Annotated in this window: 41 protein-coding genes (2 of these 41 cut by a window edge); 20 read left to right on the forward strand and 21 right to left on the reverse strand. The window is 41.7% G+C overall.

Going from position 1 to position 57,671, the window contains the following annotated elements; genetic code table 11:
- The 3 genes from B7P33_RS18140 to B7P33_RS18150 form a co-directional block, all read right to left on the reverse strand.
- Positions 1–256: the start of a CRTAC1 family protein gene (locus B7P33_RS18140; RefSeq protein WP_097443656.1), read on the reverse strand. 3,029 nt of this gene lie to the left of the window's left edge; only the first 256 of its 3,285 coding nucleotides appear in the window; it begins with the start codon at positions 254–256; the stop codon falls past the left edge of the window.
- A 102-nt stretch (positions 257–358) separates the two neighbouring features.
- Entirely contained in the window at positions 359–2,041 is a 1,683-nt protein-coding gene (locus B7P33_RS18145; RefSeq protein ID WP_097443657.1) for a RagB/SusD family nutrient uptake outer membrane protein, read from the reverse strand.
- A gap of 5 nt (positions 2,042–2,046) precedes the next feature.
- Complete coding sequence (locus B7P33_RS18150) at positions 2,047–5,187, reverse strand: SusC/RagA family TonB-linked outer membrane protein (protein WP_245871835.1); 3,141 nt, start codon at positions 5,185–5,187, stop codon at positions 2,047–2,049.
- 404 nt (positions 5,188–5,591) lie between these two features.
- Between B7P33_RS18150 and B7P33_RS18155 the strand changes: the two genes are divergently transcribed.
- Together B7P33_RS18155 and B7P33_RS18160 are read left to right on the forward strand one after the other, a co-directional pair.
- On the forward strand, positions 5,592–6,350 hold the full coding sequence (locus B7P33_RS18155; protein WP_245871836.1) for a M15 family metallopeptidase: 759 nt from the start codon (positions 5,592–5,594) through the stop codon (positions 6,348–6,350).
- Between the two features lie 20 nt (positions 6,351–6,370).
- Positions 6,371–7,504, forward strand: a complete 1,134-nt coding sequence (locus tag B7P33_RS18160; RefSeq protein ID WP_097443659.1) for a phosphatidylinositol-specific phospholipase C1-like protein — start codon at positions 6,371–6,373, stop codon at positions 7,502–7,504.
- A 2-nt stretch (positions 7,505–7,506) separates the two neighbouring features.
- On the opposite strand, the gene B7P33_RS18165 is transcribed toward B7P33_RS18160, so the two are convergent.
- Genes B7P33_RS18165 through B7P33_RS18175 form a run of 3 tightly spaced genes read right to left on the reverse strand, consistent with a single transcriptional unit; the run spans position 7,507 to position 10,445 of the window.
- Positions 7,507–8,688, reverse strand: a complete 1,182-nt coding sequence (locus tag B7P33_RS18165) for a THUMP-like domain-containing protein (protein ID WP_097443660.1) — start codon at positions 8,686–8,688, stop codon at positions 7,507–7,509.
- A gap of 5 nt (positions 8,689–8,693) precedes the next feature.
- On the reverse strand, positions 8,694–9,794 hold the full coding sequence (locus B7P33_RS18170) for an AI-2E family transporter (protein WP_097443661.1): 1,101 nt from the start codon (positions 9,792–9,794) through the stop codon (positions 8,694–8,696).
- Between the two features lie 3 nt (positions 9,795–9,797).
- Positions 9,798–10,445, reverse strand: a complete 648-nt coding sequence (locus tag B7P33_RS18175; RefSeq protein ID WP_097443662.1) for a DUF4159 domain-containing protein — start codon at positions 10,443–10,445, stop codon at positions 9,798–9,800.
- A 20-nt stretch (positions 10,446–10,465) separates the two neighbouring features.
- On the opposite strand from B7P33_RS18175, the gene B7P33_RS18180 reads away from it, so the two are divergent.
- Positions 10,466–11,218: a DUF1223 domain-containing protein gene (locus tag B7P33_RS18180; protein WP_097443663.1), complete on the forward strand. Its 753-nt coding sequence runs from the start codon at positions 10,466–10,468 to the stop codon at positions 11,216–11,218.
- On the opposite strand, the gene B7P33_RS18185 is transcribed toward B7P33_RS18180, so the two are convergent.
- Together B7P33_RS18185 and tsaD are read right to left on the reverse strand one after the other, a co-directional pair.
- Positions 11,219–11,926: a 16S rRNA (uracil(1498)-N(3))-methyltransferase gene (locus tag B7P33_RS18185; RefSeq protein ID WP_097443664.1), complete on the reverse strand. Its 708-nt coding sequence runs from the start codon at positions 11,924–11,926 to the stop codon at positions 11,219–11,221.
- Positions 11,927–11,930: 4 nt separating this feature from the next.
- Positions 11,931–12,959: a tRNA (adenosine(37)-N6)-threonylcarbamoyltransferase complex transferase subunit TsaD gene (tsaD, locus tag B7P33_RS18190; protein ID WP_097443767.1), complete on the reverse strand. Its 1,029-nt coding sequence runs from the start codon at positions 12,957–12,959 to the stop codon at positions 11,931–11,933.
- A 154-nt stretch (positions 12,960–13,113) separates the two neighbouring features.
- On the opposite strand from tsaD, the gene B7P33_RS18195 reads away from it, so the two are divergent.
- The 4 genes from B7P33_RS18195 to B7P33_RS18210 all read left to right on the forward strand — a co-directional run bounded on the left by B7P33_RS18195 (position 13,114) and on the right by B7P33_RS18210 (position 20,660).
- Complete coding sequence (locus B7P33_RS18195; protein WP_245871838.1) at positions 13,114–17,484, forward strand: translocation/assembly module TamB domain-containing protein; 4,371 nt, start codon at positions 13,114–13,116, stop codon at positions 17,482–17,484.
- A 257-nt stretch (positions 17,485–17,741) separates the two neighbouring features.
- Entirely contained in the window at positions 17,742–18,728 is a 987-nt protein-coding gene (pfkA, locus tag B7P33_RS18200) for a 6-phosphofructokinase (RefSeq protein ID WP_097443666.1), read from the forward strand.
- A gap of 21 nt (positions 18,729–18,749) precedes the next feature.
- Positions 18,750–19,751 (forward strand): type I glyceraldehyde-3-phosphate dehydrogenase, encoded by a 1,002-nt coding sequence (gene gap / locus B7P33_RS18205; protein ID WP_097443667.1) that lies wholly within the window; start codon positions 18,750–18,752, stop codon positions 19,749–19,751.
- A 57-nt stretch (positions 19,752–19,808) separates the two neighbouring features.
- Positions 19,809–20,660, forward strand: coding sequence for an N-acetylglucosamine kinase (locus B7P33_RS18210; RefSeq protein WP_097443668.1), 852 nt, complete (start codon positions 19,809–19,811; stop codon positions 20,658–20,660).
- Between the two features lie 82 nt (positions 20,661–20,742).
- Here the strand turns inward: B7P33_RS18210 and B7P33_RS18215 are convergent, their stop codons facing one another.
- Together B7P33_RS18215 and B7P33_RS18220 are read right to left on the reverse strand one after the other, a co-directional pair.
- Entirely contained in the window at positions 20,743–21,126 is a 384-nt protein-coding gene (locus tag B7P33_RS18215) for a RidA family protein (protein ID WP_097443669.1), read from the reverse strand.
- Between the two features lie 142 nt (positions 21,127–21,268).
- Positions 21,269–23,947, reverse strand: a complete 2,679-nt coding sequence (locus tag B7P33_RS18220; protein WP_245871839.1) for a putative LPS assembly protein LptD — start codon at positions 23,945–23,947, stop codon at positions 21,269–21,271.
- A 164-nt stretch (positions 23,948–24,111) separates the two neighbouring features.
- On the opposite strand from B7P33_RS18220, the gene B7P33_RS18225 reads away from it, so the two are divergent.
- The 13 genes from B7P33_RS18225 to B7P33_RS18285 all read left to right on the forward strand — a co-directional run bounded on the left by B7P33_RS18225 (position 24,112) and on the right by B7P33_RS18285 (position 43,119).
- A complete protein-coding gene (locus tag B7P33_RS18225) occupies positions 24,112–25,344 on the forward strand; it encodes an N-acetylmuramoyl-L-alanine amidase family protein (protein ID WP_097443671.1) in 1,233 nt (410 codons plus the stop codon).
- Positions 25,345–25,508: 164 nt separating this feature from the next.
- Positions 25,509–26,906 (forward strand): nucleotide sugar dehydrogenase, encoded by a 1,398-nt coding sequence (locus B7P33_RS18230; protein WP_097443672.1) that lies wholly within the window; start codon positions 25,509–25,511, stop codon positions 26,904–26,906.
- Positions 26,903–27,922 (forward strand): NAD-dependent epimerase, encoded by a 1,020-nt coding sequence (locus B7P33_RS18235; protein WP_097443673.1) that lies wholly within the window; start codon positions 26,903–26,905, stop codon positions 27,920–27,922. The genes B7P33_RS18230 and B7P33_RS18235 overlap by 4 nt, the downstream gene beginning before the upstream one ends.
- 119 nt (positions 27,923–28,041) lie before the next feature.
- The gene (locus B7P33_RS18240) at positions 28,042–28,992 is read left to right on the forward strand and encodes an MlaD family protein (RefSeq protein WP_097443674.1); all 951 of its coding nucleotides are present in this window, start codon (positions 28,042–28,044) and stop codon (positions 28,990–28,992) included.
- A 2-nt stretch (positions 28,993–28,994) separates the two neighbouring features.
- On the forward strand, positions 28,995–30,302 hold the full coding sequence (locus B7P33_RS18245) for a 4Fe-4S dicluster domain-containing protein (RefSeq protein WP_097443675.1): 1,308 nt from the start codon (positions 28,995–28,997) through the stop codon (positions 30,300–30,302).
- A gap of 10 nt (positions 30,303–30,312) precedes the next feature.
- The gene (locus tag B7P33_RS18250) at positions 30,313–31,104 is read left to right on the forward strand and encodes a (Fe-S)-binding protein (RefSeq protein WP_172435998.1); all 792 of its coding nucleotides are present in this window, start codon (positions 30,313–30,315) and stop codon (positions 31,102–31,104) included.
- Between the two features lie 21 nt (positions 31,105–31,125).
- The gene (locus B7P33_RS18255; RefSeq protein WP_097443676.1) at positions 31,126–31,608 is read left to right on the forward strand and encodes an ABC transporter ATPase; all 483 of its coding nucleotides are present in this window, start codon (positions 31,126–31,128) and stop codon (positions 31,606–31,608) included.
- Between the two features lie 25 nt (positions 31,609–31,633).
- The gene (locus tag B7P33_RS18260) at positions 31,634–34,555 is read left to right on the forward strand and encodes a glycoside hydrolase family 3 N-terminal domain-containing protein (protein WP_097443677.1); all 2,922 of its coding nucleotides are present in this window, start codon (positions 31,634–31,636) and stop codon (positions 34,553–34,555) included.
- Positions 34,556–34,698: 143 nt separating this feature from the next.
- Positions 34,699–35,835 carry an N-acetyl-alpha-D-glucosaminyl L-malate synthase BshA gene (bshA, locus tag B7P33_RS18265; protein WP_097443678.1) on the forward strand — a complete coding sequence of 379 codons (1,137 nt, stop codon included), beginning with the start codon at positions 34,699–34,701 and terminating at the stop codon, positions 35,833–35,835.
- Positions 35,836–35,916: 81 nt separating this feature from the next.
- Positions 35,917–36,303, forward strand: coding sequence for a hypothetical protein (locus B7P33_RS18270; protein WP_141402511.1), 387 nt, complete (start codon positions 35,917–35,919; stop codon positions 36,301–36,303).
- Between the two features lie 119 nt (positions 36,304–36,422).
- Entirely contained in the window at positions 36,423–37,601 is a 1,179-nt protein-coding gene (locus B7P33_RS18275) for an OmpA family protein (RefSeq protein WP_245871840.1), read from the forward strand.
- A gap of 141 nt (positions 37,602–37,742) precedes the next feature.
- The gene (locus tag B7P33_RS18280) at positions 37,743–41,441 is read left to right on the forward strand and encodes an efflux RND transporter permease subunit (RefSeq protein WP_097443680.1); all 3,699 of its coding nucleotides are present in this window, start codon (positions 37,743–37,745) and stop codon (positions 41,439–41,441) included.
- On the forward strand, positions 41,434–43,119 hold the full coding sequence (locus B7P33_RS18285; RefSeq protein ID WP_172435999.1) for an efflux RND transporter periplasmic adaptor subunit: 1,686 nt from the start codon (positions 41,434–41,436) through the stop codon (positions 43,117–43,119). Before B7P33_RS18280 ends, B7P33_RS18285 begins: the two co-directional genes overlap by 8 nt.
- Before the next feature lie 2 nt (positions 43,120–43,121).
- Here B7P33_RS18285 and B7P33_RS18290 read toward each other — a convergent pair whose 3' ends face one another.
- From B7P33_RS18290 to B7P33_RS18340, 11 genes are all read right to left on the reverse strand, one after another.
- Positions 43,122–43,811, reverse strand: coding sequence for a fibronectin type III domain-containing protein (locus B7P33_RS18290; protein WP_097443682.1), 690 nt, complete (start codon positions 43,809–43,811; stop codon positions 43,122–43,124).
- Positions 43,808–47,566 (reverse strand): PQQ-dependent sugar dehydrogenase, encoded by a 3,759-nt coding sequence (locus B7P33_RS18295; RefSeq protein ID WP_097443683.1) that lies wholly within the window; start codon positions 47,564–47,566, stop codon positions 43,808–43,810. Before B7P33_RS18295 ends, B7P33_RS18290 begins: the two co-directional genes overlap by 4 nt.
- A 119-nt stretch (positions 47,567–47,685) precedes the next feature.
- The gene (locus tag B7P33_RS18300; protein ID WP_097443684.1) at positions 47,686–49,401 is read right to left on the reverse strand and encodes a carbamoyltransferase family protein; all 1,716 of its coding nucleotides are present in this window, start codon (positions 49,399–49,401) and stop codon (positions 47,686–47,688) included.
- Positions 49,402–49,523: 122 nt separating this feature from the next.
- Positions 49,524–50,381 (reverse strand): beta-1,6-N-acetylglucosaminyltransferase, encoded by an 858-nt coding sequence (locus B7P33_RS18305; RefSeq protein WP_097443685.1) that lies wholly within the window; start codon positions 50,379–50,381, stop codon positions 49,524–49,526.
- On the reverse strand, positions 50,378–51,148 hold the full coding sequence (locus B7P33_RS18310; protein ID WP_097443686.1) for a glycosyltransferase family 2 protein: 771 nt from the start codon (positions 51,146–51,148) through the stop codon (positions 50,378–50,380). Before B7P33_RS18310 ends, B7P33_RS18305 begins: the two co-directional genes overlap by 4 nt.
- On the reverse strand, positions 51,129–52,367 hold the full coding sequence (locus B7P33_RS18315) for a glycosyltransferase (protein WP_097443687.1): 1,239 nt from the start codon (positions 52,365–52,367) through the stop codon (positions 51,129–51,131). Before B7P33_RS18315 ends, B7P33_RS18310 begins: the two co-directional genes overlap by 20 nt.
- Positions 52,367–53,530, reverse strand: a complete 1,164-nt coding sequence (locus B7P33_RS18320) for a glycosyltransferase family 4 protein (protein WP_097443688.1) — start codon at positions 53,528–53,530, stop codon at positions 52,367–52,369. The genes B7P33_RS18315 and B7P33_RS18320 overlap by 1 nt, the downstream gene beginning before the upstream one ends.
- A 1-nt stretch (position 53,531) precedes the next feature.
- On the reverse strand, positions 53,532–54,581 hold the full coding sequence (locus tag B7P33_RS18325) for a hypothetical protein (RefSeq protein WP_097443689.1): 1,050 nt from the start codon (positions 54,579–54,581) through the stop codon (positions 53,532–53,534).
- Positions 54,571–55,440, reverse strand: a complete 870-nt coding sequence (locus B7P33_RS18330; RefSeq protein ID WP_097443690.1) for a glycosyltransferase family 2 protein — start codon at positions 55,438–55,440, stop codon at positions 54,571–54,573. Before B7P33_RS18330 ends, B7P33_RS18325 begins: the two co-directional genes overlap by 11 nt.
- A gap of 87 nt (positions 55,441–55,527) precedes the next feature.
- Entirely contained in the window at positions 55,528–56,553 is a 1,026-nt protein-coding gene (locus tag B7P33_RS19840; protein ID WP_172436000.1) for an acyltransferase family protein, read from the reverse strand.
- Positions 56,550–57,671: the 3' portion of a hypothetical protein gene (locus B7P33_RS18340; protein ID WP_097443692.1), read on the reverse strand. The gene runs 66 nt beyond the window's last position; the window shows 1,122 of its 1,188 coding nt (coding positions 67–1,188); its start codon lies off the right edge, out of view — the gene reads right to left on this strand; it ends in the stop codon at positions 56,550–56,552. Before B7P33_RS18340 ends, B7P33_RS19840 begins: the two co-directional genes overlap by 4 nt.

Below are 57,671 nucleotides of genomic sequence, written 5' to 3' on the forward strand. Positions count from 1 at the left end.
CCATATTCCCGGTAAAGAAAAGGTCGGTTAGCCCATCGTTATTGACATCACCTGCAGAAACCCCACCGCCCATATAGATATAGGAATAGTTAAAGTAATTTAGTGAATCGGTCTCTGTTAGGGTGTTGGTAAAACCCACTTGGGAACTTGATGGATCCAAGGCACGGAAAATCTTGCTCTCGGCAGTGGAATCCGTTGTGGGGCCGCAAGCCCAAATAAAGAGGATAAGTAGACTGAAAATGGAGGATTTTCCCATGATATAAAAAGCATAAAACGTGAAGGGAAGGTTCGGAGTGAAGGTAAAGAAAAACAGGGCACTGGCAAAGCCAATACCCTGTCAAACTGCTGAAAGTTTGGTTTAATATCCTGTATTCTGATTTAATATATTTCCACTTAAATCAATAGCATCCAAAGGAATGGGCATTAAGTCATAATGCGATTTGTATCCTTTGTATTTAGCAGGGAAATTCGCTTGTGATAAGGCCCTAGCTTCATTTACGATATAAGCATCTAGTACGGCACCGGCATTACCCCATCTTCTAAGATCAAAGAAACGGTGTCCTTCCATGCCTAATTCCAAACGTCTTTCGAAACGGATGGCTTTACGGGCAAATGCGGCGTCGGCAAACGAGGCATAAGGCTCAATTACATAATTGGCGGCAGGTGCGTCTCCAGCCTCGTTTAATACATAAGTACTGCTTTTGGCCCGGTTACGTACTTGGTTTACATAGTCAAGGGCAGCGGCCAAATCTGGTGACGATTTTTCTGTAGCCGCTTCGGCACCCATCAACAATACATCGGCATAACGAATAATGTGGTAGTTGATTCCGGAACGCTGTTGACCCCAAGAACCTGTTCCACGGTTACCATCTTCACCGGCATAGTATACATTCTTTTTAGGAAGATATGGCCCTGAGATATCTGAATGGGCGGCACGGATCCAGTCTTTACCTACCATGGTGCCCCAACCGTTATAATCTATACCACGACGACCTACTGTAAAATCGATACGGGGATCAAGATTACCGGCATGAGGGGTGAAGGGTTGGTCACTGTCAATACCTGCATCATTCGCGATATCAGCTTGGTTATAAGTGTCTAGAAGCGGCAATCCTGAGGCATCGGTCTGAAAGGTGTTCGCTAAATCTTGGGTTGGTTGGTAAAAACCACAGCAAGAGTTAAAGGGTCCACCACCAGGGAAGTTCAAAGTTCCACCTAAGTTACCATTAAAAGATTGTCCTTTATCGGCTGCAAACTGGATCGAAAAGATGGTCTCGCTACTGTTATCGCCTGCCAACCTGAAATTGTCGCCATATTCGGCGATCAAGGCATAAGGCCCGTTATCGATAACATCTTTAAAGAATCCAAATGCGGCATCGTGCTTCCCTTGGTACAAGGCTACTTTACCCATATAGGCTTTCGCGGCCCAAGAGGTAGGTCGACCCGGGGAGTCTTGTGATGCTGGCAAGTTGTCGATGGCAAATTGAAAATCGGCCTCGATCTTATCCCAAATTGGTCCAGGGTTCGGTTGGTTAAATTCGGTAGCCGCATAATTCTCTTCAGAAATATAGGCGGGGTTTCCGAAAATGCGCTGTAACTCAAAGTTAAAATGCCCACGTAAAAACCTGGCCTGGGCCAATTGGTTGGTGAAATCGGCCCCTTCTACTTGGCTGATCAGGTCGATAACCGCATTGGCACGGTTTACCCCAGCATATAAGCCTTGCCACTTGCCTAAGAAATAGCCATTGGCCGTGGTCCAAGTCATCATTTCAATATCGAAAAGGTTGGCCTGATCCCCATCGGTACTACCTTTGTGGGCATCGTCAGAAATGGCATCGAACCACCAATTGTCTCCAGAACTGGTCCAGCCCCCAGTACCCCCTAATCGGGCATAGGCACCGGTAAGTTTCAAATCAACTCCTTGGGCGTTTTGCAAGGCCTCGTCGGATAATGCCCCAATGGGCGAAATTTTGGTAAAATCGTCGCTACAGCTAAATACAGCTGCTAAAAGAACGAAAGTATATAAGAATTTCTTTTTCATTTTTTTTAGAACTTAAGGTTAACACCAAGCGTATAGATTTTCGAAATCGGATAGGTACCGGTATCTACACCGATGGTCCTTGCATTTCGTGCGCCAACTTCAGGATCCATACCGGAGTAATCGGTAATGGTAAACAAGTTGGTACCCTGTAGGTATACCCTAAAATTGCTCATTCCCATCTTTTCGGTAATCTCGCTAGGTAGATTATAACCTAATTGGAGGTTTTTCAATCGGAAATAAGACCCGTCCTCTACAAAATACGAATTCGGGTTGGTTTCTTCATTAACTACAGAGGTAGATAAAGCAGGTACACTTCCTCCCGTATTGCTGGTTGACCAAGCATCCAAAACGGCGGTTGTTCTGTTCAGGTTGAAAAAGGTCGGAAATTCGGTATAAATTCTTTGGTGATAGTAAATATCATTCCCCGAAGATCCGGTAAAGAAAGCCGAAAGATCGAAGTTCTTATACCCGGCGGTCAGGTTAAGACCATACGTGAAATCGGGGTGAGGGGATCCTATATAATCCCTGTCCTCATCATTGATCACACCATCGTTGTTCACGTCTTTATACTTTAAACGGCCCGGGGCGGCACCGGCTTGGGTAGCATGGGCACTTACCTCGGCATCGCTTTGGAAAATACCTTCAACCACACGACCATAGAAAGATGAAATGGGGCGACCTACCTCGGTACGGGTTACGGCACCTTGCCTAAAGCTATCACCAGTATAGAAATCTGTGATCAATTCTGTAACTTCATTCTTATAGTGTGAAATGTTCGCGGTTACCCCATAAGAGAAACCAGAATCGGTTTGGTCAATATAGCCGATGCTTAGATCAAATCCTTTATTACGCATAGATCCAAAATTTACATAAGGAGCAGCTGCGTCAATGGCCGTTGTACTAATCAAACTGTTATCTTGTGAGATAAGGTCTTCGGTGTCGATTTGGTAGTATTCGAAACCTAAGCTCAATCGGCTGTCCAACATATCCATTTCGAATCCAATGTTCTTAGTCTCAGAAGTTTCCCATTTGATATCGGGGTTACCTACGGCGCTTAACTGGGCACCTGTTGTTGGACTTGCTCCGTCGAACGGATAAAAACTTCCAGATTCACTAATCTCGGATATATTTAGATATGGGTTGGCCACAGGTAATTCTTGGTTACCCAATTGCCCCCAAGAAGCCTTGATTTTTAAACGGTTTATAAAGTCAACGTTAAAGAAATCTTCTTCACTGGCAACCCAACCGGCACTGAAGGATGGGAAAACCCCTACTTGGTTTCCTTCCGCAAAACGAGAGGTTTTATCCCTACGAACCGTGGCCGTAAACAAGTAGCGTGATTTATAGGAATAATTGGCAGTTCCGAAAATAGAATATAAAGAAGAAGAATTGTCATAGGCAAAACCAATGGTAGGTGGTGCCGTACCATTCGATAATAAATAGAAGTTAGGATCTTCGAACAAATAGTCGTTACGGGAAATGTTCTTTCCTTTTTGACGTGTTTCCAAGGCTTCAACACCCACTACGGCGTTTACATTGTGGTCACCAAAGGTTTTGTTGTAGCTCAAGGTATTCGACCAAACCCACTCGTAGCGGTTATAATCTTCCTCGGTGAGGGTGTTCGTAGATCGTGCTTCGGAGTGTTCCGGGTTTTTGGGGTTGAAAAAACGTCCGTCAAAGGCCTTTACATCTACACCCAAACTGGTTTTGAACTGTAAGCCATCCAAAATGTCAACAGAGGCGTATACATCGCCGAATACGCGTAATTCGGTTCTGTAATTGTCTTGGGCCCTAGATAGAATGGCGTATGGGTTTTCGGTATTACCCAAGCCTGCAGCCGCGGTATACGAACCTGCAAAGGCACCAGCATCGTCATAAACCGGAATCAAAGGGCTGGTTCGTAATGCGGTACCTACTTGGTTTCCTGCACGGGTCTCAGAGAAAGAAACCCCCATATGCTCGCCAATTTTAACACGTTTTCCGATTTTAAATTCGGTATTGGCTCTAACGATTCCACGTTTGTAACCCGTGAATTCTTGAACACCATCGCGGTTTAAGAAGCCAAGTGACAGAAATGATTTTCCGGATTCGGTACCGTTTTGTAGACTCACGTTAATGCTTTGGGTAGGCGCGGTGCGGAAAATTTCATCCAACCAATCGGTACCTCCCGGTTGTACGGTAGCCGCAACGGGTACACCCTGCAATTGGGTAGGCACAACGGCATTGGACCCATTACCATATTGTGGATGGTCTGGGGTAACCCCGGAGTTACTCTGGCTCTGGAAGATCATATCGCCATGCTGTTGGGCGGTCAATAGGCCGGGTAGATCGCCTACTTTAGAAAAACCGGTATAGGTGTCCACACTCAAAGTGGCTTTCTCCATATTATATCCTCCACTTTTCGTGGTAACGATAATAACCCCGTTAGCCGCACGAGCACCGTATATGGCGGCAGCACCATCTTTAAGTACGTTATATTGGTCTATATCGGCAGGGTTGATACTGTTCAAAATCGAAGCATCTTGGGTCTGTACCCCGTCAATGATAAACAAAGGTCCGTTAACATTGGTAGTTCCATACCCACGGACACGGATAACAGGTGCATCACCGGGCTGACCTGGTGTGGTTACGGTAACACCGGTTACACGTCCTTGAAGGGCTTCACCAACACTTACTACAGGAACTTTGGTGGCTTCGCCAACATCAACTGAAGCAACGGATCCCGTTAGGTCTCCCCTTGTTTGGGTAGAATACCCCAATACCACTACTTCGTCCAGTTCGTTCAAGTCTTCGCTTAAACTCACATTAATGGTACTTTGTCCGTTTACAGCGATTTCTTTACTGGCATATCCGACATAGCTAAATACTAAGGTAGCATCGCTTGAGGCGGTAATACTATAATTACCATCAAAATCGGTTTGTGCTCCTGTAGTAGTACCTTTTACTACTACACTGGCCCCTGGTAAGGGTACACCGTCTGCATCAGTAACGGTACCTGATACCGCCGACTGAAAGTTGCCTTCTGTAGTCGCAAAACCAAGTTGCGATATTAAAAGGCCACAAATCATCAGAAAGGTCTGTCCAAAGCGCAAGACCTTTTTCCCTAAGCCATAGGAAAGCCTAGGTAATCTAAAAGAGTTTTTCATAAATGTTTGAGTTGTTTGTGTGTTGTTTTGTGTAATCGATAGTTACATGTTAATTGATTTTGGAAGTCATAAAAATAGGGTCTATGATTTTTTTTCTTTTAGTTTTTTTAACATTTGAACAAAGAATTACGAAATATTGATCAATCATTGTGTTTGGGGTACACATATTTTAAGGGTTTTGCTGTTTTATTGCGAGAATTATAATCTGAGATTGTTGTTTGTAGCTTTTAATTGGCAGTTAAGCGAAGTTATGAATAGGAGATCCGTTGAAAACGGCACATAAATATCAATATGCTATAAAAAACGGCAATTTTTGTTTTTGGTTTTGCCTTGTTGTGAATTCAAGTTCCAGTTTTTATATACCGACCAAACAGTATGTATTTGTTTTTTCTTAAATTTCCGTCATGTATATATATTGTTTAGGTAGCCGCTTTAACTGGCTCATATTTATTTCGGTTTTCTTGATAGTTATGGTTTCCTGTAAACCGAAACCTGCCGCTGATAAAATCAAGGGTTCTTCGTCGGATTCGATTCGAATATTGGGTACCGTAGCTGAAGAAGAACCGCTTCAGCCTGAACAGCTGCAACCGGACCCAGTTCCCTTATCCCAATTAGCCGATACTACCTTTATTCGCTTGGCCGATTATGACGATTCATTTGTATATGATATGCGTTATGCTACCACTAATAATTTTCTAAAAGCCCAGGTATATGATTGTGCTGAGTGTTATACCCGGGTAAAGACCGCCAAAGCCCTAATTGAGGCCAATGCGGTTTTTAAGAAAAAGGGGTATCGGATAAAATTCTTCGATTGTTATCGCCCCAATGCCGTACAATACAAAATGTGGGAAATAATGCCCAATCCGCAATATGTGGCCAATCCGGTTAAGGGTTCCATACATAATAAAGGAGGTGCCGTCGATATTACCTTAGTTGATGAAAACGGAAAAGAACTTGCCATGGGTACCGATTTCGATTTTTTCGGTAAAGCCGCCCATCACGATTATCTCCAACATTCCGATACCATATTGGGGAATCGAAAACTTTTGAAAGCTATTATGGAAAAACACGGGTTTTGGTCAATACGAACCGAATGGTGGCATTATAACCTTAGTGCTGCTTCTAATGATCCCGTGGCTAATTTTAAATGGAATTGTAAATAAACCAAACAAAACAGCCTCTAATGCGTACTTATTTTTTTCGAACCGTCTATCTAAAGAGATTAACAAAGGGATTACATCTTTTTGTGTTATTGGTTTTTTTTGGTTGTACACAGAACCAGCCTCCCCTGAAATTGAATCAAATTCAACTTATTGGTACCCATAACAGTTATAAAATGCATATGGATGCCGCGGTTATGGCACAAATAAAGCAATTGGATGGCCCATTGGCCCAATCGTTGGATTATGGGCACGAAAAGTTGACAGATCAACTCCATGCCGGAATGCGCAAATTAGAATTAGATATTTTGTACGATCCAGAAGGGGGTAGGTATAGTCATCCGCATGGTATCGTGTTGCAAAAGGCGGCAGGCATTCCCGTTGTCGAATTGGATACCTTAGTTATGGATAAACCCGGATTTAAATTGTTGCATGTTCAAGATGTCGATTACAGATCAACGGTGCCTACCTTTAGTTTGGCCTTGAAAGAAATTAATACTTGGTCCGAAGCGCATCCCAATCATTTGCCCATCATAATAATGATCAATACGAAGGAAGATGCAGTGCCGGGCCGCCCCGATCTTACGGTACCCTTGGTATTCGATGATGCGGCCTTTTTGACCTTGGAAAATGAAATTGCCCAAGTATTTGGTGAAAAGGTTATTACCCCCGATGCAGTACGTGGGGCATATACAACTTTAAACGAGGCTGTTTTGGCGGGAGCCTGGCCTACCTTAGAAGAGAGTAAGGGCAGGGTGCTTTTTATAATGCTGGGCGGAAATGGGATAGGTACACGTTACGCCAAAGGACATCCGTCCTTAAAAAACCGTATGCTGTTTATCAATGCCCCGGAGGGAAGCGATGAAGCCGCCGTGATTTTCAAGGATGACCCCATTGCCAACCAACAAGAGATTCAGCGATTGGTAAAGGCAGGTTATTTAATCCGAACCCGAGCCGATGCCGATACCGAAGAGGCCCGAACGGGTGACTATACTAAAATGGAAGCGGCTTTTGCCTCTGGTGCCCAGATCATCAGTACCGATTATTATAAACCAGATCCCCGCTTCAAAACGGGGTATAAGGTGTCTTTTTCCGAAAACAAAACGTTTAGGGTAAATCCTATAAACGGGTCAACAGAAACTGCTTTAGTGGAGTAATCTTACGCTTTTTGGCAAACCAAAACCCATTTTTTGCCAGTTTGGTCTTGGGTGAAAAATAGATAGTGTTGTCCGCCATCTTTTATCTTGTGTTTTTTTCGAAGTGTTGCCACATCCAATGGGAAATTACGCGTACTAATGTTGGCTTTGGCGATTCCTAGGGTCTTCATAGTCGCCTTGTTGTATTCGAATTTACCCGCAATTTCAAATCGGCGTCCGGGGAATATCTTTAAGGAATCGGAAGTGTAGAGATGACTATGTTGGGCTAATTTATTGAGCTCAAAATTCCCACCTATCCATTTAAAAGCTCCCGATTTCATTAAGGAAGCGTTGGGTTCATAAAGATATTGTTGTGGTACGGAATAGAGGCTTTGGGTGGTAGCCTCGGCGTCCCAAGGTATTTGTGTTTTTTGCATGCCTTTTTCAGGTAGTAGGTTTACAGCTATGATCTTCGGGTTGCCTGCGTACCCCTTTTCGAGTGACCAAAGCAATTCTTTGACCTCGTTTTTTATCGCTACTATATGAATTTCACTAACCTGGGCCAAACTTTTCAATCCCTGTTCCAAATCGAGGAGCGGAGCGGTTTTTATTAGAATGTGATCCGATTTTAAAAAGAACAACTCGAGATTTTCGATAACATCGGGTTGGCAATCTTCCAAAAGAAAGACTTTACCCTTGCGATCGCTCCTCCGTGAGGGGTCTACATAGATCCAATCCAGTGTGCTTTGTTGTTCCGTCAGCCAATCGAGACCATTTTGGGCTTTAAATTCTATATTGTTCCGTTCAAGTATGGCCCCATTGTGTTGGGCCATTTCCGATAAAAGGGCATCTCTTTCGCAATGGGTTACTTGATCCATCTGCTGTGAGAAATAATGGGCGTCGATACCGAAACCACCGGTGATATCGACCAAGTGTTTCCCGGAGACCAAGTTGGATTTGTATTGGGCGGTTACTTCAGAGGAGGTCTGCTCTAAGTTAAGGGAAGGCGGATAATATAAACCCTCCGTCTTGTGCCAGGTAGGTAGCTTATCCTTACATTTTTGTCGTGAAGCCAGTTGTTGGGCCAATTCAGAGGCGGTTACCTCCGGAAAGGGAGACGCCTTTAGGGCAAAAGACCTAGGGTCTTGTGTGGCATGGGCCTTAAGGTAGGCTTGAACGGCATCCGACAGTATGGCTCTGTTCAAAACGGTTATAGGTCTTTCGTGAGCGATTTTACGATTTTATTGTCCGATAAAAACTCCTTCAAGATCACCTTAATCGCAGTATAGCCTGGTACGGCTACCACCATCCCGGTTATTCCGAAAAGCAATCCGGCAATAATGATCACCAAAAAAATCTCCAAAGGATGCGATTTTACACTGTTCGAAAAAATAAAAGGTTGTGAAAAGAAATTATCTACCAACTGACCGATCATTACCCCAATGAGTACATAGCCCGTTTTGGGTAAGATTACCGTACTGAAATCTTGTCCCAAATTGCTGGTCATGGTCAAAAATACCATTACCGCAGCCCCTATGATAGGCCCTACATACGGAATGATGTTGAAAAGGGCACATAAAAAGGCAATAACCACCGCGTTTTCAATACCGATGATGAGCAGTGCAATGGTATAAATGGTGAATAGAATAAGCAGTTGGAACAAGATGCCTACAAAATAACGGCTCAAAAGGTTATTGATGCTATCAATGGAGCGCTTCATACCACCTTCCTTGGTGCTGGGGACAAAGGTAAGTATGGCGTTTTGCAGCAGTTTGCTGTCCTTTAGGAAGAAAAAGGAGATGAACAAGACCGAAAACAGGCCAATACTTACATCACCCACTGTGCCAACCAAAGAGTTCAACAGGTCGGGGATGAACCCTAGGTTTAGTCCTTCCAAAATATCTTTCTTAATGGTATTGGGTTCCAAAACCTGATTGACCGCACTAGGTGAGGCATCGAAATAGGTCAATATCTCGCTATACAATTGGTTGAAACTTTTTTGAAGCTGATCGATGTTCAAAAGGGAAAGGTTCCGGCTTTGTTCCGATACCAGCGGAATAAACATGGAAATAAGCCCGATTAAAACCCCGACCATGGCCAACATGGCCAATACCGTGGCCAAGGTATTCGGCATTTTTAGTTTTTTTCTAAAGAATATGACCATGGGTCTACCCAAAAGGGCAATAACACCGGCCATGGCCAAATAGGCGATTACCGATCTAACAGCATAGAGAAAGTAGAGTAAAAGGGCAATGCCCACAATAATGGCAACGGCCCTTAAAATGCCATTGGCAATGGTTTTGGTGGTCATAGTTTAGTTTTTAAACGCATAGTTTATAATGTTGGCGCCCATTTGAAGGGCCTTTGTGCGCACCTCTTCGGGGTCGTTATGTACGGCGGCATCTTCCCAGCCATCGCCCAAATCGCTTTCAAAGGTGAATAATAGTAAAAGTCTACCTTCATCAAAAACGCCAAAAGCCTGGGGTCGTTTACCGTCGTGTTCGTGTATTTTGGGTAAACCGTTGGGGAAAGCAAATTTTTCCTTGAAAATCGGATGGTCGGCCCCAAGTTCTTCCCAGTTTTTATTGGGGAAAATTTTCGGGAGTTCCTTTTCGAAATAAGGCCGCATACCGTAGTTGTCATCAATGTGTAAAAATCCACCTGACAAAAGATAGGTGCGTAGGTTAGATGCCTCTTCTTGGGTAAAGAAAACATTTCCATGGCCGGTCATATGTACATACGGATACTGAAAAAGGTCGCTGCTTCCTACTTCTACGGTTTCTGGCGTGGCGGCTATTCGGGTGCCCAATTGACTATTACAAAAACGAATTAGGTTGGGCAGGGCCGTGGGGTTCGAATACCAATCGCCACCGCCTCCGTATTTGAGTACGGCCAGTTGTTGGGCCTGAGCTGTACCCAAGCCTAAAAGACAAATGGCGGCAATTACGGTAAGTACGCGCATGGCTTTACGAACTAATTGTTATGATCAAAAATAAGCATTCTTTGTTAAGGAAATGGAGTGGGGTGTTGCTGTTGTTCTATGCACAGGCTTTTTGGGTCACGGCCCAATCGGATACGGATGTAAACCCCCCGAGACCTATATTAATGGAGTTGTTTACCTCGCAGGGTTGTTCTAGTTGCCCGCCAGCAGATGCGTTGTTGAAAGAAATGTCCGAAACCTATCCTTATGAGGTTTTTGCCTTGTCGTATCATGTAGATTATTGGGGTTATATAGGTTGGAAAGATCCTTACGCAAAAGTCGAGTATACGGCTAAGCAAACGGACTACAACCGTAAATTTAAAGCGAAATCTAATTATACACCGGAATTGGTGGTAAACGGCCAGGCGCATTTAGTGGGTTCAAGCACGGCCCATGTAAAAGCTGTTATGCGACAACGATCGGCCTTTGGCAAAATTGAGCTTTTCGATGTGGTGGCTCGAAAAATTTCGAATGCCAAAATAGGGGTTAGTACAGAATTCGATCTTCCAGATAATGCCTATTATAGATTGGTATTGTTTATTCCGGAAACGGTTACGGTGGTTACCGCTGGTGAAAACAGGAGCAGAAGATTAAAAAACCATAATGTAGTGGTGGCCGAGGAAGTAATTCAAGACAATATGGTAGGGAATATTGAAATACCGACAAAATACCTAAATGAAAAACTTGGTGTTATGGTCATCGTTCAAAACGGGGAAGGAAGCCCAATTGGGTTAGGGCAAACCTTCTTAGATTGATTAGGGTTCAAAATGGAGATTAACCGTTTGGCAGGCGTATAAGGCAGCGGTTTCGGTGCGAAGACGATTTTCTCCCAAACTTGTTGGGAAGTAGCCTTTCTCTAAAGCTTTGGCAATTTCTTTTTCCGAAAAATCGCCCTCTGGGCCAATCAATAAGGTGATTTGTGTTTCTGTATCCAGTTGATGTTTCAGGTGGGTTTTGTCCTGTTCTTCGCAGTGTGCTATGAAACCAACGCCTTGTATTTCCGGATTCAGAAAATCGGTTAAGGCCATTGCAGGATTTAACTTGGGCAAATAGCATTGTAAGGACTGCTTCATGGCGCTGACCACTATTTTTTGATAGCGTTCATGCTTAATGGTTTTTCGTTCGGAACGTTCGCAAATAATCGGTGTTATTTCTTGGATTCCGATTTCCGTGGCCTTTTCCAAAAACCATTCGTAGCGGTCGTTCATTTTGGTGGGTGCCACCGCCAAATGCAAATGTAGTTGTGGTTTTGGTTTTTCAACAACCGATACGATTCTGCCTTCACATTTTTTAGGGCTGGCCAACGTAATTTCTAGCTCAGCCAAGATGCCTTGGCCATTGGTCAAAAAAATACGGTCGCCCTCCTTTTTCCGCAATACACGGGCTAGATGTTTGGCTTCGTCCTGGGGGAAATCGTAAAAGCTTTGCCCAGGTATAAGGTCGGGTGCGTAGAATAATTGCATAATACTACGATTCTAACGAATAACGGGCTTGTGCGCTAATATCGTAGCCTGTATACTGTTCTTGTTTGTATTTTAGATAACCCACGATTCCGATCATGGCTGCATTATCGGTACAGTATTCGAATTTGGGTATAAACGTTTCCCATCCGTCGGTAGTTTCTGCTTCCTTTAGGGCCTTTCGAATGCCCGAATTGGCCGAGACCCCGCCACCTATGGCAACTCGTTTAATACCGGTCTCCTTAACCGCAATCCGTAATTTGTCCATTAGGATACCCACAATGGTATGTTGTATAGAGGCACAGATATCGTCACGGTTCTCGTTCAGAAAATCAGGATTTGTGGTCGTGTTTTTTTGCACAAAGTATAAGATGCTAGTCTTAAGTCCGCTAAAACTGAAATTACAGCCCGTTACTTTCGGTTTTGGGAAAGGAAATGCTTTGGGGTTACCGCTTTGGGCGTATTTATCTACCAAGGGGCCACCCGGATAAGGTAAACCTAAAATTTTGGCGCTTTTATCAAAGGCTTCACCCACGGCATCGTCTAGGGTTTCTCCTAAAATCTCCATATCGAAATGGTCTTTTACCAAAACGATTTGGGTATGCCCGCCACTAATGGTCATGGCAATAAACGGAAAGTCGGGTTTGCCTTGATCGGGGTCGTTAATAAAGTGCGATAATATATGGGCCTGCATATGGTTTACCTCAATCAAAGGTACGTTCAAACCCATAGATAATGACTTGGCAAAAGAGGTACCCACCAAAAGAGATCCCATAAGTCCAGGGCCTCGCGTAAAAGCTATGGCAGATAGATCTTTTTTGTCGATATTTGCCTTGGTCAGGGCGCTGTGAACCACAGGAACAATGTTTTGTTGGTGTGCCCGGGATGCCAGTTCCGGAACCACCCCACCGTATTCCTCGTGTATTTTTTGCGTGGCCACTACATTACTCAATGTGGTGTCGTTGCAAAGTACTGCCGCTGAAGTGTCGTCGCAAGAAGACTCTATGGCCAAAATGTATACTTTTTCAGGTTCCATTGCCGGTTTGGAATAATAGTTGAAAGGTTGCAAAGATAAAACATAACGGGCGATCAGGAAATTCAAGAAAATAGCGGTCAGGACGATTTTGATCATACTCATCCTTCTCGGGTTGGGTACCGGTATACTGTCGCTTCCATTTGTTCAAACCTACTTGGCCAAGCAGGTTATGGATACGGTTAATGCCGATTTCGATACCAATATCCAAATAGACCGTCTCGATCTTTCACTGTTGTTTTGGGATGCTTCCTTAAAGGAGGTGTTTATTGAAGATCATCATAAAGACACCTTGATTTATGTCAATAGACTTACCACCTCAATTAGTAGTATTCGAGATCTGGCCAATGGCGATTTATTGTTTAAGGACATAAGTCTGGAAGGTCTTACTTTCAACCTTACTACCTATGAAGGGGAAACCGATACCAACCTCGATGTTTTTGTTGATAAGCTAGATGATGGCCAACCCCGAAAACCGGGCGAATCGCCTTTTCTTTTAAAATCCGATGGGGTGTTTATTTCCGAAGGTAGGTTCCGACTGATTGATTATAATCTGGAGACCCCAGTAGTTCTTGATTTTACCGAATTGGAAGGGGAAACGCAAAACCTAGAGATTATTGGGCCCGATGTGAACATTTTGGTAGATAAGTTGGCCTTTATGACCGAACAAGGCGTGGTCGTGGAAAAACTAACTGCCGATTTTCATTATACCAAATCCCAAATGCGCTTTGAAGATTTTGGGTTGAGTACTGGGAAATCCGATTTAAGTGGCGAGATCATTTTCACCTACGACCGAAAAGACTTGGTCGAATTTTTTGATAAGGTTCAGCTGGTAGGGCATTTTCAAGATTCTAAGGTGTCGCTAGATGATATCAATGCGTTTTATAATGAGTTTGGCCAAGGTAAGGAGGTGCTCGTGAATTCACAATTAAGCGGCACCCTTAATGAATTACGTTGTACTAAATTGTTTATGCAAACCGGGCGTACCGGCGGGCGTGGCGATTTTACCTTTCATAATCTGTTTAGCAAAGACGCTCCCTTTTTTATGGATGCCGATGTTAGGGCTATTACCACTTCGTACTATCAATTGCGGGGGCTAATGCCACGGGTTTTGGGTAATTCCCTGCCCACGGCCTTGGAAAAGTTTGGGACATTTCGGGTAAGTGGCCCAGCTAAAGTTTCTGAAACCGAAGTAAACGCACAACTTAATGTGCGTTCGGCCATTGGGCATGGCTATTCCGATCTACAGATAACCGATTACGACAATGCCAAAAACGCCGATTATAAAGGTTTTGTGTCTTTGATCGATTTTGATTTTGGGGCTTTTCTAGACAATGAAAGTTTAGGTAAGGCCACCATGGATATTAATGTGGAAGGCGAAGGTTTTGAACGGGAGACCTTGAATACCGAGGTTATTGGTAAGATCTATAGTTTCGGTTTTAATGGGTACGATTATAAGGAGGTCAATGTTTCCGGAATCTTAAAAGAACAATTGTTTGATGGAAGGCTTACCTCCAACGATCCTAACTTTAAATTCGATTTTTCCGGCCTGGCCGACTTTACCGCCGAACGAAACGATTTTAATTTCAGGGCGAATGTAGATTATGCCAACCTTTATGCACTTAACTTTAATAAAGACACGGTATCGGAGTTCAAAGGGGTAATCGATATGGATGTAACCGGTCGTACTTTAGACAATATGGTGGGGACCCTTTCCTTCGAAAAAACCAGTTATAAAAATCCTAACGACACCTATTATTTTGAAGATTTTCAGGTCTCATCCACTTTCGAGTCAGATACTTTACGGGTAATCGATATCAACTCCCCAGATATTTTTAATGGCTATATAAAAGGTAACTTCCGGGTTCGCGAATTGGGACAAATGGTACAGAATTCCATTGGTAGTATTTATACGAACTATCAGCCCTATGAAATAAGGCCGGGTCAATTTGTAGATTTTAACCTTAAGGTCAACAGTAAGATTCTGGGCGTTTTCTTTCCAAAGGTGAAATTTGGAACTGAAACCGAGTTAAGGGGAGCTATTAAGGCGGATGAAGGCGATGTAAAGTTGAACTTTAAGTCTTCGAAGGTGTATTATATGGGTAACCATCTAGAGAACATAGATGTCCGAATTGATAACAAACAGCCTTTGTTCAATACTTTCGTCGGGGTAGGTAAGATAGATAATGAATACTATGACTTAAAAGACTTTGAGCTTATTAATACCACTTTGAACGATACCCTGTTTTTTAGAACGGAGTTTAAGGGAGGAGATAAAGCTAAAGATAAATTCAACCTGAACTTTTATCATACGTTTGAGGCTAATAACCGTTCGGTAATAGGCCTTAAAAAGTCCGACATTCAATTTAAGGGGAATACTTGGGTACTTAATAAAGAAGGTAACAAGAAAAACAAGGTGATTTTTAACTCGGCCCTTGACAGTGTGATCATAGAAGAAGTGGTCATGAACAACAATCAAAAAGAAGAGATACAGCTTCGGGGTAAAATGGCCGATACTACCTATAAGGACATCCAACTGAAGTTTAAGATTGTTACCCTCGATAAGATTACCCCCGATATTGAAGGGGTGAAATTGGACGGGGTTGTCGATGGGTCCTTGAATATTCTTCAAAAAGAAGGGGTCTACCTACCTTCTACCAATCTTTTCATAGGCGATTTTGGGATCAATGACTATCCTATGGGCGATTTTTCCATCGGTCTGGTAGGTAACAAAGATTTATCCGATTTTGTGGTCAATGCCCAGTTGGAACAGCAGGGGAGGGACAAATTCAGTTTGTTTGGTAATATAGAAAACCGGACCGAAATGCCACAAGCGAACCTGCTAATGAATTTCGATGACTTCGATGTAGCTCCCTTTAACCCGCTAGTGTCCCATATTTTTGAAGATATGCGAGGTTTGGTCCAAGGTAATGCCCGTATCACGGGCGATTTGGCCGACCCCGATATCAATGGCGTGTTAAGCCTGAATAATGCCGGTTTGGGTATTCCTTACTTAAATGTGGATTATGATTTTGGGGCCTATTCCAAAATATCGTTAATGGACAAAAGCTTTAATTTCGATAATATAAGATTGCGGGATAGGGCGTATTCTACGACCGGATACTTAAATGGCAGCATTACCCATGATGGTTTTGGTGATTGGAACTTTGATTTAGGGATCGATACACGGGGAGGGCGTTTATTGGTGTTGAATACCGAATTCGATGAGGAAGAGTTGTATTATGGGTCCGCTTTTTTACAAGGTACCGGTCGAATATCAGGGCCTCCTAACAACTTAAAAATCAATGTAGAAGGTAATACCGCTCGCGGTACCTCGTTAAAAATACCCCTGAGCGATGTAGAGAGTGTGGGGGATTATTCCTTTATAAACTTTATAGATAAGAATGAGGTCATTGCCCTGGAATCTTCCCGACAATTAGACGAGTACGATAATTTAGAGATGGTTTTTGATTTAAACGTTACTCCGGAGGCTGAGGTTGAAATCGTGGTAGATCAAGAGAACAAAAGCACTTTGAAAGGGCGGGGTGAAGGTATACTCTTGTTGGAAATCGATACCCAAGGTAAATTTAATATGTATGGGTCTTATGTGGTGGTAGAAGGCTCGTATAGGCATAGGATAGGGGCTGTGGTAGATAAAACCTTTTCGGTAAAACCTGGCGGTACTATTAACTGGGAACGAGATCCCTTGGCGGCAAACTTACTTTTAGAGGCAGTATATTCACTAACGGCCAATCCGGCACCCTTGTTGGATAACTCTTCTTATAGTAGGCGTATTGATACCGATGTGGTTATTCGGTTAACAGGTGAGTTAGAGCAACCCGAAATCGCTTTTGATATTGAATTTCCCGGTGCGGGATCTATAATTGAGTCTGAATTATTGTTTCGTTTGCAAGATCCCACGGTTCGCGAACGTAATGCCATTTTCTTAATGGCCCAAGGGTCTTTCGTAGACGAACAAAGTGGTTTTAACCAACAGGCCGTTACCGGTAATTTGATTCAGTCGGCTTCCGGAATGCTTAATCAAATGTTGGATAACGATTCTGATAACTTCAGTTTTGGTCTTACCTACGAACAGGGGTATGTAAACCGTAATAGCGATCGCCCCCAAGAAGATCGGTTGGGGGTAAACGTATCTACCAAGATTAGTGACAAGGTCTTGTTCAATGGTAAATTCGGAGTGCCGGTAGGGGGGGTAACCGAAACCGTGGTGGCCGGTGATGCCGAAGTAGAGGTGTTACTGAACGAAGACGGTACCCTAAGGGCCCAGATTTTCAATCGTGAAGACGAAACCCTACAATTCATAGGTCAACAACAGGGTTATGTACAGGGAGTAGGGGTGTCTTACGAAGTAGATTTCAATACATTCAAAGAGCTCATGCGGAAGATTTTGGGCAAAGAAGAAGACCCGGCCCAGGAAAAAAGTGCCTTGCCTCAAGAGTCCCCACAAATTATGGGGAAGGATAGTTTGATCCGCATTTCGACCAAGAAAAAGACCTTAAATAACTAGTTTGTTTTGAATGGCTGGAAATGCCGCCTCGATTCATTGGATTGCACCAAAGTGGTTTTTCTATTTTTTACGGTTTATGGATGTATGATCTAGGTTTGTTCGTTAAAAAGTATTCGTGAGATTTTTTACTGAATTGGCCTTTTGTGTAAAAAATTGTTAACGAAAACGTTTGAATTATATAAATGCTTCAAAAAACAGGATATTTTCGCTGTTTTTTATAATCGAAGTTTCTTAATTTTACACCCTTAATTTTGAAGATGACGAGATCAATCAAAAAAATAGGGGTTTTTACCTCCGGGGGTGACTCTCCCGGAATGAACGCGGCCATTAGATCGGTAGTGCGGGCCTGTGTATATCATAAGATTGAATGTGTTGGTATCTATAGGGGTTATCAGGGTATGATCGAAGGTGATTTTAAACCTATGGACGCCCGTAGTGTTAACAACATCATTAATAAAGGCGGGACCATTTTAAAATCAGCTCGTTGTTTAGAGTTTAAAACGGCTGAAGGAAGAAAACAAGCCTACGATAATTTACGCAAAGAAGGTATTGATGCTTTTGTGGTTATTGGCGGTGACGGAAGCTTTACCGGGGCCCATATTTTTGCCCAGGAGTTTAATTTTCCGGTAATGGGTATACCAGGTACCATTGATAACGATATTTACGGTACCACATTTACCTTAGGGTACGATACTGCCTTGAACACTGTGGTTGAGGTTATCGATAAAATTCGTGACACCGCAAGTTCGCACAACCGTTTGTTCTTTATTGAGGTAATGGGTCGCGATGTGGGCCATATAGCCTTAAATGTAGGTGTGGGTGCTGGTGCCGAAGAAATCCTGATTCCTGAGGAAGACCTTGGTTTAGATCGTTTACTAGATTCTTTAAAGCGAAGTAAGGCATCCGGAAAATCGTCTAGTATCGTAGTAGTTGCAGAAGGCGATACCACGGGTGAAAATGTATTCGAACTTAAGAAATACGTTGAAAAACACTTACCTATTTACGATGTACGAGTGTCTGTTTTAGGACATATGCAACGTGGCGGGGCCCCGTCTTGCTACGATAGGGTCTTGGCTAGCCGTATGGGGGTTAGCGCCGTTGAAGCCCTATTAAAAGGCGAATCGGATAAAATGGTGGGCGTACAAGACAACAAAATGATTTTTACCCCGATAAGCAAAGCCATAAAGGGGCATACGGTTATTGACACCGAGCTTATTAGGGTTTCAGATATATTGACTATTTAATTAACGACAAAATAAAGTAAGATGTCAGCATTGAAAATTGGAATTAACGGATTCGGACGTATAGGTAGATTGGTATTCAGGATAGCTGCCGCCCGTGAAGATGTGCAGGTAGTTGCCATTAACGACTTGTTAGATGTAGAGCACTTGGCCTATTTGTTAAAGTACGATTCGGTTCATGGTCGTTTCGATGGTACCGTTGAGGTAGCCGATGGGCAATTGGTAGTTAACGGGCAAACCGTGCGTATTACTGCAGAGCGTGATCCAAAAAACCTACAGTGGGATGCCGTTGGTGCTGAAGTAGTAGCCGAATGTACCGGTATCTTTACCACCTTGGATATGGCCCAGTCCCATATCGATGGAGGTGCCAAAAAAGTGGTTATCTCTGCACCTTCTAAAGATGCGCCAATGTTTGTAATGGGCGTTAACCATAACGAGGTTAAGGCTAGTGATACTATCGTTTCCAACGCTTCTTGTACTACCAATTGTTTGGCGCCATTGGCAAAAGTGTTGCACGATAATTTCGGAATCGCCGAAGCTTTGATGACTACCGTTCACGCTACTACCGCTACCCAAATGACCGTAGATGGTCCGTCGCGTAAAGATTATAGAGGTGGGCGTTCGGCTATGTTGAACATTATCCCAGCTTCTACTGGTGCTGCCAAGGCCGTAACAAAGGTAATTCCTGCTTTGGAAGGAAAATTGACAGGTATGGCCTTTAGGGTGCCAACTGCCGATGTTTCCGTAGTGGATCTTACCGTAAAATTAGACAAAGCTACTTCTTACGAAGAAATTAAAAAGGTGTTTAAAGCGGCTTCAGAAGGCGAGTTGAAAGGTATTTTGGGCTATACTGAAGAGGCTGTGGTTTCCCAAGATTTTGTGGGTGAGGCCATGACCAGTGTTTTCGATGCCGGTGCCGGAATCGAATTGAACCCTCAGTTCTTCAAAGTAATATCTTGGTACGATAACGAAGCCGGATATTCTAATAAATTGGTTGATTTGGCGCTTCACGTTTCCAAATTGTAAACCAAACACCAAACTGATAACGGGTGTCTGAAAAGGCACCCGTAAATACAACCGAATATGATACTGATCGTAGATAGTGGGGCCACCAAAGCCGATTGGATTGCCATGGATGCCGAAGGGAACCAGTTATTCTGTACCCAAACCCTTGGTTTGAGCCCGGAAGTATTGACCCGCGAGATTATTTTAGATCGACTGGCCAATAATTTTGAGATTTCCAAGAACAAGGAAGTGGTAACCCATCTCCATTTTTATGGGGCCGGTTGTGGTACGCCAAGAATGCGAAAGTTTTTAGGTGAGATATTCCAAGGCTTTTTCCCCAAGGCCCAAGTAGAGGTTAAAGAAGATACTTATGCCGCCATTCATGCTACGACTAAAATAGGAGAGCAGGCCATTGTTTGTATTTTGGGAACAGGTTCTAATTGTAGCTATTACGACGGACATCAGTTGTTTCAAAAGGTAAAATCCTTAGGGTATATTATCATGGATGACGGTAGCGGGAATTTCTTCGGTCGAAAACTGATCCGAGATTACTACTATCATAAAATGCCCCAAGATTTGGGAATGAAGTTTGCCAAAGAGTATAATCTCGATGCAGACAACCTAAAAGAGAATATGTACAAACAGCCGAACCCGAATACTTATTTGGCTACGTTTGCCCGTTTTATCATTGAAAATAAAGAACATGCATACTGTAAAGGGGTTATTTATAAAGGTTTACAGCAGTTTGTGAACAATTTTATAATGCAGTTCGAATTGGCTACTAAAGTACCGGTTAATTTTGTGGGGAGTATCGCGTACTATCTGCAAGATGAATTAACCGAAGTTTTGGAGCGAAACGATTTAATCAAGGGTGTCATCAGACAGCGCCCCATTGATGGTCTGTTAGAGTTTCATAAGGCCACTATATAGGTTGAAACACTATTTTAATAACATAAAAAAGGCGCTTACCTGTTTCGGGTGGCGCCTTTTTTAATTTTTTAAATTTATGTGTTTATGAGCCTATGGCCAAAACCGATATCTCTACGTTTACGAATTTTGGTAGATTGGCTACTTCAACGGTTTCACGTGCCGGAGCCGTGTCTGCGTCAAAATATCGTCCGTATACTTCGTTGATCAATGCGAATTGATGCATATCTTTTATAAAAATAGTCGACTTTACGACATGATCAAAGCTTAATCCGGCCTCGGTTAAAATAGCTTGTAGGTTTTGCATACAACGCTCGGTTTCTGCTTGTATGTCGCCTTCTATCAATGCGCCGGTAGCTGGGTCAATGGCTATCTGGCCCGAAACATAAAGGGTGTTTCCGTGCATTACCGCCTGATTGTATGGGCCTATTGGTGCCGGGGCTTTGTCGGTTTGAATTATTTTTTTCATCTCATTAGGGTTTTAATTGAATAAGAAGGGTTTTGTGTAACTCGATTGGAATTATGTTGTGTTACAATGACTTGTTCTAATTCGTTTTAGGGTCGAATTTAGGACATGTGTCAAATGTAATGAATTCGTGAAAAGGATTGGTTTATTGAATGCTGACTGGGGGCTGGCTTCGGCTTTCCCATTTAATATCCTGAAGGATAGAACTCTTGATGCCCAAGAAGAAATACCAGCGTTCGTAGGTGCCGAAGGGTGTCCATGAGAAATCCATCCGGAAGCTTTTTAAATCTCTGGCAAAACGGAATTGTGTCAATGTAAACCCTTTGTTTACAAAGTCGTAACCAGAAGATACCCCTACACTCCAGCGTGGTGATAGCTGAATGTTGCCAGAAAACATAAGCGAATTATTGCTTATTTCGTTTTGCCTGCGTGCATTGGAGTATGTTGCGGCATAGGCAAAACGGAGGTCCCATGGCATTTTGGTTCCGTATACCGGGTTGTCTACATCACCACCTTTATCGTCTTTGTATTGGCGTTCACTAAAGTTCTCGGCCTTACCGAAGAGGTCGTCGTCACGTCCCCCACTTTGGGCTACATAATCCCGGGCCTCTTTATTTTGCTCATCTTGTTTTTCCTTCGAAAAAATATCACTGGTAATGGAGTAACTGATGTTCATACTGGCTCGGGTAAGTCTAAACAAACTGCCGCCATTGTTAATGTTCCATTCGTCTACTCGGTTTCCCGCATTGTCTAAGGCGTAGGGGTCTAGACTTCCTGAGAAGTTGATAGACATTTTATTGTCCAAAATGCTAGTTCCGCCACTAACACTTACGGGTTGCAATTTAAATTCATCGGCCTGGAAATTATACCCGGTAGAGAAGTTTAAACTTTTAAGTATCGATATTTTTTTAGCTTCGGTAGCGGTAGAGTCCCGGTCCCGTACCTTGGCTTCCAAAGTATTCTGTAATGAAAAGCTAATAGCACTGCTTTTGTTGAGACTTGGGGCCCCGTACAAGGTGCCTTCGAAACGACTGTAATCTACAAGTTCATCATCTCGTTCGTAAGTGTCATAGAATTGGTCGAAAGAAGGTGCCCAACTATAACTGATAGAAGGTCGCATCACATGGCGAAATGCCTGTACTTTTCTGTGTTCTCCCCTGTTAAAGGTACCGTAGACAGTAGTACCGATACTGGTAGATAGATTGTATCGGTTATAGCGGTCGAACCCACTCACCGTGTCACGAACCACACCATTTATCGCCTCGTCGTAACGTTGGTTAAAGGTCTTTGCGGTCCATACGTCTTCGTAGGTACCCCCCATACTGACACTGAAATATTTAGCAATTTTAAAATTGGTGTTTAGGGGTATGGTGTGTCGCGCCCCTATTTTCGCTTCTTTGAACATTTGCGGTTTAAATATCAGGGAGTCTACCGTACTGATCCTGTTTTCGGCCCTAACATTGTATTGCATATTAATGTTCTGAATAGCTCCTTTTTTAATGCCATCCCTTTTTGCGAATGGGAAAATCCGTTCTACGCTACCCGTAAAGGTCGGCAGGGTCATGTCTATGTTACCCGTACGCGTATTTTGACTATGGGTAGCGGTAATCCCAAAATTAATCATGGGAAAGGTAGGTATGGTCTTATTGTACGATACGGACGAACTTAGGGTGTTGTTTTGGGTATTCGGTATATTTTGCTGCTTGAGGGAGTTGGTATAATAATTACTACTACCTAAGTTGACCGAGGCCGAAAATCTTGAATTGGGGTTGCTTTTCGGGTCTTGGGCGTGAGAAACTTGTATATTGAAAATAGTATTTCGACCATAGTCGCTAAATCCTTTTTGGCTAGTGACCAAATTCTCATAATTGAACCGGACCGTACCGTTGAATTTATAGCGCACCCGATAGGCAGATTGCATCCTGAAGCCGTAACTACCATTGGTGTAAAAATCACCGGTCATGCGTAAATCGGCGTAATCGTCTATAGGTAGGTAATAACCCCCATTTTGCAAGAAATACCCACGGTTAGGGTCGTTCCCAAATGTTGGGAATATGAGTCCGGCCGTTCTTCCTGTTGTCATTGGAAAATAGGCAAAAGGCAGTGCGATTGGGGTGGGTACATCTGCGATGTACATATTACTGAATCCGGCAATGATTTTTTTCTTAGGTACGAATTTGGCTTTCCTTATCCTGATATAGTAGTCGGGATCCGCGGTATCTTTAGAGGTGGTAAGTTTACCTTCATATAAAAAGTATACCGAATCATTCTCTTTTTTGGTAACCTTGGCAAAAACGTTCATGGCATCGCTACCAAATGAGCCTAACCCTGCTTCTTGGGAAGAACGTGAGTTCCAAATCAAGGCCTTTTCCGTATCAAAATTAAATCGAATGGAATCTGGGGTGACCTCATTGGTGCCTTGTTTAAAATGGGGGTGTTGTGTGTAAACGCCTAAAGAGTCTTTTAGCCGGCCGGCATATACTTCGTTGGTTATGTAATCCAAGACAATAATCCCAGCCTTTAACTCGGTGTCTTCATAGTAAACTTCAGCTTCGTTATATAGGTATATTTTCTGTTCCTTTTGACTCAGTTTAATCGAATCTTTGGCCTTGTATTCGATTTTAGAGAGCAAAGAATTTCGTTTTGGGGCAATGGTATCGGTAGAAACACTATCGATTTCGGTTTGGAACTCTTTGCCGAGATCATCGGGCAGTCCGGGCACTATAATGGTGTCTTTGAGGGCCTTAATAGGTAGGGGTTGCACTTGGTCTTCCTGGGCCTGAAGGGAATAAATCCCTAAAAGGACGAGAATCGCAAAAAGCAAAAAATGTTTGTTTGATTGCAAAGCTAATAATCCTATTTTTGTAAGGCTTTGTAATCCCTATTAAGTTGGGGATTTTGGGCCAAACTTACGCATATTTTTTGGTCTGCTCGTAGCGCATTACAATAAATTTAACCAATAATCGGAATAGTATTTTCCACGTTTTTATGAAATCGGATAACCGTAGTTTTCTTCATTTTGTTCGTGTTCTTTTATTTTTTGCGTTTTGTCCGCTTGGCTTGTATTCTCAACAAGCTAGTGACAAAACCTTTACCGTAGTACTTGATGCCGGTCATGGAGGGCATGATCCGGGAAATTTGGGTAATGGGTATTTTGAGAAGAATATCGCCCTAAAAATTGTACTGAAGGCGGGTAAAATGCTAGAGGGAGTATCGGGTATCAATGTAATCTATACTCGAAAAGATGATACTTTCGTCGATTTGTTCGAGCGAGGGGCCATAGCCAATAAGGCCAAGGCCGATCTTTTTGTTTCGGTGCATTGCGATTCCCATAATTCAGATGCCCATGGTGCCGGAACCTTTGTTTTGGGTTTGCATGCCAATAAACAAAATTTCGAGATTGCCAAAAAGGAAAACTCGGTTATTTATCTAGAAGATAATTTCGAGGAGCGCTATGCCCAATATGATATCAATTCGCCAGAATCGGTTATTGGTTTGACCATTATGCAAGAAGAGTTTTTAGACCAGAGTATTGCATTGGCCAAGATGATTCAAGATAATTTTACAGCACAATTGAAAAGAAAGGATAGAAAGGTAAAACAGGCGGGTTTCATAGTACTGCATCAGACTTTTATGCCCAGTGTATTGGTCGAAACCGGTTTTTTGACCAATAAAAAAGAAGGTTCTTATTTGAATTCAAGCAAAGGACAACAACAAATGGGTAATGCCATTGCTAAAGCTGTTTTGAAGTATCGTGAGAATGTTTTGGGTTTGCCGGCCCCAGAACTCGTTGAGAATCCTACAAAAGCTTTGGTAGAAAAACCAAAAACTAATGCAGTGGTTCCTAAGGAAATGGAGTCAGAGTCGACTAAGCCTGTCGAGGTGTCTAAAGAGCCTCAGTTAGAAGTAAAAACTACCAAATCGGTGGAACCCCAAAAAGCCGCTAAAGTAGATAATGGTGTTAGGTTTAGTGTTCAAATAATGGCGAGTTCTAAAGATTTGGAGTTGAAAGAAACTAATTTTAAAGGCTTGGTCAATGTACGAAAAGAGCCCTTTAATAGGTTGTTTAGGTATCTCTACGGTGATGCCAAGAACTTTTCAGAGGCTCAAAAACTACAAGATTTTGCCAAGCATAAGGGGTATGATTCCGCTTATATCGTGGCCTATAAAGATGGTGAACGTATCGGTATAACGGCTGATATGAAATTGTCTGAAGATTAATTCAAGTATAGTGTTTTTGATGAGTGTTCTAAACAATGGATTATTCATTTGAATTAGGATAGGATCTTTGAAAGGATACGATTACCGAAAAAAGATGTATTTAACATATAATAATGCGTTGAATACTTAGTTTAATTATAATATTTGCCCAGAAAATCCCTCGAATGAAACATATTAAGAATATTTGCTGTATCGGTGCTGGTTATGTAGGAGGTCCTACTATGACGGTTATTGCCAATAAATGCCCAGAGATTGATGTTACCGTTGTGGATATCAATGCCCGACGCATTGCTGATTGGAACAGTGAAAATTTAAATGAGTTGCCTGTTTACGAACCGGGACTACCCGAGTTGATTAAGGAAACTCGAGGTAGAAATTTGTTTTTTTCTACCGAAGTAGATGCAGCTATTGATAAAGCTGATATGGTGTTCATATCTGTGAATACACCTACCAAGACCTATGGAAAAGGAAAGGGGCAAGCAGCGGATTTAAAATATATCGAATTGTGTGCTCGAAACATCGCCAAAGTAGCCACAACAGATAAAATCGTGGTAGAAAAGTCTACGTTACCTGTAAGAACAGCTCAAGCGATTAAAAATATTCTTGATAATACAGGGAATGGGGTAAATTTTGAGATACTATCCAATCCCGAGTTTTTGGCCGAAGGTACAGCAATTGACGATTTGTTGAATGCCGACCGAGTGCTTATTGGTGGTGATGAAACGGAATCGGGTCAAGAGGCAAAAAATGCTTTGAGTTGGGTGTATGAGCACTGGTTGCCCAAGGAAAGAGTATTACAGACCAACGTTTGGTCTTCAGAGCTATCCAAGTTGGTAGCGAATGCTTTTTTGGCACAAAGGGTCTCTTCTATTAACTCAATTTCCGCTTTATGTGAAAAAACGGATGCCAATGTTGCTGAAGTTTCCCGGGCCATAGGTTTCGATAGTCGAATCGGTCCTAAATTCTTGAATGCTTCCGTTGGCTTTGGAGGGTCTTGTTTCCAGAAAGATATCTTGAACCTGGTTTATATCGCAAAAAGTTTTGGATTGCCTGAAGTCGCTGATTATTGGGAGCAGGTTATCCTTATGAACGATTACCAAAAAAGAAGGTTTGCAGAAAATATAATAACGACCCTTTATAATACGGTTTCCGGTAAGAAAATCGCATTTTATGGTTGGGCCTTTAAAAAAGACACCAACGATACTCGAGAAAGTGCAGCAATCTATGTCGCAGATGCTTTGTTAGAGGAACAAGCAGAAATCGTGGTGTACGACCCCAAAGTGACCGCTGAACGGATTTATGCCGATTTAGATTATTTGGGCACAAGGACTTCTGAAGAGAACAGAAGGCTGTTAACAGTGGTTACAGATCCTCTAGAGGCTATCCAAAACGCGCATGCTGTAGCGGTTTTAACTGAATGGGACGAATTTAAATCGTATGATTGGGCTGCGATTTTCGAGGCTATGCTGAAGCCTGCTTTTGTATTTGATGGCCGCCGTATTCTAGATTCGGAAAAAATGGATACCTTAGGATTCAAATACTATAAGATAGGCGAATCGTGACGATATTGGTAACCGGTGCTGCCGGCTTTATTGGTTTCCATATAACCAAAGTGCTTGTCGAACAAGGGTATAGTGTCATTGGGTTAGATAATATTAATGATTACTATGATGTTGATCTTAAGTTAGATAGGTTAAACGATTTAGGATTCAATAAACTAGAAGCCCGGACTTTTGACAAGGTTTGCCGAAGTGAATACCATAAGGCACTAAGGTTTGTTCGAATAAACCTTGAAGACAAAGCTAGCCTAGATAAAGTATTTCTAGAAGAAAAACCAGAAGTAGTTTGTCATTTGGCTGCACAAGCCGGGGTTCGGTATAGCCTAGAAAACCCTGATGCTTATGTGCAAAGCAATGTGGTGGGGTTTGTCAATCTTTTGGAATGCTGTAGGCATTTTGAGGTAAAACACTTAGTTTACGCTAGTAGTTCCAGTGTCTATGGGGCCAATGAAAAAATCCCTTTTTCCACTGATGATAATGTAGATCATCCGTATAGTCTGTACGCGGCCACGAAAAAGAGCAACGAGCTTATGGCCCATACCTATAGTCATTTGTATGGGTTTGCTACAACAGGGCTGCGCTTTTTTACAGTATACGGACCTTGGGGAAGGCCTGATATGGCCATTTACCTTTTTGCTGATGCCATAAGCAAAGGGAAGCCGATTAAGGTGTTCAACCACGGTGAAATGGAGCGCGACTTTACCTATATAGATGATATTGTAGAAGGGGTGAATCGTATTTTGCTTTCGGATGTAACGAATCGTAAGAAGTATAAACTCTACAATATAGGGAATAACGATTCGGTCAAACTTATGGATTTTATAAAGGCCATTGAGTCGAATTTTGGTATGGTTGCCCAAAAAGAAATGTTGCCCATGCAGCCGGGAGATGTGCCTAGAACTTGGGCAGATGTCTCCGATTTGATGCGTGATTATGGTTATGCGCCAAATACTACTGTAGAAGAAGGTGTGAAAAAGTTTGTTGATTGGTATAAGGATTATCATCAGGTAAATGGCTGACCTTATTTAACCTGCCCTGATTATGGTTTTTTGGTTTTATCCATTCCAAATTGGTACATAGATGTAAAGGCGCTCCAAAAATTATCATTAATTTTGTGGGTAACTGAAAACCCACTCTTTTGAAATTATCCAGAGAAGCAAAAACGGGCATAATTGTTATCGTAGGTACCGTTTTACTTATTATGGGCATGTCGTATCTCAAATCGACCCCCATTTTTGATAGACAAATGACCCTGTATGCCGTTTATGATCATGTGGGCGGACTCCAATCTGGTACTGCGGTTACTATAAATGGTTTAGGTGTAGGTAAGGTCAAAGACGTTCGCTTTAAAGATGCTAGCGGCAAGTTGGTAGTTACCCTTTCGGTAGATGACGATTTTAGTTTTTCCAAAAACAGTTTGGCCGAATTATACGATACCAGCCCAATTGGAGGTAAAGGATTGCAAATCGTTCCCGTGTTCGATGGTTCGGTGCCCATTCAGTCTGGTGATACGTTGATAACCCAGGCGAAACCAGGGCTGACAGATGTTTTTCTCGAGCAACTCTCTCCCGTAAAATTAAAAATGGAAGGCGCTTTAAGTAGTGCCGATAGCTTATTGGGTAATGTGAATTCCGTGTTGGATGATACTACCAAGCAAGATCTTCAGGCCAGTATTGGCGAGTTGAAAAAACTAATGATCGGATTAAACCAAACCGTAGCCGTATTTAATAAAAACAAGGGTAAACTTGATGCTACCTTTGGCAATTTGGCCACCCTCTCGGGTAATATGGCTAAAATATCCGATAGCCTTGCCCAAGCCGGTTTGGCCGAAACCGTGGCCAGTTTACAAGGTACGGCCAAAAGTTTTGATCGAATGTTGGCCAAGATGAATGCAGGCGAAGGTACCTTGGGCAAAATGATGACCGATAAGGAGATGTACGATAATTTGAACGAATCTTCCAGACAATTGCATTTGTTGTTGCAAGACTTTAGGTTGAATCCAAAGCGCTATGTAAACGTCTCCGTTTTTGGTAAAAAGCAAAAAGAATATTCACTGCCGGAAACCGATCCGGCTCAGAAAACCAACTAATAATGCTATCCAGTATCGTTTTTATTGTACTGTTTCTGGCAGCGGTAGGTTTCTTTACAAGAAATGTACGCCGCTTGGTTAGAAATATTAAGCTAGGTCGCGATGTAAAAGTCGATGATAACAAACCCCAACGTATGCAGAATATGCTGCGTATTGCGCTCGGTCAATCGAAAATGACCGTTAGACCTGTAGCAGGTCTCTTGCATATTGTCGTTTATGTGGGCTTCATTATTATTAATATTGAAATGCTCGAAATCGTTTTAGACGGTATTATGGGCACCCATAGGCTCTTTTTGGATTTTATCGGTCCTTCTGTTTATGGGGTGTTGATCGGAGCATTTGAAATCTTGGCCTTATTGGTTCTGGTTTCCGTAATCGTTTTCTGGGTTCGTAGGAATATTATCCGCTTACAACGTTTTATAAAACCAGAAATGAAAGGTTGGCCTAAAAACGACGGGAACCTGATTTTGTATTTCGAAATGGTACTCATGAGTTTGTTCTTGATTATGAATGCCACTGATCCGGCATTTCAGGCCTTGGAGTCAGGAAATGTGGTCAGTGGGTTTATAGCTCCACTTTTCAATGGAATGGAGGCTGGTACGGTCCATTTAATCGAACGTTCGGCTTGGTGGCTGCATATTGTCGGAATACTTATCTTTTTGAATTACCTCTATTATTCCAAGCACTTACATATTATCCTTGCCTTCCCAAATACCTATTACGGAAAAGTGTCGCCAAAAGGTCAATTGGACAACCTAGATGCGGTTACCAACGAAGTGAAAATGATGATGGATCCCGATGCCGATCCCTATGCGATGCCAGAAGAAGGCGATACCGCCGAAGAACCGGCCAAATTTGGGGCTTCCGATGTTATGGATCTGAATTGGGTACAATTGTTAAACGCCTATACCTGTACCGAATGTGGTCGTTGTACTTCCGAATGTCCGGCCAATCAAACCGGTAAAAAACTTTCACCCCGAAAGATAATGATGGATACGCGCGATCGACTCGAAGAAGTAGGGCGCAATATAGATGCGAATAAAGGGGAATTTAAACCCGATGACAAACAGTTGTTGGGTGATTATATTACTCATGAAGAACTTTGGGCCTGTACCACTTGTAATGCATGTACCCAGGCTTGTCCGGTAAGTATAGACCCACTTTCCATTATTGTAGAAATGCGTCGCTATTTGGTTATGGAAGAGTCAGCCGCGCCTACCGAATTGAATAATATGATGTCCAATATTGAGAATAACGGCGCACCTTGGCCTTATAACCAAATGGACCGTTTAAACTGGGTTAACGAATAAATCACCACTTATGGAAACAGCTTTGAAGGTAAAAACCATGGCCGATTTTATGGCCGCCGGAACACAGCCAGAAATCTTGTTTTGGGTGGGTTCTGCCGGTAGTTTCGACGATAGGGCCAAAAAAATATCGAAAGCTTTTGTGAAAATCTTAAACAAGGCTGAGGTAGATTTTGCGGTATTGGGAACTGAGGAAAGCAGTACGGGCGATGTAGCCAAACGGGCCGGGAACGAATTTTTGTTCCAAATGCAGGCCATGATGAATATCGAGCTATTGAACGGCTATGAGGTAAAACGCATTGTAACTTGCGACCCACATTCTTATAATACCCTCAAAAACGAATACCCAAGCTTGGGCGGAAACTATGAGGTGGTACACCATACCGAATTCATTAAGGAATTGCTAGATAAAGGTCGTTTGCAACTTGAAGGTTCTGCCTTGGCTGGTAAACGCATTACCTTTCACGACCCTTGTTATTTGGGGAGGGCCAATTCGGTTTACGACGCCCCACGTGAGGTATTGTCTAAAGCCAAGGCTAAATTGGTAGAGATGAAGCGCCATAAACAAACTGCTTTGTGCTGTGGGGCCGGAGGGGCGCAAATGTTCAAGGAGCCCGAAAAGGGTGATATGGATGTTAATGTGCTGCGTACCCAAGATGCTTTGGCTACCAATCCGGAAATAATTGCCACGGGTTGCCCATATTGTAATACCATGATGACAGACGGCATAAAAGCTCATGAAAAAGAAGCCAGCGTTTCGGTTTGGGACGTTGCTGAATTGATTGCCCAGGCGGCCGCTTTGTAAATAAACTTTGAAGTTAGGTATATGTTAGTAGGATTTGATGAGTTGCCCGATTCGGCCCGTATATGGATTTATCAGGCCAATAGGGCTTTTACCGAAGAAGAAAAGACCGAGATAGAAACCAAGACCCAAGCGTTTCTTAATCAATGGACAGTGCACGGAGACAGTCTAAAGGCAGGTTTCCGGATGCCATATAACCGTTTTATCGTTATTGGGTTGGATCAGGGGCATAATATGGCTTCGGGTTGTTCCATTGATGCCTCGGTACGCTTTATTCAAGAACTGGAAAGTACTTATGGGGTGGATTTACTCGACAAAATGAACGTTACCTATAAACAAGGGGAGTATATTGCCTATAAGCCATTGAAAGACTTTAAAAAAATGGCTAAAGAGAAAGCGGTGGGTAAAAAAACCATTGTTTTTAATAACTTGGTAGCCAATAAGCTGGAATTTGAATCGGCTTGGGAAATTCCTGCCGAAAACAGCTGGCACGCCCGCTTTCTATAAAACCTACTTTTAAACCAACGCATACATGCAAGCTTTACGAGGCTGTCTCGGCTATATCTTTTGTTTTCTCTGGTTTTTTGCCCATGCGCAATCCGACCCGTTACAGAGTACTGATTCCTTGGCTCAACAAAGTTGGGTGAATACTACCTATGATGCCATGGATATGGATCAGCGGATCGGGCAATTATTTATGATGTCGGTTAGCTCTAACCATGGGGAGGCGGCCAAGGCGAAAGTGGAAAAATGGATCAACGAGTTTCATATTGGCGGACTTATCTTCTCTAAAGGTGGCCCCGAACGTCAGGCTAGAATGACCAACGACTTTCAAAAGGCATCCCGCCTACCCTTACTGATTGGTATGGATGCCGAATGGGGACTAGCCATGCGTCTCGATTCTACTTTTGCCTATCCTTGGAATATGACCCTGGGTGCCATACGCGATAATAAACTGATAGAGGAAGTCGGGAAAAGGGTAGGCGTCCATTGTAAACGCCTAGGGGTGCACATCAATTTTGCCCCGGTTGTCGATGTGAACATTAATCCGGATAACCCCATAATCGGTAACCGTTCTTTTGGGGAGGATGTGGCTAACGTTTCCCAAAAGGCCTTGGCCTTTATGACGGGTATGCAAAGTGTGGGCGTTCTGGCCAGTGCTAAACATTTTCCCGGGCATGGCGATACGGCGACCGATTCGCATCACGCGCTTCCGGTAATCGATTTTCCTTTGGCGAGACTGGATAGTGTAGAACTGGCTCCCTATAAAACTTTGATACAGGGCGGTTTGGCCAGTGCCATGGTGGCACATTTAAGTGTGCCCTACTTAGAGGCTGAAGAGCTACGGCCTTCGTCCTTGTCCAGAAGTGTGATCAGCGGACTTTTAAAGGGTTCATTGTCCTTCGATGGTTTGGTATTTACCGATGCCTTGAATATGAAAGGAGTAGCCAATTATGGTCCTGAGGGTAAGGTAGCCGTAGAAGCCCTTTTGGCCGGAAACGATGTTTTGTTGATGCCTTCTGATATCGGCCAGGCCGTTACAGCTATTAAAGAAGCCGTTGCCAGTGGTAGGTTATCTGAATCGCGTATTGAAGCCTCGGTAAAAAAAATACTGAAGGCCAAATATAAAGTCGGCTTGTACAAACCATCACCACCAATTGAACTGCCAGGACTAGCAGCTGATTTAAATGCCTTGGAAGATAGGCTGTTGTATGCCAAAACCTGCCAAAGCGCTATCACGGCCATTCGCAACCATGTATCGGTATTGCCTATAAAAAGGTTGAAGAACAAGAAAATCGCCTATGTCGCCTTAGGTGATGACGATGGTACGCCTTTTTATCAGACCTTACGAAGTTATGCCGATGTAACTTGGGTAAAAGCTAAGGACATCAGTTCATTACGTGGAAAGTTGGCCGCGTATAATACGGTAATCGTAGGTTTCCATAAAAGTAATGCAAGCCCTTGGAAGTCTTTTAAATTTAACAATAAGGACCTTTTCTGGCTCACAGAAATGGCGCGTATGACATCTTCCAATCTTATTTTGGCCAGTTTCGCCAAACCTTATAATCTGGGTAAGATTCCCGATTTTAAGCATATTGATGGGGTTTTGGTGGGCTATCAAAATAGCCCTGTAATGCAAGAGCGTATGGCGCAGGCCATATTTGGAGCCAATAAAGTAGAGGGCGTACTACCGGTGAGTGTACATCCCGATTTTCCAGTTAACACCTCGATTGCTTTCGAGCCCATCCATCGCTTAGGGTATGCCATGCCCGAAGAAGTAGGAATGACCAGTGAAGCCTTGGCAAAGGTAGATACCTTGGTGCAACATGGCCTCGATTCGTTAATGTTTCCTGGTGCACAGGTGTTGGTGGCCCGAAAAGGCAAGGTGGTCTATCACAAGGCGTTTGGAAAGACGACTTATAAAGGGGATACCCAAATCGATTTGGATAAAAAATACGATTTGGCTTCTTTGACCAAGATTTTAGGAACGCTTCCCATGGTTATGAAAATGGAGGAAGAAGGGAAACTGGGCCTTGAAACCACTTTCGGGGAAATGCTTCCGGTATTGGCTGAGAGTGAATTGAAAAATGTCACCGTCCTAAAGGCATTGTCCCACTATGGTCGGCTTCCGGCTTGGATCGCTTTTTACATTGATACCTTGGATGAAAGCCGGAAGCCAGCCCCGGAATTCTATAGAAACCATAAAACTGAAGGATTCAACACTAAGGTTTTCGATAAGCTCTATTTGGCCGATGTTTATCAAGATTCCATTTATAACCGAATCGCGCGCCAAGATTTAAAATCTAACCGATACAGATACAGTGATGTGGGTTATTATGTGTTCAAAAAGTATATCGAATCTTCTTATAGAAAGCCCATCGATCTATTGGTAAATGATTTTTTGTATACTTCTTTAGGGGCCTATAGTGCGGCCTATAACCCATTGGATCGGTTCAAAAAAGAAGAGATTGTGCCCAGTGAGGAAGATACTTACTATCGCTATCAACGGGTACAGGGATATGTGCACGATATGGGGGCAGCCATGCAAGGTGGGGTAGGGGGCCATGCAGGCTTGTTCGCCAATGCCAACGACGTAGCCAAGATTATGCAAATGTACCTTCAAGGTGGGTATTATGGTGGCGATCGTTTTTTTGAGACCCGTACCGTTAAAAAGTTTAATACGTGTTATTTCTGTCATAAAGATGTACGTCGCGGGGTAGGTTTTGACAAACCCCAGCTTAAAGGGGGCGGGCCGGCTTGCGATTGTGTTTCCAGTAGTAGTTTTGGTCACAGCGGCTTTACGGGTACCTATACCTGGGCCGATCCTGAAGAAGAGTTGGTCTATGTTTTCCTTTCCAATCGTACTTATCCGACCGCTTCGAATACCTTACTTGTTAAAACTGGCTTAAGAACACGTATTCAAGAGGCCATTTACGAGGCCATTCTTAATTAATATCGGTAGATTTGTTGGTATTGGGGCCGATGGCTGTCCATGATTTATCAAGAATACGCATCCGGCGGGGCTGTTATGATTATTCTTTTGATAAATATGTCTTCCTAAAGGTTTCCTAAGTTTCATAACAACAGAATTCGTAGATGAAAATTGCTATAGTATGTTATCCTACCTTTGGAGGTAGTGGGGTGGTGGCGACCGAATTGGGAATAGCATTGTCCAAACGTGGACACGAAGTGCACTTTGTGACCTATAAACAGCCGGTGCGGTTGGAGCTTTTGGGGAACAATATCCATTTTCACGAAGTTTTTGTACCCGAATACCCTTTATTCCATTACCAACCTTATGAGCTGGCCTTGTCCAGTAAATTGGTGGATACTATTCGTATGTATGATATAGAGGTGCTGCATGTACATTATGCCATTCCGCATGCCTATGCGGGCTATATGACCAAGCAGATGCTTCGAGAAGAGGGTATACATATCCCAATGATTACCACCTTGCATGGTACCGATATTACCTTGGTGGGGCAGCATCCATTCTACAAACCAGCCGTAACCTTTAGCATCAATAATTCAGATGTGGTTACCAGTGTTTCCCAAAGTTTGAAAGAACAGACCCTAGCTAGTTTCGATATCCGCCAAGAGATAGAAGTAATCCCAAATTTTGTGGATCGTTCTAAATATGGCAGTGATTTTACGGATTGTCAACGCTCATTAATGGCCGAAGACCATGAACGTATCGTGACCCATATCAGTAACTTTAGAAAAGTAAAACGGATTCCCGATGTCATAGAAGTTTTCAAACGTATCCAGGAGGCCATGCCTGCAAAAATGATTATGGTAGGCGAAGGCCCAGAGAAAGAACATGCCGAATGGTTGTGCGAGCAATATGGTATTATGGATAAAGTACTTTTTTTAGGAAATAGTAGGGAAATTGACCGGATACTCTGTTTTTCGGATTTATTTCTCTTGCCATCTGAAACGGAAAGTTTTGGTTTAGCCGCTTTAGAAGCCATGATCAATGAGGTTCCGGTTATTTCAAGTAATGCCGGTGGAATCCCAGAAGTTAATATGGAAGGGGTTACGGGGTATTTAAGTCCGGTGGGAGATGTTGAAAACATGGCCCAGAATGCCATTCATATTTTAGAAGACTCAGAAAGACTGGAAACCTTTAAAAAACGAGCCCTTGAAAATGCCATGCGTTTCGATATACAATCTGTTATGCCTTTGTATGAAGCTGTTTATGAAAAAGCTTATGCCAATAGAAAAACTTGTTAAATGCGAACTTTACACCCACTTCTAGCCTTTTGGCTTTTATTGATAATGACCGCCTGTCCGAGCCAAAAAACGGTTTTAAATATGCAGAATGATTCAACTCGCCCCCAATTATTAACCAAATTGGTTTGCGATCAATATGGAGGGCCATCTGATGCCCAAATCTTGATAATTGAGGAAGAATCGGCTTTAAAAACATTCTTTACGGGGGTAAATAAAATGCGTAAACCAGGAATTGGTATACCTAATGTCGATTTCTCAAAAGAAATGATCGTGGTGCAATGTAATGGAGAGAAAAACGGTCCAGCCCAGGTATCACTTGAGGTGGATGAAATGAATGCAGACGAAATCATTTTAGTACAAAAGGAAAGGAAAACGGAAGCCATGGGGGTTACGGTAATGACCCAGTCATTTTGTGTGTATAAAATGCCAAAAACCAAGAGGCAAATCCGTTTTGAAAAACTGCCGTAATTTCCTGCAAATAAGTTAATTTTGCGCCCTAATAACGAGAATTGGGGCCTTTGGTAGTGTTTCTATGGTGGTTTTTGTCCACGGTACTACTTTTGGTTCATATCCTTAAATATGAAATGATGAAACCTACTTTTTATTCGACCCTTTTGGGGTTGTTTTTCACTTCTATACTGTTCGCCCAAGAAATGGGTCCGGATTTAGTATTGACCCCGAGAGACAGCATCGTAAAAAGTGCCTGGGTATTCGGGATCGGTCTTAATGCAGTAGACGATTCCGGTGACGATTTTGATGAATTGTTGTCTTTTAACAATCAGTGGAATATCGTACCGTTCCCATCACGCTTAAACTTCGGACGTATTTTTGCTAACGGGTTTACTGTTGAGGCCATAGCAACTTATAACAAGTACAAGGAAGGGAAAGAAATCGATCAAGTTTTTTTGACAGAAGACATCAATTACTATGGACTCGATAGTAGGGTCACCTATTCTTTAAATAAACTATGGGGAGGCTCTAAATGGTTTGATCCTTATCTTGGAGGTGGAGTGGGATATACCGATGCGAATAATGTAGGTCGAGGAACCTGGAATGGTGTTTTCGGTTTTAGATTTTGGTTTTCTGACCGTTTTGGGGTTGATATAAACTCAATGGGAAAATGGGCGATGAACCGGGATAAGGCTACAAACCATCTTCAGCATGGGGTTAGTGGTTTGTACAGGTTCGGAATTAACAAAGGCCTAACTCGAAAAGGAGAGGAAAAATTGGCCATGATTCGTGAGTTTGAGGCCGAACAGAAAAGGGTAAACGATTCTATTGCCGCGGTAAAACAAGCTGAAGAAGAGGCGCGTTTGCTCGCAGAAGAATTGGCAAAAAAGGAAGCGGAAAGATTGGCAGCACAGGAAGCTGCTCGTAAAGAAGCCGAACGTAAAGCCGCTATTGAAAAGGAAATAAGGGATTACGGAAATATCTATTTTGCCTTTAATTCTTCTTATTTGAATAATGATTCAAAAGTAATTTTGGATAAGGTAGCTGGTTTCATGGAACGAAACCCTTCCGTAAAATTAAGGATAACATCACATACCGATGCGAGAGGTGCCGAGTCTTATAACCAATGGCTGTCTGATCGAAGGGTTACACGAACGGTTGATTATTTAATCGATAAAGGTGTTTCTGAAGGTAGATTGGAAAGTCAAGGTTTGGGAGAGTCCCATTTGGCGAATGAATGTGATGACCATACATCCTGCCCGGAAGAAAAACATAAGGAAAATCGAAGATCGGAGTTTTTGGTTATTGAGCTTTAATTCTGTGTTTTACCCATATAATTGTAGGTTGTTGCCGCAAAGTTGCGATAGGCTATAATAAAAAGGAATATTCTAAGTTTAAGACCATAAACGATTTATCGTTTATGGTTTTTTTGCTTATATCTTTGTGAACATGGTCGTATGATAGATAGCATTGTTCGGTTTTTTGCAAAAAATGCATGGTTGACTTTTTTAGGTTTACTTGGCTTGGCTATCTATGGTTTTTTAGCATCACCTTTTAATACCGCCCTAGATGTACCTGTTACCAAGGTTAAAATAGATGCGATTCCTAATTTAGGAGACAACCAACAAGTAGTTTATACAGAATGGAAAGGAAGGTCTCCCAAAGATATAGAAGATCAAATTACCTATCCGTTAAGCAGTGCTTTGTTGGGAATGGCTGGGGTTAAAACCATTCGAACAAGTTCGATGTACGGTTTTTCCAATATTTATGTCATTTTCGAGGATAATGTTGGCTTTTACGATTCCCGAGAACGTATTTTGGAAAAATTGAGTACGTTACCAAACGGTTATTTTCCTGAAAAAGTCACTCCCATACTGGGCCCAGATGCTACAGCCTTAGGCCAAATATTTTGGTATACGTTAGAAGGCCAGGGAGAAAATGGTAAACCCTCTCCCGGATGGAGTTTATCCGAATTACGAAGCCTTCAAGATTTTTATGTCCGCAATGCCTTGCAATCGGTTCCGGGGGTATCGGAAGTAGCTTCTGTTGGAGGGCATGTAAAAGAATACCTCATAGAAATTGACCCTCAAAAAATAAAACGATATAATATCGGCGTTGATATGATTGCTAATTCCTTGAGATCTGGTAATCAAGATATCGGTTCTAGCGTGTTGGAAGTTAACGCTATGGAGTATTTCGTTCGTGGTTTGGGTACTGTACAGCATGTGCAAGACATTAATGATATTGTTGTGACCTTGAAAAATGGCGTACCGATTCTAATTAAGGATATTGGTCAGGTAGTGTCTGCGCCAGCTGAACGTAGGGGTATTTTGGACAAGAATGGAGTCGAAGTCGTTGGTGGGGTGGTTACTTGCAGAGTAGACGCCAATCCCAAGGATGTAATCGATGGATTAAAAAAGAAATTATCTGAGATTAGCTTGGGCCTTCCGCAAAAGACCCTAGCCGATGGGAGTATTTCAAAAATTGAAATCGTTCCGTTTTATGACCGTTCCTTATTGATTAATGATACCATAAAAACGTTGAACAAGGCGTTGCTCTTGGAAACCCTAATCGCTGTTTTGATTATTATAGTGCTTTTGCGGGATTTTAAGTCCTCTCTCATGGTTTCTTCCATGATTCCGGTTTCTGTTTTCCTGGTATTCTTGGTAATGAAGTTCGCAAAAATAGAAGCAAACATAGTTGCTCTTGCAGGGATTGCCATTGCTATTGGCACCATTGTCGATATGGGTATTATTGTTTCTGAGAATATTTTTCGCTTGGGGAAATTGCACCCAAATTTAAGCCCGTTTCAATTGGTACTAAAAGCTACAAATGAGGTTTCTGGTGCTGTGGTTACGGCCGGGTTGACCACAACGGTTAGCTTTTTACCCATTTTTGGATTAACAGGGGCAGAGGGAAAGATGTTCGTGCCCTTGGCCTTTACCAAAACAACTATTATTATAGCCTCCATTGTGTTGAGCTTGTTTTTTATACCACCCATGACCATGCTGTTGCTACGATTAAAAGGGGGGCTGGCCCAAGTAAAAAATGTAGTGGATTGGATATACCTTTCAATTGGGATTGTAGCCGTATTATTTTCAAACAGTTTAGGTTATCTTTTGGTAGTTATCGGACTTTTAGGGATACTACGAAAAGCAGGTAGGTTAGCGGCAAGTAGAACCAAATGGATTAGGAGGGGAGTGGTTTTGATGTATGTGGTTATGCTACTTACCAAGTATTGGAACCCTTTAGGGGTTACCTATAGTTTTATGGGTAATCTGCTTTTTATCGTATTCTTAATATTTTTTGTGGTATTCCCGATACTACTTTTTTTAAAAAGCTACAAAAAGATTTTGGAATGGGTGCTTGACCACAGAAAAACGGTGGTTTCCGTATCCGTAGGTTTGATCTCGCTCGGAGTGCTTTGTATGAAGACCATGGGACAAGAATTCTTACCTAAATGGAATGAAGGGCAATTTCTTTTGATGCCCACCAGCCCGGTTCATATTGGTATTACTGAAAATATAGCCACTTTGAAGCAAATGGATATGGCGGTTATGTCCCTTCCAGAGATAGAATATGTGGTGGGTAAATCAGGTAGGGCAGAATCGGCGTTAGATCCAGCACCATTATCAATGTATGAAAATCTAATCTCATACAAGCCTGAGTATATTTTGGATTCGGTAGGTAATCCAATGAAGTTTAAGGTAGATGAGCAAGGTAATTTTGAAACTATACATGGTAATATGGTTATGGTGGCCAGCGGAATTGCCAAGGCCGAATTGGTGCCAGATCCCCATGGCGATTATTATCGTAATTGGCGTAAACATATACGAAATGAGCAAGACATATGGGATGAGATAGCTCGGGTAACGAAAATTCCTGGGGTTACCGGAGCTCCTAAATTGCAACCCATAGAAACTAGGCTGGTCATGCTGCAAACAGGATTACGATCTAATTTGGGGCTAAAAGTAAAGGGCCCTAATCTAGAAACGATAGAATCTTTTGCAAGGCAACTGGAAAGAGTAATTAAACAAGTAAAGGGGGTAAAATCTGAAACCGTATTTGCAGAAAGAACCCAAGCCAAACCGTATCTGATTTTTGATATAGATCGAAAAATGGCAGCCCAGTTTGGTGTATCGGTTCAGGAAATACAAAGTACCTTGACAACTTTGACCGGGGGTAAATTGGTTGGAGAAACCATAGAGGGAAGGGAACGGTATGGTATTCGTATAAAATTTCCAAGGGCCTATAGGGATATTCCTTTGGATTTGACCGCTGTTTACGTAAAGGGTAAAAATGGGGTAACGGTACCCCTGAACCATGTAGTACAGATGAAGGTTGAAAAAGGTCCCCAGTCGATAAAAGGAGAAGATGGTTTTTTGGTCACATACGTCATATTCGATAAGGAACCCGATCTTGCTGAAATGGAAGTGGTCGATCGAATTTCAAAGAAAATCGATGAGGAGGTTGAGAATGGGAGTATTTCCGTGTCTCAAGGTGTTTCTTATCAATTTGCCGGAAGTTTTGAGCAACACCTAAAGGCAGAAAAAACGTTATCTTTCCTTATCCCTTTAAGTTTGCTTACCATTTTTGGAATTTTGTTTTTTAGGTTCAGGTCGATTGCCATAACCCTAATGGTTTTCTCTGGAACCTTGGTGGCATTCGCGGGAGGGTTTATGCTGCTTTGGTTGTATGGACAGGGGTGGTACATGGATTTTGAGGTTGGAAGTCTACATATGCGTAGCCTTTTTAATGTGGATACGGTTCATTTGAGTGTTGCGGTATGGGTTGGCTTTATAGCCTTGTTCGGTATAGCTACGGATGACGGTGTGGTGATGGCAACTTATTTAACCGATCAATACAAAATTCAAAAGCCAAAACAAGTATCCGAATTAAGAAATGCGGTAATACAAGCGGGTTTAAAAAGAATTAGGCCGTGTTTAATGACAACGGCGACTACCCTTCTGGCTTTACTACCGATATTGACCTCTACCGGAAAAGGGTCAGGAATCTTGATCCCCATGGCTTTACCTGCTTTTGGCGGTATGCTTTTATCCCTGGTGTCTTTATTTATACTCCCATTACTGTTCTTTTGGTATAAGGAAATTGAACTTAAAAAAAATCAAAATCACATAAGTGATGTCAATGCGTAACTTGAAATATTTATTGTTATTGGGCCTTGGGCTTGCTATCGGATTCTTGATTGGTTCTCTAGGCAGTAAAACTTCTTCTTCCGATTTGGATAGTGCCGACATGCTTAATGTACCCCAAGTATGGACTTGTTCTATGCATCCTGATGTTAGACAGAACGAAATGGGTACTTGTCCTTTATGTGCCATGGATTTAGTTTTGGAGCACAATAAAAATGGGGGTGGCCATAACTTTCTGGAGCTGGAACCACATCATCCGTTGTTTACACAGATTGAGACCTCGTTGGTCTCAAACGATAGTCTTTTTAAGGCGAAGATCAATTTGACCGGAAGATTAACTACAAATCCTGAAACAGATGCTACACAGACTATTTTGTTCGACGGCCGATTGGATAAACTCCTAATGAATTCTATTGGTGATTTTGTAAAAAAAGGGGAAACGATTGGGGAAGTATATGCGCCCGAAATGTATTTGGCCCAAGATAAGTTACTGACGTCTGCCAGTTACCAAAATACCCATCCTAAACTATTTGCGGCAGCCAGAAACAGTTTGGGTTTATGGAGGTTAACCGATGAACAAATAGAAATGGTTTTGAAAAACAAGAAACCTATCATGGATTTTCCTCTTATTGCTGACGTTTCAGGAACCGTTACGGAGGTTTTGGCGAAAGAAGGCGAGTTTTATACACAGGGAGCTCCTCTGTATAAGGTTTCAGATTTATCCCTTTTGTGGGTTGAACTCGACGCTTTTGAAAATCAGTTAGGTCTTATTGAAAAGGGACGGATGTTGGAATTGGAATTTGCTGGAAACCCTAACTTGTCCCAAAAGATCAAGGTCGATTACGTAGAGCCAATCCTAGATTCCAATACTTGGACCACCAGGGTTAGGGGAGTTTTAGTAAATAAAAACCGAAGGTACCGCCCTGGAATGTTGGTACGGGCGAAAATTGCCGTTAACGATACCGACCCTTCGTTTTTGTCAATTCCCAAAAGCGCATTGTTGTGGACTGGTAATGAATCATACGTTTTTAAAAAGACCATAGGTTCCAAAGGAATGATATTTCAACCTGTAAAAGTTGGTTTGGGGCGTGCGTCAGAAGAAAGGGTAGAGGTTCTAAAGGGGTTGCAAGCTGGTGAAGAAATCGTAACTGAGGGGGTGTATCATGTAGATGCAACGGCACAATTGTATGCCAAGCGATCTTTTATGGACGTTTTACCAGAAGCGGGACTTTTAGAAAGAGTGCACGAAAATGGGGCTTCCCTTGAAAAGGAAACCTTAAAACCCTTATTGGATAATTATTTATTACTTAAAGACGCATTGGTAGCTTCAAATTTTGAATTGGCTGAGGGTATTTTAAAGGACATTTCGGAGTCTTTGAAAGAATTGGAAGACAATGCCCTGATTGTCGGGAATATCGTAAATGTAAAAACAGTCCTAATGACTATGAAAAGGCAAAACGATTTGGAAGGTTATAGGCTAGGGTTTAAGAAATTGTCTACGGAAATGGTCTCGTTATTAAAAAGACAAACCGAGTTTAACAGTACCTTGTACATACAATTCTGCCCGATGGCCGATGGAAATAAGGGCGGATTTTGGTTAAGCCGTGAAGAGCAGATTAAAAACCCGTATTTCGGGAATGAAATGTTGCATTGTGGATCAGTGGAAGAGGTCCTTAAATAATGCTAGTCGATTATAATACATTTAAATATTTCCGAGCTAACCGAATTTCCCTGTGCATCATTAGTTACAATGCGCCAATAGTAAGTACCTGGAGCCACATCTGAAATAAAGATGGAATTATCAATATGGTTTTCGGTATGTAAGATTGGATTTTCGTCATCTCCAAAATAAACGTGATAATCTACCAAATCGTTATCAAGGTCGGTAGATTCCCAAGATAAGGAAATGCCATTGTTGGTTAAATTCAGTTGTTCTTCATTTTTTGGACTTATGGCCTGGGCCGGAAAAGGGGCAAAAGATTCAATTCCAGGGCCAGCATTATAGAAAGAGGCCGTTTCGCTCTCGGAAACATTGGTGCCATTTTCCGCATAGGTCAAAACCTTCCAGCTATATGGAGTGCCACGATGCAGTGTTGAGGGCAGCTCGCTTTCCGTGGGTTCGAAATGCCTAACCTCGCCCGAGGTTAAATTGGTTAATACTAAGATATAGCCCTCAGCACCATCCACATCGCTCCAGTTAAAATCAATTTCACTTTCGGTATCCGAAACAATTTTTCCGGTGGTACATTCAGATTGATCCTCGGGAAAGATTAGCTCGGCTTTTTCCAGGGTAAAAGTTAGTTTGGCAATATCGACATCCCGTTCACAGGAAAAGAGAATAAATAGAAATCCTAAGAGGGTCATTTTTTTCATCGCTTCACAAGTTTAAGGATTTTATTACCGTCTTTAGACTCTAAGGTTATAAGGTATATACCCGATGGTAACTCATTTTTAGTTATCCTGAGTTTGTCTCCCAAAGCAGGTATATCCATACTTTCTAAAACTTTACCATCCATGGTCCTGAAATATAGGTTTCCTTGTCCGGTAAACGCTGTGTTTTCAATAAAAAAAGTTTCATTGAAAGGGTTTGGATATACTATTAAGCCTTCTGTAAGATAAAAAGTTTCTTCATGTACGCCCTGACATTCTTTTGAGGTTTTAACCATCAAGTTCACTTCTTTTCCATTAATGGGCAAGGAAACCTCCTTTTCCGTGGTTTGAAGCACAAACTCATCGTTGATACTTATAAGGTATTCGTCCGCACCCGATAGTTTTAGTGTAAGGGACTTTGTTTTGGTATCTATACTGCTATTTACCTGTAATGGTTCAGGGGCGGCCAGTGTTAAACTCCCACAGTATTCATATGCAGGGTATTGGTCTACGGTAATACAGAATTCGAAAGGACCTGAAACCAAATTGGTAATCGAATGTTCAGTAGAGAACTCACCTTGATAACTGAAGTTTTGAGCATTGACCGTTATATGATAGGACAACGCCTCTTTGGCCGTTACCGTTATGGATCCATCCATACTGTTTATACAGCTTTCTCCCTGTGATTTTAATTGAAAATTGTCAGTTGGAAGGAGGGCAATAGGGCACCCCTCTTCATCTACTATGGAATCGGGTTGGGTGTTGGGGCATTTATCTATGCTATCTATAATGCCGTCACCGTCGCTATCGTTAGTGATAGGGCATCCGTTTTGATCCACTTGGGTGTTCGGCGGGGTATTTGGGCATTGGTCATCGGCATCTATTACACCATCGTCGTCGGCATCGTTTTCAACCGGGCACCCATTTTGGTCTACTTGGGTATTGGGCGGGGTATTTGGGCATTGGTCATCGGCATCTATTACACCATCGCCGTCGGCATCGTTTTCAACCGGGCACCCATTTTGGTCTACTTGGGTATTGGGCGGGGTATTTGGGCATTGGTCGTTGGCATCTATTACACCATCGCCGTCGGCATCGTTTTCAATCGGACACCCATTTTGATCTACTTGGGTATTTGGTGGGGTGTTAGGACATTGGTCATTAGCGTCTATGACCCCGTCTCCATCGGAATCTTGGGATACATTATTAATCGTAAGGATCAAGGTGGCCTCACAACCTTGATCGCTCAATGTGAAGGTATAAGTGCCTTGATCTGACTGATCTACATTTCCAAGATTGTAATCGCCATTAACCGTGTTACCGTTTGGTAATGTTATGGTAAAATCGGTGTTGTTGGGTAAAATACTCAAGGTTACATCGTCTCCAGAATCAACTTCCAGTTCCGTTGCCCCTGAGGCCCAAGTGCCGTTGACCTGATATTCTGGGATGATGCTCGTACTTCCGCAAATTTCCCATATCGCAAGGTTGTTGGTATTCGTGTTTCCTGCCTTAGAGAAGTTGCCGCCTGTAAATAGTTTTTTTCCTGAAGAATCAAAACAAAGGCTGTTTACCGCATTCGTAACCCCAACATCTTTGTTAGGGCCCAAAGCTTGCCATCCCTCCGTATCGCTCCAACGTGCAATTTGATTCATGGTTTCATTTCTATCGGCTATGGTAGAAGCCGTATCAAAGGTGCCACCGACGTATAAATGATTTTCAGAGAAGGCAATACTGTTTACGTTTCCACTTAAACCATAATCAAGGGATTCCCAGTTGCTATTGCTTCGATTCCATCTCGCGATCCTATTCACGGTCTGGTCCCCGGCAATGGCAAAATTACCCCCGGCATACACATATTGGGCATCGATATGAATAGCTTGTACAAAACCACTCGTACCCAGACCTAGGGTGCTCCATATACTACCATCCCATACCGCGATTCGGGCTGCGGACTTATTACCAGCCGAATCGAAATTACCACCTACGTATAATTTATTGTCGGCATCAAAGGCTATGGCCCTAATTTCATTGTTGGTGCCAATTCCATTGGTTGCCCCGTCGGTTAAGGTGTGCCAACCATTGTTCTCCCAAAGGGCAATATTGTTTACCGTAATACCGCCTGCGGTTTCAAAAGCTCCACCTATATAGACCTTACCAGTTCCATCAATACCGATTTTAGCTACAGGCCCGTTGGTACCATTGTTAAGGGCAGCCCAGCTACTTCCGTTCCAAAAAGCGATATTATTCGCACTTACACCTCCAATTTGAGAGAATTCACCTCCCGCATAGATATGGCCATTTTGGTCTACGGCAACCGCATTGATTACCCCATTTGAACCACTTCCCAGATTTTGCCAACCATTTACGGCACTATAGCTAACAATATTGTTGGCATTCGTATTCCCGGCCTGACTAAAGGAGCCTCCTATTATAAAGTCATTATTGCTATTTCGGGCAATGGCATTTACAACGCCATCGGTGCCTCCGTTTTCCAAGTCTGACCAATCACCAACACCATCAACGGCCACGGTGACCGGCCCTGGAGTACTATCGGTAATTTTATAGAGCTTAACAGAACTACCATAATCAGAAAAATACAGTTCATTCGATTCGTCGAGCCCGAAACTCGAAATGTTCTGGCCAGAGGTCTTAAACAGGAAATCGGAAGTGGCAGAACCCGTGGAAGGATTATAATTGAGGGCCCAAACCCGTCCAGAGGCATAATCACCGTAAATGTACTTGTTCGAGATTTGTGAATTGTTTATACTTCCTTTATAGACATAACCTCCGGTAATCGAGACATCTCCATTGGCACGCCCGTAGGTAAATATGGGCTTAATATCTGGGGTAGTTATTAATGTGGTGGACGAATCTTCGATGTCTGGGCCTTCAAAACGATTCCATCCGTAATTTCCACCTTTCTGAATAATGTTGATTTCCTCTAGGTTGTTTTGCCCCACATCGGCCCCCCACAACGTATTTCCGTCAAAAGCGAATTTCCAGGTGTTCCTAATCCCCCAGGCGTATAATTCATCTAGTCCCGATAATCCTATTCGGGGGTTGTCAGAGGGTATTTCATAATTGCCCGTAGGGCTATCGGGATTTGTTTCTACAGGATTGCTACCATCTAAGTCTATATCTATCCGTAAGATACTACCGAAAGCATTGTTCAAATTCTGTCCATTACCTTTAGGATCACCGCCGCCGCCGCCATCGCCGATGGATATGTAGAGGTAACCATCGGGTCCGAACCCAATTTTACCACCGTTATGGTTTGAATTACCTTGGTTTTTTGTAAAGCTGAAAATTTTGGTTTCTGAATTAGGATCGGCCAAGTTGGTATCATTGGCGCTTACCTTAAACCGGGATAGGTTCATACGATAGTTTCCCGGTTTATCCGTATAGTAGACATAAAAATAGCCATTGGAATTAAAGTTGGGATGAAAAGCCAAACCTAACAGCCCAATTTCTTGCCCAGAGCTATAGGATACAATTGATCGGATATCCAAAAAAGTAGAAACTTCTGATTGGGAAACTCCACTGTTGTTGGGGAAAACCTTTATTACCCCCGGTTGTTCGACTACAAATAGACGATCGGAACCGTCGCCGGCATTTTGAATTTCTACCGGAAAATTGAAATTTAGGGCAGGAAAAGCAGATTCATACGAGATTTGGCAGAATGCCTGAAATGAGGCTAGCCATACAATACATACTAATAGGTAAACCGGTTTAGATTTGGGCAGTCGTAATAAAATCATCTTTAGTTATGGTTCTAAGACGACTAATATACGAGTATAACCCCTTTTCTAGATGTATAGGATGGTACTTTTTATACATGGTTTACAACCAAATAAAAAATACCATCCCATTAAGGTGATTAACGTTCCACGATTATGTTTTCCATAACCAGCACATCCATTTGGGTTCTCTCAAAACAGGCATAGGCTTCTGCTGGCGTATTCACTATGGGTTCGTTCTCGTTAAAGGAAGTGTTCAATAGTATCGGAATATTGGTTTTTTTCCGAAATGTGTCTATGAGTTTATAATACCTTGGGCATACATCCTTGTCAACACTTTGTAACCTTCCAGTACCATCGACATGGGTTACGGCAGGAATATCGGCATGTTTTTCCGGTTTAATAGGGAAAACCTTTTCCATAAAAGGCACATCTTCAGTATAATTGAAGAATTCGGGCACGTATTCTTTAAGTATCGATGGTGCAAAGGGTCTAAAACTTTCCCTACGTTTAATTTTTAAATTGAGCAGTTCTTTCGCTTTATCGTTTCTTGGATCGGCAATAATAGATCTATTGCCCAAGGCTCTTGGACCAAATTCGGCCCTACCTTGAAACCAGCCCACCACGGATGGTTCTATAAGTCGGTCCGTTATATAGTCGTATAAATCCTTGTCATCCAGTTTTTTATAAGGAACGTTTTTGCCTTTTAAGTAGGCCTCAATGGTCTCGTTGGTAAAACGTGAACCCGTACTGGCCGACCGTATACTTGTGGTACGGGCATTACCCAAATTATGGTGATAGTGATAAAGGGCAGAACCCATTGAAATTCCGGCATCATGGCCTGCCGATGGGATATATAGGTTGTCAAAATCGGTATTGGCGATTATTTTACCGTTTGCCACGGAATTTTGCGCAACCCCCCCCGCAATACAAAGGTTTTTAGACCCTGTTTTTTGTCTGAGGTGGTTCGCCATATGGAAAATTACTTCTTCCGTAACCGCCTGAACCGATTTAGCTAGGTCTTTATGGTATTGGGTTAGTTCTTCGCCTTTTTTCCTTGGGGTACCGAATAGTTTTTCGAATTTATCGGTAAAGAAAGAATCAACCACGGGCTGGTGGTCTTTGTAAACTACTTTTATTTCTCCAAAAAAAGCTTGGTCCCAAGACCAACGCCCGTTCGGTTCTAGTTTTATCAATTGGCGTACCTTATCTACTTGGGTGGGATTGCCATAGGGAGCAAGACCCATAACCTTGTATTCATCCCCATAATGCGGAAAGCCTAGAAAATGGGTGAAGGCGGTATATACGAATCCTAAAGAAACTGGGTAATCGATGCTGTCCAAAACCTCGATTTTGTTTCCTTTTCCATAAGCGTACATACAAGTGGTAAAATCTCCAGAACCATCAATAGAGAGAATGGCCGCATCTTCATAGGGGCTGGCAAAGAAAGCAGAGGCCAAATGGGCCCTATGGTGTTCTATATGCACCAGTTTTTTATCAATCAGCTCTTGCGAGCAGCCAAAAGCGTTCGCGAACTGTTCGGACATAGAGGATATGTCTTTACGGTTTTTCAATCTGTTTTTAAGCAGGGAGCTACCCATTTTTAGGTTTTTCAGGGCGAACAAAACCTTTTTACCCATTTTGGCCTTGGCATCACGGCCAATGGTAATATGATGTACTTCTTCTAGGGTTACCCCGGCTTCGTCCAAACAAAACTGAATCGCTTGTTTGGGAAACCCGGCCCAATGTTTTACACGCGTAAACCGCTCTTCTTCAGTTGCTGCAATTAGTTCACCATTAACAAATATGGCAGCCGAAGAATCGGCATGGTGGGTGTTAAGACCTAGTATGATCATGTTGTTTAGGGTTATTATTCAAGATAAAAGTAGTGGCTTATGTTTTTCTTCCTTTTTTTTTCCGTTCTGTTACCTGAGATAAGGGTTAAAAAGTATTTTTTGGAATACAAGAATCATTTGTTTTATCCTAGAAGATATGCTTTTATCTTTTCCATAATGTTTGGACTATGCTCATAGGAGAATTTTCGAGCGAAGAAAACATTACTATTAGTTAATTCGTCGAAATCGTGTTCTTGCCAGATATAGGGGTTTCCTCGCTTCCAATCTACATATCTTAAGTTCATCATAGGTGAGACTTGGTCCTTAAAGGAGGAATTCATGAGTAGAGTGGGTAAGAAAATTTCGTCGCTTGCAAACGAATTTTTGAAAACTTTAGAAATTAGTTTTTCTTGAGAAACAATATATTTTGAAAAGTCATGGGTTATGCTAAACCAATTGCCACCCATATAAAATTCTAAATTTAATTTTTTTGTCCTGTCAATTAAAAGTAGCCTTTGTATAAAGTCCATTCCGTATCGAAGCAAACGGTATAATTTTCGATTCATTACCGCAGACAGCTTCTCAAAATGATAGTATTTATATCGACTGGCAATTTTCCATGTATTGACCATACCACAGGAAACAAATTGCTGACCTTTATTTAAATTAAAGAAATGATGTAATTCATCTTGCGTCTTTAATGGTAAATCGACCCCAGAAATCAAATGGTAGTAGTCATGCGAGCCATTTATAGCTTTTTTCAATAACTCTAAGGTTACTTTTATTTGGCTGTAACCAGCCCAGTAAACCTTTTGCCGTCCTATAAAAGTAATCTTGCTTTTTTTACAAGTTTCTTTTAGGTTCTCTTCATTTAGTATATTACTACTTAAGTCAATGTGTAAATAAATGTGATTTCTTTCGTCATCTATAAGGTTTAATAGTAACCGTAAGGCTTGTGGTTCGCTATGTGCCATTATTAAATAGGCATGGGAAGAGCTCATGAAAAATACTGTTTAAGTTTAGGAACAAGGCGAACTATTGGATATGCCATAGGTGGGCGAACTCCATTTTTACGGAAAGCTTCAATACATTCTTTGTTTCCATTAATTATGTTAGTAAGGTTTTTACTTGTAGCGCCACCCAAACGCATTCGAACCATAGGGAAAGGAATATATGCGGGTTTTAATTGGTGGATTTCCAGAAAACGGAGCATAAGTTCAAAATCGGCAGCCAACCGCAACTCAGTATCAAAGTATCCGTATTTTTCATAAACTTCCCGTTTCACAAAAAAGCTCGGATGTGCCGGATGCCAGCCTTTTCGAAATGCATTCGGATAGTAGTTACCCGTAACCCATTTTCGTACGATTTTATCGGTATTCTCTGCGGTGACATAATAAAGATCTCCAAAAACACAGTCGGCCCCGGTTTCTTCAAAAGTCTTGGCAACCATACTCAGTACCTTGGAGTCGTTGTAAAAATCGTCTGAATTTAATATGCCGATGATGTTACCTTTAGCGAGTTTAAGGCCTTTGTTCATGGCATCGTAAATACCATCATCGGGCTCGGAAATAATTTTTGTTACACGATTTGGCGTATTCTTTATTATTTGTATGGTATTGTCTTTAGACAAACCATCGATTATGATGTGTTCGATTTTAGGGTAGTCCTGGGTATTTATGGAGGATACACAATCGGCTATAAAGGAAGCGCTATTGTATGTTCCAGTGACAATACTGACAAGCGGATTGCTATTTTGGTTTTCTTTCATTTTGGTCAGTACTTAATAAGTTTAGATATAGTGAATAATAATCCATGAACCGTTGCTCCTTATCAAATTTTTCGATTACATGTTGTCTGCATTGCGTTGAATACTGATCTTTTGGTTGGCCCATAACTTGGTCAATCGCTTCTTTTAAAGCTTCTACACTTAGATTTTTGGCCACCCTACCTACTTGTTCTACCACTAATTCAGGGTTGGCCGTAGATGGATAAACCACTACCGGGGTACCACATGCCATGGCCTCGACCGTGGTCATCCCAAAAGATTCCTCAATAGATGCGTTAACGTATACATCGGCCATGGAATACCACTTTACCAATTCGTTAATACTGCTGGTTCGGGCTAAGCCGTAAATTGATGCTGGTAGGTTTTTTAACTGTTTGGGGCTTAATCCTATTAATACAACCTGGTAATCCTGGGGAATTATCTGGCTAAGTTTTACAAAATCTGAAAGTCCTTTGTTCCCTTCCCATACACTGGCTACCCCTAAAATTATTTTTTTTCCCGCAAGGCCATGGCCCTGAATCCATTTAGGGTCTGTGTTTGGTTCAAACTGATTAGTATCCAGTCCATTATGAATAGTAGATACGGGCTTTTGGGCCAGGTAGGATTTTGAAAAAACATGGGTAAGCCATTTGGAAACGGTAACAAAATGGATGTTTTTTGGTTTTGTATAACTCTTTTTCTTATCCTGGTGGTTTTTTTGGCTGCGGTCTTTTAACAAGGATGTTGGATAAACGGATTTTTGAGGACAATTATGGCATTCTTTTTGCCATTTACGACAGTCAATGGCTTCAAAATGGGTGCAATGACCTGTTAGTATCCAACAATCATGAAGTGTATATACGATTGGTATATCTTTATGCTCAAGATACTCGAATAATATTTTATAATTCAAATAATAACCGTGCAGATTATGAATGTGGATGAGGTCGGGTTTATGGGTTTCAATCCAGTTTATTAGATTTTTGGTACCTCTTTTCGAACCTAAACCATGTCTGTCCAATAATCGGGTCTGTAACAGGTGCATGCCCTGTTCCCATATGTTTCCAATCGGTATAAGTTGGGAACTGCAATCATGGTGTTTTCTGCCAAAAGCGATATAGCTCTCCCAGCCTTTATCAATTACCAGGTCCCCTATTCCTGAGGCAATCCTGCCCGTTGAACCAAAGTTAGCCTCTACATTTATCTGTAATAACTTGGTCATTATACCAAGGGTTTTTTACCGCACACCAAATTCTCCAAAACCTTTACTTGATAGTCCGGATTATAATAGCGATCGATTATTTGGTAACAATGTTCCCGTGTTACATTTCTATCTTTAGGGGCCATGTTAAGCCAATGTTTTATTTTTAAGGCCATATCATGTGAATTGTTCTCCTCGAAAAAGAGCCCGGTTTTGTTTTCGGTAATGGCTTCTACCTCGGGCATTTGGTTTTCGAAATTTCCATGGGTAATAACAGGGGTTCCGTAACTTAAGCTATGTATGGCGGTAAGGCCAACATTACCTGGAGAAACACAGGCATCGGCACAGGCTAACAAGGCACTGTTGGTCTCGTCATCATAACATGCTCCATAAAAATGAAAACTTCCTGGTTTCAAATTTTCCCTTGCATAGCTTTCAAGTTCCAATTTCATAGGTCCATCACCAACTATTAGTAGATTGCATGCCCATTTTTCACTATCCAACGCTGATTTGGCTTCAAGTAAGAGGTGTAGTTTTTTTACAGGGGTTAATCTTCCTATAAAAATCAAAGTAGGTAGGCCGGGGTTATCGAAAAAAGGATAAGTGTCCATTTTGTTCAAATGTTGAAGACGTGGACGATCTTTTTTATGAACCTCGTAATCCAACGAATTAAAGATGATATGAATATCGTCCTTGTTGAACCCTTCCGAAACCAGAATCGACTTCCCCCTACGTTCGTAAACTAAATGGGCACTGGCCATTTTATAATTAATCTTACGTAACCAGTATTTAAGCCCTTTTTCATTCCCATACATGCCATGGCCTCTATAAACGACTCGTATACCTCTAAAACGGCATATTACCGTTGCAATCCAATTTGATAGAACGTTGAATTCGCCTAGTAAAATAACTAGGGAGGCGTTAGTGGTCAAGCATTTTTTGATAACTCCAGATTGCCATATCAAATACTTCTGTTTAACCCAAAAATTCGTTACCGAATGAATTTTGGAACTATGGTCGGAAAATGGAGGGGCTTCTACATTTATAACCTTAATTCCTGAAAACGGATTCTCCCCAAAAACGAAATGATAGTCCATGGTAGGGTGTGCCACTAATTTTGCCCATTGACTTTTCCTATATAATGAGGCGATATTGGTAATATGAAGTACCTTGTTTTCCTTCATTTTAAGATTTTAAAGCCTTTTTTAAGGTAGCTCGGGTATAGCGAATAAGATCGATTGGATGGTTTTTGGCCTTCAAGAAAGTATCTTCCAAAAATGCGTTATATTCTTTATCTGAGAAAGAAGTGAACCGTTTACATGAGGCGATTAACTTAAATGAATTGGCAAATCCAACGGGCTTTTCATTGGGTAAATGCCAAACAGTTAGGTTAGCATCTGACTTGGTGATATTTCTGTAGTGGTTTCTGTTGGTCCACATTCTTTTTATCTCATTGTTCAAAACACCTATTTTGGCCCCTTCGCGATGGTAAAAAAAGCTGAGTACATGGGCTTCTTCATTGAATTTAGAGAGGCCTTTTGAGTTGCGATCCATTAAGAACTCGAATAGTTCGGGAAAATCCTTGGCCACGGTCTTTAGGAAACTTCCTTTAGCCAATAACACCTCACCGCCACTATATACTGGTGTTTCTTCGATTGGGAAGCCTACTTCATGGAATAATTCTTTCATTTGCAAACGGGAAATACCATGTATCTGGTAGTTTTCTGCATAATCCATGGCCATGGTATGGGCACAATCTTGTTTTACGGCCTCGAACAATGGTTGGAACGATCGGGCAAAAACACAATCGGAATCCAATAATAAAAAGAGATCGTGGTCCTGCATTTCAGCGGCTACATGATCTATGATACTGAATTCAAAGAATTGGTTTCTAAAGCTTTTAAAGTAATTTTGGGGCAAAGGGTATTTATTTTTAAGTACTACTACCCGTATATGATTATCTTTAAAGAATTGGTTCAGGTCCAACCCGTCTATTGTCGGAATCTGGCTGGTATTGGTATAAAGTATATGTTCAATTTCGGGATCATTGGCATGAAATCGTAGGGACGATTCAAAAAACACTACGATACATCTCCAATACACGGCTTGAAATGCCAATGAAGAGGAGTTTCCTTTGTTATTTGGAAAATTCGAGCGTTCTTCTGGGCTATCCAGGTACACCCAGGTAGCTATATGCTTCTTTTGTTTTTCGGAAGTTGTTACATTATCGTGCATTGGAAAGGGAAATATATAATTTTGGGAATATCAGTTTTAAGCCTGCGGAAAACAGGACCATGGGTACCCTTAAGGGAAAATGGGCCATATTAAAGTTGAGGTTCGATTTAAAATCAAGACCAATGGGGCTTTTTAATAGCTTCCATCGTTGCGCAATTGACTTATCTGCAAAGCTGGCGTAAATATCTCTATGGTCATTTATGCAGTTACCAAGATATCCGGGCATCAATAAAACAGGCAGCTTGTTTTTGTATGCCCTCAATGTATAATCATAATCTGCAACACCATGTATATATTGTTCGGAAAGGATGCCTATTTTGTCAACAACATTGTTGGATACGAACATAATATTGGCATTGCCCAGATGACAACTTTGATACGAATCGTTGGGAATTAAGTGGGTATATTTAAAAAGAAAACGGTTTGTAATCGTAGCGCCCCCATAGGTCATTTTTTTTGTTTGTGGATTTTGGGTGGCCCCAATATAAATCCCACCTTGGCCAAATTTGGTTTTGGAATATTGGTGCGTCTGTAAAAAAGAATCGAATAGGGTTCCAAAAATATCGGTATCGTCGTTTAATAACAGATAAGCATCAAAGGGTTCGTTGGCCGCATATTTCCATGCCATACGCATTCCCCCGGCCCAAAACAAATCGCCATCTCCTTGTAAGATAGTCACGTACGGGAACTCCTTTTTTACCGCCTCCGATGTGCCATCGGACGAGCCATCGTCGGTTAGAAAGATTTTTAGGGCAATCTTTTCCTTAGTATTTTTTTGGGCCTCCTTTACCTTTGCAAGGGCCTTTAATGTCTTTGTCTTGCGGTTAAAGCAAGTTAATAATATGGCAAGTCTTACCATTTTTTAACGTTGAGTAGATAGATTTATTCTAGTAACGAAAGCGATTGGATATAAGTATGGGGAAAGAATATAAATTCAGAAAAAAAATCAGTAACCAATTAAGAATTTGGAGTACTTGCCTCCGATTTTTTTAGTTAGTAGTATAACCACGAGGCAAATTAGTAATACGAAAAGGCAATATAGAATTGAGGTTGGAATCCAAAGAAATTCAGGGATTTTATGGGTTAGAATCCAGAAAAAAGGTATTTGTAACGCCCTTGCCAAGGGATAATGTAAAAAATAAATGGCAAAACTAGTGTTGGCCAAAAGATTCATGAATGGCCTTTTAGTGTATTGTTTTTTCTCAAGAATTGGTAAGATTATACCAATTACACTGATCTTTTGTATATAAAAAAGTCCTTCAATGATATTTGAATTAGAAATTGGAATTATCCTCAATCCAATAAGTAGTAGTGTAATAGTGCTAAAGCCAAGGGAGATGTAAAATAAAGCCGATTTTTTTACCAGTAATCTTAGGGTTTTTTCCTTATTCATCGAAACATACATACCTAAAAGGTAAGCTGGTAAAAAATAGAGATATTGTCCTATTGAAATATCGGTTCCTGTTCTCGTACCAAATAAGGGTAATAGTATAATTATTGGGAGCAGTTTTTTAAAGAATTCGTTGGGGATTTTTAGTAATATGGGTGTTATTAGGAATATTAAGCATACAAAAGGTATATACCAAAAATGTACAAATAGGTTTCCATTTATTAAATAGTTTAGTAGTACGCTCAAACCTGAATTTGGGAAGTAACTGTATGGATTCGGAAATAATTTAAATATTAAAAAAAAGATACAAGTTAAAATAACGTAGGGAAATAATACTTTTTTAAACTTGGTAATAAAGTAAGGCCTAATCTTGAAAGTTTGTGATAAATGCTTGGTCAGAAAGCCTGAAATAAAAATAAAATAAATTGTACTTCCGTGAAAAATCGTTTCCACAATCGATGGAAACCAATTCGAAACTTCTATCGAAGCATAGGGAAGTCGCCACACATGTACTAGAAAAATGTTGAGTATGGCAAAAGCCCTAAAATAATGAAAGGACCAAAGGAATTTTTTAGGCTTCAAATTACGGATTGATTAGGTGTAATTTTTCTTGAATTGGATTTACCAATATGACTATGGGAGAATCCAACAATAAAGCAAAACAAAGAAAATAGGATAAAATATCCTTCAAGAATGGGTTCTACAAAAAAAGAAAGAAAAAAACAGGATAAGTATAATAATAGTTGACCATCTAAAAGGGAGATTCTTTTGTTTAAACTAAAAAGGCGCATCATAACTTTTGAGCTACGTAAAGTAAATGCCAGTAATAATATTAAAGATATTACACCTCCAACCCTTGTAGCGTCAAACCAAAGATTATGGGCAAACCCAAATTCCTTTAATTCCCAGCCTAAGGGTTCTTTGAACATATAGATAATGGATTTTTCCCATTTGTTCGTTCGCCCTCCGGCCGTTGCTACACCGTGGGTTTTACTGTCCATACGGTCTGCGTAAGCAGATAGAAGGTCGGTTTCGGTATCAAAACTGAAATAGCTTAAAAGCCCATTCAAAGCAATAAAAATTATAACGAAAGTTACAAAATTCTGTCTCAGATTTTGTTTGCTTACCTTGAATATTAATGCAATAACAACAGAGAAAATAGAAAGTGCTAATTGTGTTCTACTTCCAAGTCTGAATACGCAAATTATGGAAACAAGATAAACGCCTGTTAATACTATATAAGTAAGCTTATATTTAATTATTTTATTGCCAATTATAAAAATTCCGGGTATGCACATGTTCAAGGCAAAGGCAGAAGCCATATTTGTAGCACTTAATAATTCACCGGTCCAAATATTGGGAACATCTCTTTTTACCGAAACAAATCCATTTTCATTAATAAACTTTAAAATTGAAATAATCGCAGGTACCGAATAAACAAAACCTAAAAGAATAAGTATCCAAAAGCTTCCGATATTGTCTGTTCTTATTCGAAGCCACTTACCACTGAGATACAGGGCTCCAGGCACGATACTATAAATTAGAATAAATTGTGCGCCTAACCCTGGGTTAAATGAGTAGAACAATGCATAAACTATTGAGAAAAGAAACAATATCAATAGTGTAGTGTCGAATAATTTAATAGCCTTACTGAAATAAAGCAATAGAAAAGCTAATACAGCATAGCCAAAAAGGAAGCC

It is taken from the genome of Sediminicola luteus (assembly GCF_002514735.1).
Taxonomy (GTDB): domain Bacteria; phylum Bacteroidota; class Bacteroidia; order Flavobacteriales; family Flavobacteriaceae; genus HQA918.

What these genes read in the sequence shown, in the direction of transcription:
- B7P33_RS18145 (WP_097443657.1), bottom strand. Translation starts at nt 2,041, where the DNA reads ATGAAAAAGAAATTCTTATATACTTTCGTTCTTTTAGCAGCTGTATTT.
- B7P33_RS18150 (WP_245871835.1), bottom strand. Translation starts at nt 5,187, where the DNA reads ATGAAAAACTCTTTTAGATTACCTAGGCTTTCCTATGGCTTAGGGAAA.
- B7P33_RS18155 (WP_245871836.1), top strand. Translation starts at nt 5,592, where the DNA reads ATGTATATATATTGTTTAGGTAGCCGCTTTAACTGGCTCATATTTATT.
- B7P33_RS18160 (WP_097443659.1), top strand. Translation starts at nt 6,371, where the DNA reads ATGCGTACTTATTTTTTTCGAACCGTCTATCTAAAGAGATTAACAAAG.
- B7P33_RS18170 (WP_097443661.1), bottom strand. Translation starts at nt 9,794, where the DNA reads ATGACCACCAAAACCATTGCCAATGGCATTTTAAGGGCCGTTGCCATT.
- B7P33_RS18175 (WP_097443662.1), bottom strand. Translation starts at nt 10,445, where the DNA reads ATGCGCGTACTTACCGTAATTGCCGCCATTTGTCTTTTAGGCTTGGGT.
- B7P33_RS18180 (WP_097443663.1), top strand. Translation starts at nt 10,466, where the DNA reads ATGATCAAAAATAAGCATTCTTTGTTAAGGAAATGGAGTGGGGTGTTG.
- B7P33_RS18185 (WP_097443664.1), bottom strand. Translation starts at nt 11,926, where the DNA reads ATGCAATTATTCTACGCACCCGACCTTATACCTGGGCAAAGCTTTTAC.
- tsaD (WP_097443767.1), bottom strand. Translation starts at nt 12,959, where the DNA reads ATGGAACCTGAAAAAGTATACATTTTGGCCATAGAGTCTTCTTGCGAC.
- pfkA (WP_097443666.1), top strand. Translation starts at nt 17,742, where the DNA reads ATGACGAGATCAATCAAAAAAATAGGGGTTTTTACCTCCGGGGGTGAC.
- gap (WP_097443667.1), top strand. Translation starts at nt 18,750, where the DNA reads ATGTCAGCATTGAAAATTGGAATTAACGGATTCGGACGTATAGGTAGA.
- B7P33_RS18210 (WP_097443668.1), top strand. Translation starts at nt 19,809, where the DNA reads ATGATACTGATCGTAGATAGTGGGGCCACCAAAGCCGATTGGATTGCC.
- B7P33_RS18215 (WP_097443669.1), bottom strand. Translation starts at nt 21,126, where the DNA reads ATGAAAAAAATAATTCAAACCGACAAAGCCCCGGCACCAATAGGCCCA.
- B7P33_RS18225 (WP_097443671.1), top strand. Translation starts at nt 24,112, where the DNA reads ATGAAATCGGATAACCGTAGTTTTCTTCATTTTGTTCGTGTTCTTTTA.
- B7P33_RS18230 (WP_097443672.1), top strand. Translation starts at nt 25,509, where the DNA reads ATGAAACATATTAAGAATATTTGCTGTATCGGTGCTGGTTATGTAGGA.
- B7P33_RS18245 (WP_097443675.1), top strand. Translation starts at nt 28,995, where the DNA reads ATGCTATCCAGTATCGTTTTTATTGTACTGTTTCTGGCAGCGGTAGGT.
- B7P33_RS18250 (WP_172435998.1), top strand. Translation starts at nt 30,313, where the DNA reads ATGGAAACAGCTTTGAAGGTAAAAACCATGGCCGATTTTATGGCCGCC.
- B7P33_RS18255 (WP_097443676.1), top strand. Translation starts at nt 31,126, where the DNA reads ATGTTAGTAGGATTTGATGAGTTGCCCGATTCGGCCCGTATATGGATT.
- B7P33_RS18260 (WP_097443677.1), top strand. Translation starts at nt 31,634, where the DNA reads ATGCAAGCTTTACGAGGCTGTCTCGGCTATATCTTTTGTTTTCTCTGG.
- bshA (WP_097443678.1), top strand. Translation starts at nt 34,699, where the DNA reads ATGAAAATTGCTATAGTATGTTATCCTACCTTTGGAGGTAGTGGGGTG.
- B7P33_RS18270 (WP_141402511.1), top strand. Translation starts at nt 35,917, where the DNA reads ATGCAGAATGATTCAACTCGCCCCCAATTATTAACCAAATTGGTTTGC.
- B7P33_RS18275 (WP_245871840.1), top strand. Translation starts at nt 36,423, where the DNA reads ATGAAACCTACTTTTTATTCGACCCTTTTGGGGTTGTTTTTCACTTCT.
- B7P33_RS18280 (WP_097443680.1), top strand. Translation starts at nt 37,743, where the DNA reads ATGATAGATAGCATTGTTCGGTTTTTTGCAAAAAATGCATGGTTGACT.
- B7P33_RS18285 (WP_172435999.1), top strand. Translation starts at nt 41,434, where the DNA reads ATGCGTAACTTGAAATATTTATTGTTATTGGGCCTTGGGCTTGCTATC.
- B7P33_RS18290 (WP_097443682.1), bottom strand. Translation starts at nt 43,811, where the DNA reads ATGAAAAAAATGACCCTCTTAGGATTTCTATTTATTCTCTTTTCCTGT.
- B7P33_RS18295 (WP_097443683.1), bottom strand. Translation starts at nt 47,566, where the DNA reads ATGATTTTATTACGACTGCCCAAATCTAAACCGGTTTACCTATTAGTA.
- B7P33_RS18300 (WP_097443684.1), bottom strand. Translation starts at nt 49,401, where the DNA reads ATGATCATACTAGGTCTTAACACCCACCATGCCGATTCTTCGGCTGCC.
- B7P33_RS18305 (WP_097443685.1), bottom strand. Translation starts at nt 50,381, where the DNA reads ATGAGCTCTTCCCATGCCTATTTAATAATGGCACATAGCGAACCACAA.
- B7P33_RS18310 (WP_097443686.1), bottom strand. Translation starts at nt 51,148, where the DNA reads ATGAAAGAAAACCAAAATAGCAATCCGCTTGTCAGTATTGTCACTGGA.
- B7P33_RS18315 (WP_097443687.1), bottom strand. Translation starts at nt 52,367, where the DNA reads ATGACCAAGTTATTACAGATAAATGTAGAGGCTAACTTTGGTTCAACG.
- B7P33_RS18320 (WP_097443688.1), bottom strand. Translation starts at nt 53,530, where the DNA reads ATGAAGGAAAACAAGGTACTTCATATTACCAATATCGCCTCATTATAT.
- B7P33_RS18325 (WP_097443689.1), bottom strand. Translation starts at nt 54,581, where the DNA reads ATGCACGATAATGTAACAACTTCCGAAAAACAAAAGAAGCATATAGCT.
- B7P33_RS18330 (WP_097443690.1), bottom strand. Translation starts at nt 55,440, where the DNA reads ATGGTAAGACTTGCCATATTATTAACTTGCTTTAACCGCAAGACAAAG.